Annotated in this window: 58 protein-coding genes and 1 pseudogene (2 of these 59 only partly in view); 5 read left to right on the top strand and 54 right to left on the bottom strand. The window is 62.5% G+C overall.

Going from position 1 to position 55690, the window contains the following annotated elements; genetic code table 11:
• The 5 genes in view from ccmE to ccmA are tightly spaced (at most 59 nt apart) and all read right to left on the bottom strand, a layout consistent with a single transcriptional unit that may run on beyond the window.
• Window positions 1-80: the beginning of a cytochrome c maturation protein CcmE gene (gene ccmE / locus ACOAPY_RS12150; protein WP_076426529.1), read on the bottom strand. The gene continues 376 nt to the left of window position 1, outside the view; only the first 80 of its 456 coding nucleotides appear in the window; the start codon lies at window positions 78-80; its stop codon lies off the left edge, out of view.
• Window positions 77-253, bottom strand: coding sequence for a heme exporter protein CcmD (ccmD, locus tag ACOAPY_RS12155; protein ID WP_465153437.1), 177 nt, complete (start codon window positions 251-253; stop codon window positions 77-79). The genes ccmE and ccmD overlap by 4 nt, the downstream gene beginning before the upstream one ends.
• Window positions 250-1005, bottom strand: a complete 756-nt coding sequence (locus ACOAPY_RS12160; RefSeq protein ID WP_076578447.1) for a heme ABC transporter permease — start codon at window positions 1003-1005, stop codon at window positions 250-252. Before ACOAPY_RS12160 ends, ccmD begins: the two co-directional genes overlap by 4 nt.
• 59 nt (window positions 1006-1064) lie before the next feature.
• Window positions 1065-1736, bottom strand: coding sequence for a heme exporter protein CcmB (gene ccmB, locus ACOAPY_RS12165; protein ID WP_076578445.1), 672 nt, complete (start codon window positions 1734-1736; stop codon window positions 1065-1067).
• Window positions 1733-2368: a cytochrome c biogenesis heme-transporting ATPase CcmA gene (gene ccmA / locus ACOAPY_RS12170; protein ID WP_465153438.1), complete on the bottom strand. Its 636-nt coding sequence runs from the start codon at window positions 2366-2368 to the stop codon at window positions 1733-1735. Before ccmA ends, ccmB begins: the two co-directional genes overlap by 4 nt.
• A gap of 149 nt (window positions 2369-2517) precedes the next feature.
• Here ccmA and fliK point away from each other — a divergent pair, with 149 nt between their 5' ends.
• On the top strand, window positions 2518-4065 hold the full coding sequence (fliK, locus tag ACOAPY_RS12175; RefSeq protein ID WP_465153439.1) for a flagellar hook-length control protein FliK: 1548 nt from the start codon (window positions 2518-2520) through the stop codon (window positions 4063-4065).
• Window positions 4062-4409, top strand: a complete 348-nt coding sequence (locus ACOAPY_RS12180) for an EscU/YscU/HrcU family type III secretion system export apparatus switch protein (RefSeq protein ID WP_465153440.1) — start codon at window positions 4062-4064, stop codon at window positions 4407-4409. Before fliK ends, ACOAPY_RS12180 begins: the two co-directional genes overlap by 4 nt.
• On the opposite strand, the gene ACOAPY_RS12185 is transcribed toward ACOAPY_RS12180, so the two are convergent.
• The 48 genes and pseudogenes from ACOAPY_RS12185 to ACOAPY_RS12420 all read right to left on the bottom strand — a co-directional run bounded on the left by ACOAPY_RS12185 (window position 4363) and on the right by ACOAPY_RS12420 (window position 50792).
• Window positions 4363-4830, bottom strand: coding sequence for a rhodanese-like domain-containing protein (locus ACOAPY_RS12185; protein ID WP_465153441.1), 468 nt, complete (start codon window positions 4828-4830; stop codon window positions 4363-4365). The genes ACOAPY_RS12180 and ACOAPY_RS12185 overlap by 47 nt on opposite strands.
• 115 nt (window positions 4831-4945) lie before the next feature.
• Entirely contained in the window at window positions 4946-5350 is a 405-nt protein-coding gene (locus ACOAPY_RS12190; RefSeq protein WP_237045013.1) for a DUF2802 domain-containing protein, read from the bottom strand.
• A 3-nt stretch (window positions 5351-5353) separates the two neighbouring features.
• Complete coding sequence (locus ACOAPY_RS12195) at window positions 5354-5833, bottom strand: chemotaxis protein CheW (RefSeq protein WP_021702582.1); 480 nt, start codon at window positions 5831-5833, stop codon at window positions 5354-5356.
• Between the two features lie 82 nt (window positions 5834-5915).
• Window positions 5916-6749, bottom strand: a complete 834-nt coding sequence (locus ACOAPY_RS12200) for a CheW domain-containing protein (RefSeq protein ID WP_237045012.1) — start codon at window positions 6747-6749, stop codon at window positions 5916-5918.
• An 86-nt stretch (window positions 6750-6835) separates the two neighbouring features.
• Window positions 6836-7624, bottom strand: a complete 789-nt coding sequence (locus ACOAPY_RS12205; protein WP_237045011.1) for a ParA family protein — start codon at window positions 7622-7624, stop codon at window positions 6836-6838.
• A gap of 50 nt (window positions 7625-7674) precedes the next feature.
• Window positions 7675-8559: a flagellar motor protein MotD gene (gene motD, locus ACOAPY_RS12210; protein ID WP_076578434.1), complete on the bottom strand. Its 885-nt coding sequence runs from the start codon at window positions 8557-8559 to the stop codon at window positions 7675-7677.
• A gap of 3 nt (window positions 8560-8562) precedes the next feature.
• On the bottom strand, window positions 8563-9303 hold the full coding sequence (locus ACOAPY_RS12215; protein ID WP_076578432.1) for a flagellar motor protein: 741 nt from the start codon (window positions 9301-9303) through the stop codon (window positions 8563-8565).
• Window positions 9303-10403 (bottom strand): protein-glutamate methylesterase/protein-glutamine glutaminase, encoded by a 1101-nt coding sequence (locus ACOAPY_RS12220; RefSeq protein WP_465153442.1) that lies wholly within the window; start codon window positions 10401-10403, stop codon window positions 9303-9305. Before ACOAPY_RS12220 ends, ACOAPY_RS12215 begins: the two co-directional genes overlap by 1 nt.
• Window positions 10404-10442: 39 nt before the next feature.
• Window positions 10443-12683 carry a chemotaxis protein CheA gene (locus ACOAPY_RS12225; protein ID WP_465153443.1) on the bottom strand — a complete coding sequence of 747 codons (2241 nt, stop codon included), beginning with the start codon at window positions 12681-12683 and terminating at the stop codon, window positions 10443-10445.
• A 29-nt stretch (window positions 12684-12712) separates the two neighbouring features.
• Window positions 12713-13501, bottom strand: a complete 789-nt coding sequence (locus ACOAPY_RS12230; protein WP_076578426.1) for a protein phosphatase CheZ — start codon at window positions 13499-13501, stop codon at window positions 12713-12715.
• Window positions 13502-13520: 19 nt separating this feature from the next.
• Window positions 13521-13895: a chemotaxis response regulator CheY gene (locus ACOAPY_RS12235; RefSeq protein WP_169920072.1), complete on the bottom strand. Its 375-nt coding sequence runs from the start codon at window positions 13893-13895 to the stop codon at window positions 13521-13523.
• A gap of 80 nt (window positions 13896-13975) precedes the next feature.
• Window positions 13976-14722 (bottom strand): RNA polymerase sigma factor FliA, encoded by a 747-nt coding sequence (gene fliA / locus ACOAPY_RS12240; protein WP_237045007.1) that lies wholly within the window; start codon window positions 14720-14722, stop codon window positions 13976-13978.
• Window positions 14719-15552, bottom strand: coding sequence for a flagellar synthesis regulator FleN (gene fleN / locus ACOAPY_RS12245; RefSeq protein WP_021702592.1), 834 nt, complete (start codon window positions 15550-15552; stop codon window positions 14719-14721). Before fleN ends, fliA begins: the two co-directional genes overlap by 4 nt.
• A 98-nt stretch (window positions 15553-15650) precedes the next feature.
• Window positions 15651-16973 (bottom strand): flagellar biosynthesis protein FlhF, encoded by a 1323-nt coding sequence (gene flhF, locus ACOAPY_RS12250; protein ID WP_076578422.1) that lies wholly within the window; start codon window positions 16971-16973, stop codon window positions 15651-15653.
• A 12-nt stretch (window positions 16974-16985) separates the two neighbouring features.
• On the bottom strand, window positions 16986-19109 hold the full coding sequence (gene flhA, locus ACOAPY_RS12255; RefSeq protein ID WP_465156796.1) for a flagellar biosynthesis protein FlhA: 2124 nt from the start codon (window positions 19107-19109) through the stop codon (window positions 16986-16988).
• 114 nt (window positions 19110-19223) lie between these two features.
• Entirely contained in the window at window positions 19224-20048 is an 825-nt protein-coding gene (locus ACOAPY_RS12260) for a hypothetical protein (RefSeq protein WP_465153444.1), read from the bottom strand.
• Window positions 20049-20207: 159 nt separating this feature from the next.
• Window positions 20208-21344: a flagellar biosynthesis protein FlhB gene (gene flhB / locus ACOAPY_RS12265; protein ID WP_465153445.1), complete on the bottom strand. Its 1137-nt coding sequence runs from the start codon at window positions 21342-21344 to the stop codon at window positions 20208-20210.
• A 9-nt stretch (window positions 21345-21353) separates the two neighbouring features.
• The gene (fliR, locus tag ACOAPY_RS12270; RefSeq protein WP_465153446.1) at window positions 21354-22130 is read right to left on the bottom strand and encodes a flagellar biosynthetic protein FliR; all 777 of its coding nucleotides are present in this window, start codon (window positions 22128-22130) and stop codon (window positions 21354-21356) included.
• On the bottom strand, window positions 22130-22399 hold the full coding sequence (fliQ, locus tag ACOAPY_RS12275; protein WP_076578412.1) for a flagellar biosynthesis protein FliQ: 270 nt from the start codon (window positions 22397-22399) through the stop codon (window positions 22130-22132). Before fliQ ends, fliR begins: the two co-directional genes overlap by 1 nt.
• A gap of 13 nt (window positions 22400-22412) precedes the next feature.
• Entirely contained in the window at window positions 22413-23168 is a 756-nt protein-coding gene (gene fliP / locus ACOAPY_RS12280) for a flagellar type III secretion system pore protein FliP (protein WP_465153447.1), read from the bottom strand.
• Entirely contained in the window at window positions 23165-23602 is a 438-nt protein-coding gene (gene fliO / locus ACOAPY_RS12285; RefSeq protein ID WP_465153448.1) for a flagellar biosynthetic protein FliO, read from the bottom strand. Before fliO ends, fliP begins: the two co-directional genes overlap by 4 nt.
• A 7-nt stretch (window positions 23603-23609) precedes the next feature.
• Window positions 23610-24092, bottom strand: coding sequence for a flagellar motor switch protein FliN (fliN, locus tag ACOAPY_RS12290; RefSeq protein WP_076578406.1), 483 nt, complete (start codon window positions 24090-24092; stop codon window positions 23610-23612).
• 106 nt (window positions 24093-24198) lie between these two features.
• The gene (gene fliM / locus ACOAPY_RS12295) at window positions 24199-25170 is read right to left on the bottom strand and encodes a flagellar motor switch protein FliM (protein WP_076578404.1); all 972 of its coding nucleotides are present in this window, start codon (window positions 25168-25170) and stop codon (window positions 24199-24201) included.
• Between the two features lie 11 nt (window positions 25171-25181).
• Entirely contained in the window at window positions 25182-25724 is a 543-nt protein-coding gene (fliL, locus tag ACOAPY_RS12300) for a flagellar basal body-associated protein FliL (protein WP_076578402.1), read from the bottom strand.
• 211 nt (window positions 25725-25935) lie between these two features.
• The gene (locus tag ACOAPY_RS12305) at window positions 25936-27246 is read right to left on the bottom strand and encodes a flagellar hook-length control protein FliK (protein ID WP_465153449.1); all 1311 of its coding nucleotides are present in this window, start codon (window positions 27244-27246) and stop codon (window positions 25936-25938) included.
• 77 nt (window positions 27247-27323) lie between these two features.
• Complete coding sequence (locus ACOAPY_RS12310; RefSeq protein ID WP_076578397.1) at window positions 27324-27674, bottom strand: Hpt domain-containing protein; 351 nt, start codon at window positions 27672-27674, stop codon at window positions 27324-27326.
• 103 nt (window positions 27675-27777) lie between these two features.
• Window positions 27778-29466: a fused response regulator/phosphatase gene (locus tag ACOAPY_RS12315; protein WP_465153450.1), complete on the bottom strand. Its 1689-nt coding sequence runs from the start codon at window positions 29464-29466 to the stop codon at window positions 27778-27780.
• A gap of 5 nt (window positions 29467-29471) precedes the next feature.
• On the bottom strand, window positions 29472-29777 hold the full coding sequence (locus ACOAPY_RS12320; protein WP_076578392.1) for an STAS domain-containing protein: 306 nt from the start codon (window positions 29775-29777) through the stop codon (window positions 29472-29474).
• A gap of 70 nt (window positions 29778-29847) precedes the next feature.
• Window positions 29848-30297, bottom strand: a complete 450-nt coding sequence (gene fliJ / locus ACOAPY_RS12325) for a flagellar export protein FliJ (protein WP_076578390.1) — start codon at window positions 30295-30297, stop codon at window positions 29848-29850.
• Between the two features lie 3 nt (window positions 30298-30300).
• Entirely contained in the window at window positions 30301-31659 is a 1359-nt protein-coding gene (fliI, locus tag ACOAPY_RS12330) for a flagellar protein export ATPase FliI (protein WP_465153451.1), read from the bottom strand.
• Window positions 31649-32419 (bottom strand): flagellar assembly protein FliH, encoded by a 771-nt coding sequence (gene fliH / locus ACOAPY_RS12335; protein ID WP_076578384.1) that lies wholly within the window; start codon window positions 32417-32419, stop codon window positions 31649-31651. The genes fliI and fliH overlap by 11 nt, the downstream gene beginning before the upstream one ends.
• Window positions 32420-33436 (bottom strand): flagellar motor switch protein FliG, encoded by a 1017-nt coding sequence (gene fliG / locus ACOAPY_RS12340; protein ID WP_061904265.1) that lies wholly within the window; start codon window positions 33434-33436, stop codon window positions 32420-32422.
• Window positions 33429-35216, bottom strand: a complete 1788-nt coding sequence (fliF, locus tag ACOAPY_RS12345) for a flagellar basal-body MS-ring/collar protein FliF (protein ID WP_465153452.1) — start codon at window positions 35214-35216, stop codon at window positions 33429-33431. The genes fliG and fliF overlap by 8 nt, the downstream gene beginning before the upstream one ends.
• A 15-nt stretch (window positions 35217-35231) precedes the next feature.
• On the bottom strand, window positions 35232-35564 hold the full coding sequence (gene fliE, locus ACOAPY_RS12350) for a flagellar hook-basal body complex protein FliE (protein ID WP_076578379.1): 333 nt from the start codon (window positions 35562-35564) through the stop codon (window positions 35232-35234).
• Between the two features lie 155 nt (window positions 35565-35719).
• Entirely contained in the window at window positions 35720-37150 is a 1431-nt protein-coding gene (fleR, locus tag ACOAPY_RS12355) for a sigma-54-dependent response regulator transcription factor FleR (RefSeq protein WP_465153453.1), read from the bottom strand.
• Between the two features lie 4 nt (window positions 37151-37154).
• Window positions 37155-38366: a sensor histidine kinase gene (locus ACOAPY_RS12360; RefSeq protein ID WP_465153454.1), complete on the bottom strand. Its 1212-nt coding sequence runs from the start codon at window positions 38364-38366 to the stop codon at window positions 37155-37157.
• Window positions 38367-38524: 158 nt separating this feature from the next.
• Window positions 38525-40000, bottom strand: a complete 1476-nt coding sequence (locus ACOAPY_RS12365; protein WP_076578370.1) for a sigma-54 dependent transcriptional regulator — start codon at window positions 39998-40000, stop codon at window positions 38525-38527.
• 156 nt (window positions 40001-40156) lie between these two features.
• Window positions 40157-41206: a pseudaminic acid synthase gene (gene pseI, locus ACOAPY_RS12370; RefSeq protein ID WP_465153455.1), complete on the bottom strand. Its 1050-nt coding sequence runs from the start codon at window positions 41204-41206 to the stop codon at window positions 40157-40159.
• Window positions 41206-41847, bottom strand: coding sequence for a formyltransferase family protein (locus ACOAPY_RS12375; RefSeq protein ID WP_465153456.1), 642 nt, complete (start codon window positions 41845-41847; stop codon window positions 41206-41208). Before ACOAPY_RS12375 ends, pseI begins: the two co-directional genes overlap by 1 nt.
• Window positions 41844-42941, bottom strand: coding sequence for a UDP-2,4-diacetamido-2,4,6-trideoxy-beta-L-altropyranose hydrolase (gene pseG, locus ACOAPY_RS12380; RefSeq protein WP_465153457.1), 1098 nt, complete (start codon window positions 42939-42941; stop codon window positions 41844-41846). The genes ACOAPY_RS12375 and pseG overlap by 4 nt, the downstream gene beginning before the upstream one ends.
• A 3-nt stretch (window positions 42942-42944) precedes the next feature.
• Window positions 42945-43643, bottom strand: coding sequence for a pseudaminic acid cytidylyltransferase (pseF, locus tag ACOAPY_RS12385; protein ID WP_465153458.1), 699 nt, complete (start codon window positions 43641-43643; stop codon window positions 42945-42947).
• Entirely contained in the window at window positions 43640-44800 is a 1161-nt protein-coding gene (pseC, locus tag ACOAPY_RS12390; protein ID WP_465156798.1) for a UDP-4-amino-4,6-dideoxy-N-acetyl-beta-L-altrosamine transaminase, read from the bottom strand. Before pseC ends, pseF begins: the two co-directional genes overlap by 4 nt.
• A gap of 3 nt (window positions 44801-44803) precedes the next feature.
• Window positions 44804-45802, bottom strand: a complete 999-nt coding sequence (gene pseB, locus ACOAPY_RS12395) for a UDP-N-acetylglucosamine 4,6-dehydratase (inverting) (protein ID WP_465153459.1) — start codon at window positions 45800-45802, stop codon at window positions 44804-44806.
• A gap of 119 nt (window positions 45803-45921) precedes the next feature.
• Window positions 45922-47078: pseudogene (locus ACOAPY_RS12400) on the bottom strand (IS3 family transposase).
• A gap of 104 nt (window positions 47079-47182) precedes the next feature.
• The gene (locus tag ACOAPY_RS12405) at window positions 47183-48838 is read right to left on the bottom strand and encodes an AMP-binding protein (protein WP_465153460.1); all 1656 of its coding nucleotides are present in this window, start codon (window positions 48836-48838) and stop codon (window positions 47183-47185) included.
• Between the two features lie 118 nt (window positions 48839-48956).
• A complete protein-coding gene (sixA, locus tag ACOAPY_RS12410) occupies window positions 48957-49412 on the bottom strand; it encodes a phosphohistidine phosphatase SixA (RefSeq protein ID WP_465153461.1) in 456 nt (151 codons plus the stop codon).
• Window positions 49409-49756 carry a DUF4389 domain-containing protein gene (locus ACOAPY_RS12415; RefSeq protein ID WP_076429031.1) on the bottom strand — a complete coding sequence of 116 codons (348 nt, stop codon included), beginning with the start codon at window positions 49754-49756 and terminating at the stop codon, window positions 49409-49411. Before ACOAPY_RS12415 ends, sixA begins: the two co-directional genes overlap by 4 nt.
• Before the next feature lie 13 nt (window positions 49757-49769).
• Window positions 49770-50792 (bottom strand): NAD(P)H-dependent glycerol-3-phosphate dehydrogenase, encoded by a 1023-nt coding sequence (locus ACOAPY_RS12420; RefSeq protein ID WP_465153462.1) that lies wholly within the window; start codon window positions 50790-50792, stop codon window positions 49770-49772.
• A gap of 213 nt (window positions 50793-51005) precedes the next feature.
• Here ACOAPY_RS12420 and ACOAPY_RS12425 point away from each other — a divergent pair, with 213 nt between their 5' ends.
• From ACOAPY_RS12425 to fabB, 3 genes are all read left to right on the top strand, one after another.
• Window positions 51006-52877: an ATP-binding protein gene (locus ACOAPY_RS12425; protein ID WP_465153463.1), complete on the top strand. Its 1872-nt coding sequence runs from the start codon at window positions 51006-51008 to the stop codon at window positions 52875-52877.
• Window positions 52878-53022: 145 nt separating this feature from the next.
• A complete protein-coding gene (gene fabA / locus ACOAPY_RS12430; RefSeq protein WP_021700203.1) occupies window positions 53023-53538 on the top strand; it encodes a 3-hydroxyacyl-[acyl-carrier-protein] dehydratase FabA in 516 nt (171 codons plus the stop codon).
• 11 nt (window positions 53539-53549) lie between these two features.
• Window positions 53550-54764 carry a beta-ketoacyl-ACP synthase I gene (fabB, locus tag ACOAPY_RS12435; RefSeq protein ID WP_465153464.1) on the top strand — a complete coding sequence of 405 codons (1215 nt, stop codon included), beginning with the start codon at window positions 53550-53552 and terminating at the stop codon, window positions 54762-54764.
• Window positions 54765-54818: 54 nt separating this feature from the next.
• Here fabB and ACOAPY_RS12440 read toward each other — a convergent pair whose 3' ends face one another.
• A protein-coding gene (locus tag ACOAPY_RS12440; protein WP_465156800.1) for a methyl-accepting chemotaxis protein crosses the window boundary here: on the bottom strand, window positions 54819-55690 show its 3' portion. It continues 703 nt past the right edge of the window; the window shows 872 of its 1575 coding nt (coding positions 704-1575); the start codon falls outside the window, past its right edge — the gene reads right to left on this strand; its stop codon occupies window positions 54819-54821.

Genomic DNA, 55690 nt, shown 5'->3' on the forward strand with positions numbered 1-55690 from the left:
AGGGCCAAGCCGACGGCGACGGCGACGCCGAGCACGATGGCCAGAACGATGTACAGGCGTTTCTTGCGGACCGCGTTCACTGTTGTTTCTCCCGGCGCAGACGGCGCGCCTCGTCTTGCAGATAACGTCGACGCGCGAGGATCGGCAGCACCACGTTCAACGCCAGTACCGCCAGGCTGATGGCATAGGCCGACCACACGTAGGGGCCGTGATGGCCCATGGCGAGGAACTCGCCGAAGGACTCGAAACTCATGCCCTGCCCTCCACCAGTCGCGCAACTTCGGCACGTGCCCAGCTGCTGCGGGCCTCGCGCTTGAGTACCTCGGTACGCATGCGGTACAGCAGCGTAGCGCCCAGGAAGCAGTAGAAGCCCAGCACGCAAAGCAGCAGCGGCAGCCACATCTCCATGCTCATGCTGGCCTTGCCGGTGACCTTGAAAGTGGCCGGCTGGTGCAGGGTGTTCCACCACTCCACCGAGTACTGAATGATCGGAATGTTGACCGCGCCCACCAGCGCCAATACCGCACACGCCTTGGCCGCGCTGTCACGGTTGGAGATGGCGTTGCCCAGCGCGATGACGCCGAAATAGAGGAACAGCAGAATCAGCATCGAAGTCAGCCGGGCGTCCCACACCCAGTAGGTGCCCCAGGTCGGCTTGCCCCAGATGGCCCCCGTGATCAGCGCCACGAAGCACAACCAGGCACCGATCGGTGCAGCCTGTTGCAAGGCCACATCGGCCAGTTTCATTTTCCACACCAGCCCCACCAGACCGGCTATCGCCATCATCAGATAGCAAGACTGGGCCAGGAACGCGGCCGGAACATGGATATAGATGATCCGATAGCTATTGCCCTGATACCTCTCCGGTGGTGCGAAGGCCAGCCCCCAGACGATACCGACAGCCAACAGCAACACGGCGGCGGCAGCCAGCCAGGGCAGCCAGCGACCGCTGCGCTCGTAGAACCACTTGGGCGAGCCCCATTGGTGAAACCAGGTCCAGTTCATCGCTCAACTCATCAGTCAACGCCACCGGACACAGTCCGGTCTGACGTCACGGTCCGTTCTTATTCGCCGATGCTGATCTTCAGCCCGGCGCCGATTGCAAAAGGTGTCAGGGTGACCGCCAAAGCGGTCAGGCTGGCCAGCCACAACAGGTGACCGGCTGCCGGCAATCCTTGCAGTGCCGCTTGCAATGCCCCGGTACCAAGAATCAGCACCGGGATGTACAGCGGCAGAATCAACAGCGCCAGCAGAAGGCCGCCGCGTTTGAGTCCGACAGTCAGCGCCGCACCGACGGCGCCAAGCAGGCTCAGCACCGGGGTGCCCAGCAGCAGCGAGCCGAGCAGCACCGGCAGGCAGCGGCCGGGCAAACCCAGCATCAGCGCCAAGAGCGGCGCCAGCAGTACCAGCGCCAGGCCCGAGAAAAGCCAGTGTGCCAGTACCTTGGCCAGCACCAGAAGAGGCAGCGGGTGCGACGAAAGGACCCACTGTTCCAGCGAGCCATCCTCGAAATCACTGCGGAAAAGCCCGTCCAGCGAGAGCAACACGGCCAACAGCGCCGCCACCCAGATCAGCCCCGGCGACAAGGTCTGTAACAGATTGGTCTCGGGACCGACCGCCAGCGGGAACAGGGCGATGACGATGGCAAAGAACACCAGCGGGTTGGCCAGTTCGGCCGGTCGCCGGAACAGCAGACGCGACTCGCGAGCCAGCAGCAGGAGGAAAACGCTGTTCATGCGCGGCGCTGCCCCAGATCGAGAACGCGATAGCCGGATGGAACCTGCTGCAGCGTATGGTGAGTGGTGAGCACGACCAGTCCGCCACGCTCGCAGTGCTCGGCCAGGTGCGCTTCCAACTGCGCCACCCCCTGCTTGTCCAGTGCGGTGAAAGGCTCATCGAGGATCCACAGCGGCGGTGCATCCAGGTACAGCCTGGCGAGCGCGACGCGGCGCTGCTGGCCGGCCGACAGGGTATGACAGGGCACATCCTCGAAACCGCGCAGGCCGACCGCCGCAAGAGCCTGCCAGATCGCCTCACGGCTGGCCGGGCGGTGCAGCGCACAGAGCCAGGCAAGATTTTCCTCGGCAGTGAGCAGCCCTTTGATGCCGGCAGCGTGGCCGATCCACAGCAAGCGACTGCCCAACTCGCCACCCAGCTTCGCCAGCGGCCTGTCATTGAGCAGGACCTCTCCGGCCGTAGGCTGCATCAGCCCCGCCAGCAGGCGCAGCAGGCTGGTCTTGCCACTGCCATTAGGACCGGCCACCTGCAACAGGGTACCGCCGCCCAGGTCCAGCTCCAGCCCCTCGAACAACAGGCGCCAATCCCGCTCACAGGCGAGGGCAACGGCTTGGAGTCGCGGATTGGTCACTGTATGGCATCCCGGAGGGGTTCAAGTCGGAGGGGGGCTGGCCGCTATACTGGGGCAAGTTGACCGTACAGCCAGCCCGAACGGGGCGGGATTATACATGCCGGACTTCGCCCCCCGAAGCTGGCTTTTTGACAGGGTGTGACCCGGCCATGGCAGAAATCAGCAGTCCTCGCCCACTTCCCGTGACGCCGCCGGCCGGTCGCCCCGCCCCGGTCAGCGCCGCGGATCTGGCGGTAAAGCTGCTGCAGCCGCTGGACGGCCTGCTCGCCGCCGGAGAAACCGCCAAGGCCGAGGTGGTGGCGGCGAAGGAAACCGCACAAAGCTTCCAGCTGCTGCTCAAGCTGACGCTGGACAGTGGCAAGCAGGCGACTCTGGAAGCCAGCAGCCCGCGACCGCTGGCCCAGGGCACGGCACTGGCAGTCACGGCACTCTCCGAGACGCGCCTGGCGCTGGCCATGCAGGGCGGCGATACACGCCTGCTGACCAGCCTGGACCTGGAGCAGTTACCGGTCGGCACCTTGCTGCAGGGCAAAGTCGAATCCCGCGAGCTGATCGCCCAGCTCAAGGCTCAGCAAGCGATCTATCGGGTGGTGGTCAGCCTGCTCAACACGCCACTGGCCGGCAGCAAGCTGAGCATCGAGACCCCCCTGCCCCTGCCACTGGGCAGCCTGCTCACCGCCCAGGTACAAGGTAGCCAGAACCTCGGATTCCTTCCCTTGAGCGGCCGTCTGGATCAGTTGGTACTGGGCCAACAGCTGGCCGCTCAGCAGGGCCGCCAGGGCTCACTGGAAGGCCTGTTCAAGGGCCTGCAGGGCATGGCCCGGCAGGACGGCCTGCCAGCCGAGCTGCGCAACAGCATCGACAAGCTGCTCGGTCTGCTGCCGGACGGCAAGCAACTGGGCAGCGCCGACGGATTGGCCAAAGCCATGGAGCAGAGCGGCGTGTTTCTCGAAGCCAAGCTGCTGAGCGGGCAAACCCAGCAACTGCCACAGGACCTCAAGGCCAACCTGCTGCGCCTGGTCGCCCAGCTTCTGCCCAGCCTACCCGGTGCAGCCGCGCTGCCAGCGACCAGTGCCGGTAACGCCTTGGCACAGGCGCTGCCCGCCTTCGTCCGCAATGCACTCGGCGCGCTCGGCCAGGCCAGCCTGCGCCAGCAAGCCATGAGCTTCCCCCTGCCCTCGCGCCTCCTGCAGTCGATGGACGAGGAAGCCGATCTGGAGACGCTGCTCAAGCTGGCTGCAGCCGCGGTGTCGCGCCTGCAGACACACCAGTTGTCCAGCCTGGCGCAAAGCCAGCTGACCCCGGAGGGCAACCTGCTGACGACCTGGCAGCTGGAGCTGCCAATGCGCAATCAGCACGACGTCGTCCCCCTACAGGTCAAGCTGCAACGTGAGGAGTCCGGCGCGGAGAAGCGCAAGGAGCAGAAGGAGGTTTTGTGGCGCATCGACCTGGCGTTCGACCTCGCCCCACTGGGACCGCTGCAAGTACAGGCGCAGCTGCTGCGCGGCAGCCTGTCCAGCCAGTTGTGGGCCGAGCGTGCCGAAACTGCGCTGCTGATCGACCAGGAGCTGGACAACCTGCGCCAGCGCCTGCTCGGCGCCGGCCTGGAGGTCGGCGAGCTGAGTTGCCGCCAAGGCATGCCACCGCAGGGGCCGAAAACCCATCTGGAACAGCGCTGGGTGGACGAGACCGCATGAAGCACGACAAAAAGGCACCCCGCCAGGCCATCGCCCTCTCCTACGACGGCGCCAGCACCCCCAGCCTGACCGCCAAGGGCGACGACGAACTGGCCGAGGCCATCCTGGCCATCGCCCGCGAATACGAGGTGCCGATCTACGAGAATGCCGAGCTGGTACGCCTGCTGGCGCGCCTGGAGCTGGGTGACGCGATTCCGGAGCCGCTGTACCGCACCATTGCGGAGATCATCGCCTTCGCCTGGTACCTCAAGGGCAAACGCCCGGAGGGTTTCGTCGAAGAGCCAACGGAGCGCGACGTCAGTCCTGCGCCACCCCAGCCGCGGCCGCCGGCGCCCCGAGGTTGAAGGCGAACATCTCGCCTTCACTGCCCTTGCCCTGCGGGAAGTCAAGCAACTGCCAGGCGAAGTAACCGGAGCGGAAGTAATAGACCTGCTGGAAGCCCCAGTCCACGGCGCGGCGTGCAGCCTCCGCGCTGTGCGGGCAAACCTCGCTGTCGCAATACAGGACCATCGGCATGGCACGCGGCCAATCGGGATTGGCCAGCTCATCGAAGCGCTGGTCCAGCGCCAGGTGCAACGCCCCATGCACATGTCCCCAGCCCCACTCGCGGGCCGGCCGCACATCGATGAAGAGAACACCGAACTCGTAGAGCTGACGTGCCTGCACGGCATTAATCGTCGTGGCACCCTTGACCGATAGAGGCGCCTCGCTGGCGCCGACGCTCGGCACGCCCAGGCACAGCAGCAACATCAACGCAAGACGCATGGCGGACCTCCTCAAGAAGCCATCCCCCTGTACTCAGGTTAGGCACAGTGAGGCCACGCGCTTGGAACGCTTAGCGTCGCACGGTCGAGAACTGAGAACCGAAAGGAGTAAGGGCTCAGGAACGCTGTTTGGGCGCCTTGTGCAGACGACTGACCAGTTCGGCCTCGGCCTGGGTCAGGCCGCAGGAGTGTGTCAGGTCATCCACGCTGGCCCCCATCCCCACCAGGCGTGCGGCCTGGGTGAAAGACAGGCTGGAAGGATCACGCTGCTCCATCTGATTGAGCTTGTCGGGCAGCGGCGCCACCACCCGACGCAGCTCGTGCAACTCTTCGCCCATGCGGATGCTGCCAGTAAGATAGGCATCCAGACGCTTGCCCAGTTCTTTCAGGCGCTGATCGCGGAAAGCATCGCGCTCCTTCTGCAGCTCGGCCTGCTGGCGCAGCTTCAGCGCCAACTGGTAGGTGAAGCCGCCAAGCAGCACGCAGAACAGGCCGAGCACGGCCACCGCGATCTCCAGCATGGGTCAGATGCTCTCCAGCTCGGACCACTCTTCCTCGCTCATCATCTTGTCCAGCTCGACCAGGATGAGCAGCTCGCCGTTCTTGTTGCACACACCCTGGATGAACTTGGCCGACTCCTCGTTGCCTACGTTCGGCGCGGTTTCCACCTCGGACTGACGCAGATAGACCACTTCGGCAACGCTGTCGACCAGGATGCCAACCACCTGCTTGTCCGCCTCGATGATGACGATGCGGGTATTGTCGGTGACCGGCGCCGAGGACAGGCCGAAGCGCTGACGGGTGTCGATCACGGTGACCACGTTACCGCGAAGGTTGATGATGCCCAGCACATAGGCCGGCGCCCCCGGAACCGGGGCGATCTCGGTGTAGCGCAGGACTTCCTGCACCTGCATCACGTTGATGCCGTAGGTCTCGTTATCCAGGCGGAAGGTCACCCACTGCAGGATAGGATCTTCGGAACCTTGCGCTGACGTTTTCTTCATGTCCCTAGCCTCGGTCTAGTGCCGCCCTCGGCGGCGTTGGCGGGTATGCCCGCTTGTCGTTAACTATAGAACCTCCGCCGCATCAATGCGGGCGGACGGCTCCGTTGCGCGTAGCGCCGCTGGCAATCAGCTCGGCCAGGGCCGAGACGTCGAGCAACGCACACATGTGTTCGATCACCGTACCGGCCAGCCAGGGGCGCTGCGAGCGCTGGCTACGCCATTTGATCTCGCTCGGCTCCAGGCGGATTGAGCGGCTGACCTGATGCACGGCCAGCCCCCACTCGTAGCCCTGCACGGAGATTACATACTGCAGCCCCTCGCGGAAATCATCGCGATAGCGTTCGGGCATCACCCAGCGCGCGGTATCCAGGACTTTCAGGTTGCCCGCCTGGCTCGGCAGTATGCCAAGGAACCAGTCAGGCTGGCCGAACAGCGGCGTGAGCTCCGCGTCGGCCAGCGGGTAAATGGTGCCCAGGCACACCAGCGGCACCGCCAGGGTGAGACCCGCGACATCGAAGAGCAAACACTCGAAAGGCTCATCGGCCCAGCTCGGGCGCCCATCCAGACTCACCGCAGCCGGTTTAGGCGCCGGCTCGACCGCTACCACAACCTCCGGCGTGGCGACCACGATCGGCTCAGGCACGACGACTTCGGGCTGGGGCGGTACTTCCGGCAGACGCAGATCAATGGTTGGCAGCACCTGCGGCTTGGCCTCGGCCAGCGCCAGCGGCCTGGCGAGCACTGGTTTGGCTTCCACCCGCCGAGCATCACGCACCTGCTCTTCGAGGACTGCGGCCTCGAACTCGTCGAGTGCAACACTACCCTCCAGCTCGACAGCGGCCTCCTGTAGCAGCGCGTCCAGATAGGACTGCAGGGCCTGCTGGGGGCGCGTGACGGTGGTTGCGGTGCGACTCATAAGGTAATCCACGAAAGAAGTCTGTACAGCCTATCGGCAGGCCCCGTGCGGGACTTGAGCCTGCCTACTCAGCATAGTCCGAACTCTCAGGCCACCTGGGTGGCAGGCTGGGCCGCCAGCAGGTGCTTGAGCAGCGCGCGGTAGGCGATCACCCCGCGGCTGTTGCCATCGAATTGCGAAGGCGTCAGCCCTGCCCGGCTGGCGTCACGCAAACGTGTATCTACCGGCACATACGCCTGCCAGAGGTGGTCGGGGTAGGCGTTGCGCAATACCCGCAAGGTATTCAGCGAAGCCTGGGTGCGGCGATCGAACAGGGTCGGCACGATGGTGTAGGGCAAAGGTTGCTTGCGCGAGCGATTGACCATGTTAAGGGTGCTGACCATGCGCTCCAGCCCCTTCACCGCCAGGAACTCAGTCTGGACAGGAATCACCAGCTGCTGACTGGCAGCCAGCGCATTGACCATCAACACACCCAGCAAAGGCGGACTGTCGATAATGGCGTGATCGAATCTTTCCCAGAGCTGCGCCAGACTTTTGGCGATCACCAGCCCCAGCCCATTCTGCCCCGGCGACTGGCGCTCTAGAGTAGCCAGCGCAGTGCTGGAAGGCAGCAAGGAGATGTTCTCGTGACTGGTAGGCATCAGCAGACTGGCCGGCAGCCCCTGCGGCACGTTGCCCTGATGCAGGAACAAATCAAAATTGCTGTGCTCCAGGGTGTCCGGATCATGGCCAAAATAGCTGGTCATCGATCCGTGCGGATCGAGATCGACCACCACCACGCGCTTTCCAGCATCGGCCAACAGACCTGCCAGAGCAATGGATGTGGTGGTCTTGCCGACCCCACCTTTTTGATTGGCTACTGCCCAGACTTTCATTTTCTTGGTCCTCCCGGCCTGGCCGCCCCTGCCGAGAACTGGGTGACGCCTCAGGGTGCGGGCGTCGGAATATTGGCGGAACCAGCTGTTGGCACCGCCACTGGCTGTGCCGGTGCAGGTTGCGTGCCAGCACGCTGGAGCGCAGGGTCGGCCTTGGCGTTGCTACTGCCAACACCACTGATGCTACGGCGCACATCGAGATTACGCGACACCACCAGCACTACCCGGCGATTGCGTGCGCGCCCTTCCGCAGTGGCGTTGTCCGCCACCGGCTGAAATTCGCCATAGCCAACAGCCGCCATTCGCCCTGGGTTCACGCCATCCATGGCCAACATGCGCACGATGCTGGCGGCCCGCGCCGACGAAAGCTCCCAGTTGCTCGGGTACTGCGCGGTACTGATCGGCAAATTGTCGGTGAAACCCTCGACATGCACCGGATTCTCGTAAGGCGCGAGGATCTTCGCCACCTTCTCGATCAGGGTGAAGGCCATTTCGTTAGGCACCGCATCGCCACTGGGAAACAGCAGGCTGGAGTTCAACTCGATTTCAACCCACAACTCGTTACCGCGCACGGTCAACTGTTCGGAGGCAATCAGGTCACCGAAGGCATCGCGCATGCTGCTGGCGATCTGCTCAAGCGGGTCGTTCTGCTCATCGCTGGAGGTACTGCTGTTGGGGTTGTCCTCGATCATCGAACGGTCAGGTTCGGTGGTTCGCGGTTTCTCATCACCGATCGGAATGGGCTTGATCGCCCTTTCCGGCTCGCTGAATACGCCCACCAGACTTTCGGACAGGACCTTGTACTTGCCCTCGTTGATCGAGGAGATCGAGTACATCACCACGAAAAAGGCGAACAGCAGAGTGATGAAGTCCGCGTAGGACACCAGCCAGCGTTCGTGGTTCTCATGCTCTTCGTGATTGCGCCGGCGGGCCATGGGTCAATCCATGAAGCCCTGCAGCTTCAGCTCGATGGAGCGTGGATTCTCACCTTCGGCAATCGACAGAATACCTTCCAGTAGCATCTCGCGATAACGCGACTGGCGCATGGCGATGGCCTTGATCTTGTTACCGATCGGCAGCAAGAGCAGATTGGCAAGGGCGACGCCATAGATGGTCGCAACGAATGCGACCGCAATACCGCTACCCAGCTTGCTGGGGTCGGCCAAGTTGCCCATCACATGGATCAGGCCCATCACCGCGCCGATGATGCCGATGGTCGGCGCATAGCCGCCCATGCTCTCGAAGACCTTGGCAGCCTGAATGTCGCGAGCCTCCTGAGTGTAGAGGTCAACCTCGAGGATGCTGCGAATGGCTTCCGGTTCAGCACCATCGACCAGCAGCTGCAAGCCCTTGCGGGCATAAGGGTCAGGCTCGGCATCCGCCACGGACTCCAGCCCCAGCAGACCTTCCTTACGGGCAGTCATACTCCAACTGACCACACTGTTGATCCCGCCGACAAGATCAATTCGAGGTGGAAATACGATCCAACTGAGGATTGCCAGGGCTCGCTTGAATACATTCATCGGTGCCTGGATAAAAGCCGCACCCAGGGTCCCGCCAATCACGATCAGCGCTGCCGGACCATTAACCAGCGCACCGGCGTGGCCGCCCTCCAGGTAGTTGCCGCCGATAATGGCGACAAACGCCAGGATGACGCCGATAAGGCTCAGTACATCCATCAGATACAGGCCTCGGCCAGATGCCGGCCGATATCGTCGAGACTGTAAACTGCATCAGCCAGGTTGGCCTTTACCACCGCCATGGGCATGCCGTAGATCACACAGCTGGCTTCATCCTGAGCCCACACCTGGCTACCGCTCTGCTTTAGCAGACGCGCGCCTTCGCGCCCATCGGCGCCCATGCCGGTGAGCACTACGGCCAGAACCTTGTCGCTGAACGACTTGGCGGCCGAGCCGAAGGTGATGTCGACACAGGGTTTGTAGTTGAGGCGCTCGTCGCCAGGCAGAATTTTCACCACACCCCGCGCGTCGACCATCATCTGCTTGCCCCCCGGGGCCAACAACGCCAGGCCGGGACGCAGCAGATCACCGTCCTCGGCCTCCTTGACGGTGATCCGACAGAGTTTGTCCAGGCGCTCGGCAAATGCCTTGGTGAAGGCCGCCGGCATGTGCTGGATCAAGACGATCGGCGCCGGAAAGCTGGCCGGCAGCTGAGTCAACACCCGCTGCAGGGCCACAGGGCCACCCGTGGAAGTACCGATCGCCACCAGCTTGTATGACTTGCGCTTGGGCGCAGCCGCGCTGGATGTCGCCGCAGGCGAAGCCGGGCTCGGACGGCCTGCCGGAGCAGGTGCTGCGCTGCGGGCAGTCGGAGTGGCAGCTGCCGGGGCGCTTGGAGGGCTGAAGGTACTGAAACGGCGGTTACTGCGGGCGATGCTATGAACCTTCTCGCACAACAGCGCCTTGACCTTCTCCGGATTGCGCGAGATGTCCTCGAAGTTCTTCGGCAGGTAATCCACCGCCCCCGCATCCAGCGCATCCAGGGTAACCCGGGCACCCTCGTGGGTAAGGGAAGAGAACATCAGCACCGGTGTCGGGCAGGACTGCATGATGTTCCTGACGGCAGTGATGCCGTCCATCATCGGCATCTCGTAGTCCATCGTGATCACATCAGGCTTCAGTGCCTGAGCCTGATCGATCGCCTCACGGCCATTGGTAGCGGTACCCACAACCTGGATATTGGGGTCGGCGGAGAGAATCTCCGAGACCCGGCGGCGGAAAAAGCCGGAATCATCCACCACCAGGACCTTGACTGCCATAAACACTCCAGAGCGACCGGTCTGACCGGCCGCGAACGATCAGATGCGACGCGCGTAGCGCTTGAGCATGCTCGGCACGTCGAGGATAAGGGCAATGCGCCCGTCACCGGTAATGGTAGCGCCAGACATGCCTGGGGTGCCCTGCAGCATCTTGCCCAAAGGCTTGATCACCACTTCCTCCTGGCCCACCAGTTGATCGACCACGAAGCCGATGCGTTGGCTACCAACGGTGAGAATCACCACATGCCCCTCGCGCTGCTGCTCATCGAAGCTGGCACCAGTGACCAGCCAACGCTTGAGGTAGAACAGCGGCAACGCCTTGTCGCGCACGATGACCACTTCCTGACCGTCCACCACGTTGGTACGTGACAGATCGAGATGGAAGATCTCGTTGACGTTGACCAGCGGGAACGCAAAAGCCTGATTACCGAGCATTACCATCAGCGTCGGCATGATCGCCAGGGTCAGCGGCACCTTGATGATGATCTTCGAGCCCTGGCCCTTTGCCGAGTGCACGTCGATGATGCCGTTGAGCTGGGAGATCTTGGTCTTCACCACATCCATGCCTACACCGCGGCCGGATACGTCGGAAATCTCGGTCTTGGTCGAGAAGCCCGGGGCAAAGATCAGGTTGAAACACTCGGTCTCGCTCAGGCGATCCGCCGCATCCTTGTCCATCAGGCCTTTCTCGACGGCCTTGGCGCGAAGAATCTCGGAGTCCATGCCCTTGCCGTCATCGGAGATCGACAGCAGGATATGGTCGCCCTCCTGCTCGGCGGAGAGCACTACACGGCCAGACCGCGACTTACCCGCAGCTTCGCGCTCTTCGGGCATCTCGATGCCATGGTCGACCGCGTTGCGCACCAGGTGCACCAGCGGATCGGCCAGAGCCTCGACCAGGTTCTTGTCGAGGTCGGTTTCCTCCCCGACCAGCTCCAGGTTGATCTCTTTCTTCAACTGACGCGCCAGGTCGCGAACCAGTCGCGGGAAGCGGCCAAAGACTTTCTTGATCGGCTGCATACGGGTCTTCATGACCGAAGTCTGCAGGTCCGCCGTCACCACATCGAGGTTGGAAACCGCCTTGGCCATGGCTTCGTCGCCACTGTTCAGACCGAGGCGTACCAGACGGTTACGCACCAGCACCAGCTCGCCGACCATGTTCATGATCTCGTCCAGGCGGGCGGTGTCGACCCGCACGGTGGTTTCTGCTTCGCTGGCAGCTACAGGCCCACCAGCCGCAGGCGCCGGGGCAGCCACCGCAGGCTTGGCCGGCTCGGGCTTGGCAACCGGCTTTGCCGCCGGCTTGGCCGGCTCGGCCTTCTTCGGCGGAGCCTTCGGTGCTGGCGCGGCAGCCGCAGGCTTGGCGGCAACAGGGGCGACGGTCTCTTCGGCCGGGCCGGTGAACTTGCCCTTGCCATGCAACTGATCGAGCAAGGCTTCGAACTCGTCGTCGGTGATGTCATCACCGCCAGTCGCCTGGACCGGAGTCGGAGCAGCAGGCTTGACGACCGGAGCAGCCTCTTCGGCGGGGCCGGTAAACTTGCCCTTGCCGTGCAGTTGATCGAGCAGCGCTTCGAATTCGTCGTCAGTGATCTCGTCACCGGCGCCCGCGGCCGGGGCTGCGGGGGCTGGCTGGACGGCGGGAGCTACGACCTCCTCGGCAGGACCAGCGAATTTGCCCTTGCCGTGCAGCTGATCAAGCAGCGCCTCGAATTCGTCGTCGGTGATCTCATCGCCGCCACTTGCTGCCGGCACTTCGGCCACAGGCTGCTCGTCGATGGCATCCAGCAGCTGTTCGAATTCGTTGTCGGTGATGTCGTCATCGCCCGCTGGTGCCTCAGCGACAGGCTCGGGCTCAGGCTCAGCTTCGGCGGCCAGCTCCTCGGCGCTCTCCGGCTCGGCCAGACGCGAAAGCGCCGCCAGCAGTTCGGGGGACGCAGGAGTCGGCTCGGTGCGTTCGCGCACCTGGCTGAACATCTCGTTGACCGAGTCCAACGCCTGCAGGACCACGTCCATCAACTCGGCGGTAACGCGGCGCTCGCCCTTGCGCAAGATGTCGAACACGTTTTCCGCGATGTGGCAGCACTCCACCAACTCGTTGAGCTGGAGGAAGCCCGCACCGCCCTTGACGGTGTGGAAGCCGCGGAAAATGGCATTGAGCAGGTCCATGTCATCGGGTCGGCTTTCCAGCTCGACCAGTTGTTCGGACAGCAACTCAAGAATTTCGCCGGCCTCTACCAGGAAGTCCTGGAGGATTTCTTCATCGGCGTCGAAGCTCATCGGTGCGCTCCAAAGGCTCTGTTAGAGCCCTAAAATCCAAGGCTGGACAGCAGATCGTCGACATCGTCCTGACTGGACGCGACGTCTTCACGCTTATCGGCATGTATCTGCGGACCTTCACCCCTGGAAGGCTCTTTTTGTTTTTGTTGCTCTGCGCGCAACTCATCCATGTTGTGCTCGATGCCGGCGAAACGATCAACATGGCTGGCCATCAGCATCAGCTTGAGCAGATCGCGCTCCACTTCGGTGACCAGCTGGGTCACGCGCTTGATCACCTGCCCGGTGAGATCCTGGAAGTCCTGCGCCAGCAGGATGTCGTTCAACTGCCCGGAGAGTTTCTGACTGTCACGTTCGCTGCGCGCCAGGAACAGCTCGATCCGCTTGGCGAGGTCACGGAAAGCATCGGCCCCCATCTCGCGACGCATGAACTTGCTCCACTCGGCAGACAGGCTCTTCGCTTCATCACCCAGATCGTTGACCAGCGGAGCGCTCTGCTCGACCAGGTCCATGGTGCGGTTGGCGGCCTTCTCGGTCATCTGCACAACATAGGAAAGTCGCTCGGTAGCATCGGTAATCTGCGAGATTTCCTGGGCATGCGGATTGTGCGGATCGATCTGAAAATTGACGATCGCGTTGTGCAGCTCTCGCGTGAGTTTGCCGATCTCCTGGTAAAGGCCATGATCACGGGCTTTGTTGAGCTCATGAATGAGACCTACCGCATCGCCGAAACGTCCCTTCTCGAGACTTTCGACGAGCTGGGTGGCGTGTTGCTTCAGGGTCGATTCGAGTTCGCCCAGATGTGAATCATCGTGTGCCATAGCGCCCTCGCGGCGGACATCAGCCGTTAACCCGTTCGAAGATCTTCTCGATCTTCTCCTTAAGCACCTGGGCGGTGAACGGCTTGACCACATAGCCGTTCACGCCGGCCTGGGCCGCCTCGATGATCTGTTCACGCTTGGCTTCCGCAGTGACCATCAGCACCGGCAGAGTCTTCAGGCGTTCGTCAGCACGCACTGCACGCAGCAGGTCAATGCCGGTCATACCGGGCATGTTCCAGTCGGTCACCAGAAAATCGAAACTGCCGCTTTGCAGCATCGGCAATGCCGTATTGCCATCGTCTGCTTCCGCAGTATTGGTGAACCCCAGATCACGCAGGAGGTTCTTGATGATCCGTCGCATCGTCGAGAAATCGTCAACGATGAGGATTTTCATGTTCTTGTCCAAGTCGACCTCCGTACAGTCTAAACACCGCCAGTGTTCCGACAGTGTCGCAAATCATGGAACCGGCTGGCTCAGCTGACCCGCCAATCGCCCAGCCTGGCCCGCAAACGCGCGGCACACTGGCTGTGCAACTGGCTGACCCGGGACTCGCTGACCCCCAAGACTTCGCCGATTTCCTTCAAATTCAGTTCTTCGTCGTAGTAAAGCGACAACACCAATCGCTCACGCTCTGGAAGATGGGCGATGGCGTCGGCCAATGCCGCCTGGAATCGCTCGTCCTCGAGGCCACTCAAGGGCCCACTGTGACTACTGCCGACATCCTCACTCAGCCCGCCATGCTCGCCGTCCTGAACCAGATCATCGAAGCTGAACAGGCGGCTGCCCAGAGTATCGCCAAGAATGCCGTAGTAATCTTCGAGACTCAATTGGAGTTCGGCCGCAACCTCTTGATCTTTAGCGTCTCTTCCAGTTCGAGCCTCGATCACGCGAATGGCATCGCTGACCATACGGGTATTGCGATGCACCGAACGTGGCGCCCAATCCCCCTTGCGTACCTCGTCGAGCATGGCACCGCGGATGCGAATGCCGGCATAGGTCTCAAAGCTCGCGCCCTTGCTGCCATCATACTTTTTTGACGCCTCCAGCAGACCGATCATGCCTGCCTGCATCAGGTCGTCGACCTGGACGCTGGCCGGCAGGCGTGCCAACAGGTGATAGGCGATGCGCTTGACCAGAGGCGCGTAGCGCTCGATCAACTGGTGCTGCGAGTCCTGCGCCTGCGCCTTGTTGTACATGCGAAGTCCACTGGCTGCTGTCATACCGCCGTCCCCGCGATCGGCTGCTGCACCAGACGCTCGACGAAAAACTCCAAGTGGCCACGCGGATTGGCCGGGAGTGGCCACGTGTCAACTTTCTGAGCAATCGCCTTGAACGCCAGTGCGCACTTCGAGCGCGGGAAGGCTTCATACACCGCGCGCTGTTTCTGCACGGCCTTGCGGACGGATTCGTCGTAGGGAACGGCGCCGACGTACTGCAAGGCCACGTCGAGAAAACGATCGGTTACCTTGGTCAGCTTAGCAAACAGATTGCGTCCTTCCTGCGGACTGTGGGCCATGTTGGCCAGAACGCGGAAACGGCTCATGCCGTAGTCACGATTGAGCAGTTTGATCAGTGCATAGGCGTCGGTGATCGAGGTCGGCTCGTCGCAGACCACCACCAGCACCTCCTGAGCGGCGCGCACGAAGCTGACCACGCCATCACCGATGCCGGCAGCCGTATCGATCACCAGCACGTCGAGGTTGTCACTGATATCGCTGAAGGCCTGAATCAGCCCGGCATGCTGCACCGGAGACAGCTGCACCATGCTCTGCGTACCCGAGGCCGCCGGCACGATACGGATGCCGCCGGGCCCCTGCAGCAGTACGTCCTTGAGGTCACACTCGCCGTTAATCACATCGGCCAGGGTCCGCTTGGGGGTCAGTCCGAGCAGAACGTCGACATTGGCAAGACCGAGGTCGGCGTCCATCAGCATGACCCGGCGACCGAGGTCGGCCAGTGCCAGCGACAGATTCACCGACACATTGGTCTTGCCGACGCCGCCCTTGCCGCCAGTCACCGCGATCACCTGTACGGGATGCATACTACCCATGTTCTTCTCTTTACCTTGTCTTGCCTGGTCTGGGCTGGTCGGACAACTTCACCGACCCCTTCCTACACACTAGAACGCCTTGTCCGCCGTCGCCTGCCCTACCCCGCACGGCGCGGATGATAAAAGCCCGCGAACATATCGGCCATGGCTTCTTCGCTCGGATCTTCAGCAGTCTGCAGGCTCACGGCACGGCTCACCAACTGATGACTGCGCGGCACCTGCAAATCGTCCGGAATCTTCGGCCCATCTGCCAGATAGGCTACCGGTAGATGCTGGCTGATAGCCAGTCCCAGCACCTCGCCAAGGTTGGCCGCCTCGTCAACCTTGCTCAGGATGCACCCGGCCAGGCCGCAGTGCTTGTAGCTGTGGTAAGCGGCCTTGAGCACCTGAGCCTGGCTGGTGGCTGCCAAAACCAGATAGTTCTTGGCCTTAAGGCCGCGCACCGCCAGACTGTCCAGCTGCTGGCGCAGCGCCGGATCGTTGCCCGGCAGGCCGGCGGTGTCGATCAGAATCACTTTCTTGCGCGCCAGCGGCGCCAGCGCCTGAACCAGCGACTGCCCAGGTTCAACCTGAGTCACCGGTACGTTGAGGATACGACCGAGGGTCTTGATCTGCTCCTGGGCGCCAATGCGGAAGCAGTCCATGCTGACTAGGGCAATGCTCTGCGCGCCATATTTCAACACGTAGCGTGCCGCCATCTTGGCCAGCGTGGTGGTCTTGCCCATGCCGGCCGGCCCGACCAGCGCGATTACCCCGCCCTCCTCCAGCGGCTCCACCGCCGGGGTCCTGATCGCATGGGCCAGGTGAGCCAGCAGCATGCGCCAGGCCTGCTTCGGCTCAGCGACCTTGGCCACGCGCTCCAGCAAAGCCTTGGACAGGTCGGCAGGCAGGCCCATACGCTGCAGGCGGCGCCACAGGTTGGCCTGCTGTGGCTTGCGGTTCTGCAACTGGCCCCAGGCGATGGAACCCAACTGCACTTCGATCAGCTCGCGCAAGCCGTGCAGCTCGAAGCGCATGGCATCGAGGGCATGCTGATCGACCGGCGCCGCCGCAGCACGAGCCGGCTGCGACTGGGCGGCGGCAACCGGGCGTTGCACCTTGACCGCAGTGACCGGCAGTTCAGGCGCGATCAGCGACTCGTTGGCGAACAGCTGGCGGTCCTTGCGCTCGTCAGCCACCGCGCGAATGGTCAGCTCCGCCTGAGCGTTGGCGATCTTCGCCTGGGTCTTGCGCAGCTCGGCCTCCAGGGCCGGGTTGGGCGTACGCGCCGGGGTAGCCGGCTGGTAATCCAGCGCCGCGGTCAGCTCCACGCCGCCGGCCACGCGGCGATTGCCGATAATGGCAGCATCGGCGCCCAGTTCATCGCGCACCAGCTTCATGGCGGTACGCATATCGGCGGCGAAGAAGCGTTTGACTTGCATGGCTTAGAACCCTCAGTTCTGGCCGACCGTGGCGACGATCGTGACCTGCTTGTTATCCGGTATTTCCTGATAAGCCAGGACATGCATGCTGGGCACGGCGAGCCGTGCGAATCGCGACAGCATCGCCCGGACCGGACCGGCTACCAGCAGGATCACCGGCTTACCGAGCATTTCCTGGCGCTGCGCCGCTTCCACCAGGGAGCGTTGCAGCTTCTCGGCCATGCCGGGTTCGAGGAGGATGCCATCCTCGGAGCCCTGACCGGCCTTCTGCAGGCTATTCAGCAATAACTGTTCCAACCTGGGTTCCAGGGTAATCACAGGCAGCTCCGGCTCTAGTCCCACAATGCTTTGCACGATTGCACGGGAGAGCGCGACGCGGACTGCAGCGACCATCGCGGCGGGATCTTGACTCTTGCTCGCGACGTTGGAGATCGCCTCGGCGATGCTGCGGATATCACGCACCGGCACCTGTTCGGCCAGCAGCGTCTGCAGCACCTTGAGCAGGGTCGACAGGGAAACCATGCCCGGCACCAGCTCTTCGGCCAGCTTCGGCGAGCTCTTGGCCAACAGTTGCAGCAGCTGCTGCACCTCCTCATGACCGAGCAGCTCATGGGCGTGCTTGTGCAACACCTGGTTGAGGTGGGTGGCAACCACGGTACTGGCATCCACCACGGTGTAGCCCAGCGATTGCGCCTGGTCGCGCTGGGTCGGGTCGATCCACACCGCCTCCAGGCCGAACGCCGGATCCTTGGCGGCAATGCCGTTGAGTGTGCCGAATACCTGGCCGGGGTTGATTGCCAGCTCACGCTCCGGGTAGACCTCCGCCTCCGCCACGCTGACGCCCATCAGGGTCAGGCGATAGGCATTGGGCAGCAGGTCGAGGTTGTCGCGGATATGCACTGACGGCATCAGAAAGCCCATCTCCTGGGACAGCTTCTTGCGTACGCCCTTGATCCGCGCGAGCAACTGACCACCCTGGTTGCGATCCACCAGCGGGATCAGGCGGTAGCCGACCTCCAGGCCGACCATGTCCACCGGGGTCACGTCGTCCCAGCCCAGCTCCTTGACCTCCTGGGCCTTCTGCGCCGGCAGCAGCTCCTGCTGGCGCTTGACCTCCTTGACCTCCTCTTCCTTGACCTTGCGCTGCTTGTTGGCAATCCAGTAGGCGGCACCGGCAGCCACCAGACCGAGGCTGATGAACGAGAAATGCGGCATCCCAGGCACCAGGCCCATGGCGATCATGATCGCTGCCGACACAGCCAACGCCTTAGGCGAGGCAAACATCTGCCGGCTGACCTGCTGCCCCATGTCTTCCGAAGAAGAGACGCGGGTCACCATGATGGCCGCAGCCGTCGACAGCAGCAGCGAAGGAATCTGCGCCACCAGTCCATCACCGATGGTCAGCAAGGTGTAGATACGGCCCGCTTCGGCGAACGCCAGGTCATGCTGCAAGATACCGATAGCCATGCCACCGATCAGGTTGATGAAGAGAATCAGAAGACCGGCGATGGCATCGCCGCGCACAAACTTCGAGGCACCGTCCATGGAGCCATAGAAGTCGGCCTCCTGGGAAACTTCGGCACGCCGCTTCTTCGCCTCAGCCTGATCAATCAGGCCGGCATTGAGATCCGCGTCGATCGCCATCTGCTTGCCGGGCATGGCGTCGAGGGTGAAGCGTGCACTCACTTCAGAAATGCGCCCGGCGCCTTTAGTGACCACCACGAAGTTGATGATCATGAGGATGGCAAACACCACGGCACCGACCACGTAGTTGCCGCCAATCACCACCTCACCGAAGGCCTGGATCACTTTACCCGCCGCGTCATGACCTTCCTGACCATGCAGCAAGACCACCCGCGTGGAGGCAACGTTCAGTGCCAGGCGCAATAGGGTCGCGGCCAGCAGGACGGTGGGGAAAACGGCAAAATCCAGCGGGCGCAGGGCATAAATCGCCACCAGCAGCACGACGATGGACAGCGCGATGCTGAAGGTGAACAGGACGTCGAGCAGAAACGGCGGGATCGGCAGCATGACCATGGCGAGCATGACCAGCAGCAGCAGCGGAATGCCCAGATTGCCGTGGCGCAACCCGGACAGGTTGCTGCGTACGTCACCAATGAGTTGAGCGCGATCCACTGCCACGTATTTTCCCCAGCCAATTCAATCTTTTGACGCGAAAGGCGCCTTGCAGGGGTATTGGCAAGAAGCATTCCAACTTGGCCCCACCCGGGCGGGCGGAGCCGTATTCACTCAGGCCACCTGGCGTTGTCCGTGACGCGGATCTCCCGGCAGATAGTGCCCCGTGACCTGCCGGTAGGCCTCGGAGGTGCGCTGCCCAGGGATGCCATCGACCTTGACGAAGACACCGGGGAAACCGTTGAGCCAGTGCTGCAGGGCCACAACCTGCCGCTCCAGCTCGGGATCACCCGGCTTCTGCATCGAGTAAACCGCCACCAGCGGACCCGCGCTGGCGGCGGGACGCGGCTGGTCGGCGAACTCGACCAGGCCGCGCTCGGCCATCCGCCGCAACAGCACGGCGGCCCCGCACTGCTTGCTCACGGCGTTGTCGGACCAGGTGCCGTCGGCCACATATTTGCCGCTGCTGTAGTGGTTGGAAAAACCCCATAAGTAGGGCGACAGCACATGCGGATGGTACAGGCGATAGCCGAAGCCGTTGTAACGCTCCAGCTGATACAGAGTGCCCGCCAGGCTCCAGTCGGTACCGGCACCAAGGCGCTTGAGCTGCAGTGCATCGGCCGCGCTCTGCTCCCAGGTAAAGGGCGGACTGCCGTTCTTCGGCCGCCCCGGCGGCTCCTGCACGGTTCGCATCGTCAGTGGGTCGCCGTTATGCAGGTGCTTGTGGAAGCTCTGGCTGCTCTCCATGTTGTGGATCACCGCGATGAAGCTCCACGGAATCCCCAGAGCATCTGCCACCGTCTCGTAGCGCGACTGGTTACTGAGCAGCTGTCTGACGATGGTTTCCACCTCATCCCCCCGCTCGGGGCGGATCCGGCAGCTGTCGAAAAGATGTTCGTACTCGCCGCGCAAGGCGGGGGTTAGGACGACTCTGGCCATGGGCAAGGCTCCGTAGCTATGACTGACTCCGTTCAGGTGCAGTACCACGGCAACGGCAAGGCCACCGACCCGCTAGAGTGCCGCCGCTGTGGGGACGGCACACTGGCAGGTTTAGGCCGCGCTCGGGCGCTGTCAAAGCCAGGCGACGAATGACGACCGCTACTCGTCGCGGCGCAGATCCGGCGGAATTGGCAGATCCGGCAGCGGCCCGGGACGCTTGCCCTTGCCGGCGCGGAACTGCTTGAGCTGGTAGACGTAGGCCAGCACCTGGGCCACGGCCAGGTATAGCCCGGCAGGAATCTCCTGATCCACCTCGGTGGAGTAGTACACCGCCCGCGCCAGGGCCGGCGACTCGAGCAGCGTGACTTTGTGCTCCTGGGCGATCTCGCGAATCTTCAACGCCAGGAAGTCGCCGCCCTTGGCCAGCATCACCGGCGCATTACCCTTGGCCGGATCGTACTTCAGCGCCACGGCGAAGTGCGTCGGGTTGGTGATCACCACATCGGCCTCGGGCACCTGCTGCATCATGCGCCGCTCGGCCATCTGCCGCTGCAACTGGCGGATCTTCGACTTGACCTCGGGCTTGCCCTCGCTGTCCTTGTACTCATCTATGACCTCCTGCTTGGTCATCATCAGCTTCTGCTTGGAATCCCAGAGCTGGAACGGCACATCGACAGCCGCGATGAGAATCAGGCCGCAGGACATCCACAACAGACTCCAGCCAGTCACCAGGATGGAGTGCATGATCGCCGACTCGACCGACTCGTTGGCAATGGCCAGCAGATCGTCCTGATCGGCCTTGAGCACAGCCAGCGCCACCAGCAGAATGATCACGAACTTGGCCAGTGCCTTGAGCAACTCCACCAGGGCGTGAGCAGAAAACATCCGCTTGATGCCTTGCAACGGGTCCATGCGACTGAACTTGGGTTGCAACGCTTCCCCAGAGAACAGCCACCCACCCACGGCAACCGAGCCAAGGATGGACATGATGAGCACGACGATGAAAAACGACTGCAGCGCCAGCAGTGCCTCCATGCCGGTCCGCAGCAGGTAGCGGGCCATGGAGCCCTCGTCCAGCAAAACCTCCCTGGGGAGCGCAAAGTTGCCCTGCATGATATCCAGCATCGACCGACCAATCTTGGCACCGAAAATCAGCAATGCAGCAGCGGCCCCGAAAGTGACCGCGAGGGTACCCAGCTCCTTGGAACGTGCGATTTGCCCTTTCTGACGCGCCTCTTCAAGGCGCTTACTAGTGGGTTCCTCGCTCTTGTCTGCGCCGCTTTCGCTTTCCGCCATGGCGTTTCCTCAGCGTAAGCGCGCCAGTTCGCGCAATTGTTGCAGGGCATCTGTCGTGAACATCTGAAAGTGCGCGAAGAAGTCAGCCAGACCAGCCCAGAAGATGAACAGGCCGAGCACCAACGTCAGCGGGAACCCAATGGAAAAGATGTTCAGCTGCGGAGCGGCGCGTGTCATCACACCGAATGCCAGGTTGACGATGAGCAGAGCTGTCACCACTGGCAGCGAAATGAGCAGCCCCGCGGCAATCACCCAGCTCAGCTTGCCGGCTATCGACCAGTAATGGTCGAGCAGCAGGCCCTCTCCCACGGGCAAGGTAACGAAGCTCTCCGCCAGCACCTCGAGCACCACCAGGTGTCCGTTCATGACCAGGAACAGCAGAGTCACCAGCATCAGCAGGAACTGGCCAAGCACCGGCACCGAAACACCATTGGAAGGGTCGACCATGGAGGCGAAGCCCAGCCCCATTTGCACCGCAATGATCTGCCCGGCGACCGTGAACAGGTGGAAATACAGCTGCAGCATGAAACCGAACATCACGCCGATCAGCACCTGCTCCCCCACCAGCAACATGGACTGCAGGCTGACCGAATCCACCTGCGGCATCGGCGGCAGGGTCGGCGCTAACACGACACAGATGGCCAGAGCCAGGTACAGGCGCACGCGCACAGGTACCAGCTGGGTGCCGATTACCGGCATCACCATCAGCATGGAGGCGATTCGAAACAGCGGCAGGAGGAACTGGCCCAGCCAGCCGCCTATCTGCGCATTGGTCAGTTCGAGCATCAGCCGATCAACAGCGGAATGTTCTGCACCAGCGTCTGGGTGTACTCCATCAGCTCGCGCACCAGCCAGGGACCCGCCCAGATCAGGGTAAGCAGCATCACCAGCAGACGCGGGATGAAACTCAGGGTCTGTTCGTTGATCTGTGTGGCGGCCTGAAAAATGGCGACCACCAGGCCTACCAGCAAACTGGGCAACACCAGCAGCCCGACGATCAGTGAAGTCAGCCAGAGTGCTTCGCGGAACAGATCGACGGCGATTTCAGGAGTCATGTGCGGCGCCTCGCTATAACGTGCCGAAACTGCCGGCCAGGGTACCCATGATCAGCGCCCAGCCATCGATCAGGACGAACAGCATGATCTTGAACGGCAACGAAATGATCAGCGGCGACAGCATCATCATACCCATCGCCATGAGGATACTGGCGACCACCATATCGATGATCAGGAACGGGATGAAAATCATGAAGCCGATCTGGAACGCCGTCTTCAGCTCGGAAGTGACGAAGGCCGGTATCAGGATAGTCAGCGGCGCCTGCTCGGGGCTGGCAATATCGGTCCGCTTGGACAACCGGACGAACAGTTCGAGGTCCGAGGCGCGGGTCTGCGCCAGCATGAACTCCTTGATCGGCACCTCGGCACGGGCAATCGCCTGCTGCGCCGGCAGCTGCTCGTTGAGGTAGGGCTGCAGGGCATCCTGGTTAATTCTTTCGAACACCGGGGCCATGATGAACAGGGTCAGGAACAGCGCCAGACCGATGAGGATCTGGTTCGAAGGCGTCTGCTGCAAGCCCAGCGCCTGTCGCAGGATGGAAAATACGATGATGATCCGGGTGAAGCTGGTCATCAGCATGACGAACGCCGGGATGAAACTCAGCGCCGTCATGATCAGCAGAATCTGCAGGCTGACCGAGTACTCCTGCTGTCCCTCGGCGTTGGTGCTCAGGGTGATCGCCTTGATCGACAGCGGGTCGTCGGCACCGAACGCCAAGGGGGCAGCGATGGCCAGCAGCAATGCCAGCAGGATGCGCCATGCGCTCATTGCTTGGGATCCTTGTGTTCCTTGCCGAGCAGCTCCATCAACCGCTGCGCGAACTCCGGTGCCGCCGGTTCGCTGTCGGCCAGAGGCACGGGCTCTTTGAGTACATGCAGCGGGGTAATTCGCCCGGCGCTGATGCCAAGCAGTATCTGCTCGCCGCCCACCTGTACCAGCAACAGGCGATCACGCGGCCCCAGAATCTGGCTGGCAACCAGCCTGATGGCCTGATTGCCACGTGGCCCTATCTGCTGAACCCTGCGCAACAGCCAGGCCAAGGCGAAAATCAGGCCGACCACCAGCAACAGGCCGAGAAGCAACTGCGCCAGCTGCCCACCGATATCGCTGCCGGCCAACGGCGTCGTCGCCGCCCTCGATGCCGGCTCGGCGGCCAGCGCCGTCAGCGGTGCCAGCAAAAGAAGACTGCAGAGTCCGCGCATCCTCACCTCAACGCAGTTTCTTGATGCGTTCGCTGGGGCTGATCACGTCAGTCAGGCGGATGCCGAACTTTTCGTTGACCACCACCACTTCGCCGTGAGCGATCAGGGTGCCATTGACCAGCACATCCAGCGGCTCTCCGGCCAGGCGATCCAGCTCCACCACCGACCCCTGGTTGAGCTGCAGCAGGTTGCGGATGCTGATCTCGGTGCTGCCGACCTCCATGGAGATGGACACCGGAATGTCGAGGATCACATCCAGGTTCGGCCCTTCCAGCGCCACAGGGCCATTGCCTGGCTTAGGCGCGCTGCCAAACTCTTCCATGGCCATGCGCGGCGCGGCGGGAGCCGCAGCTGCGCCGCCACCGCCCTGCGCCATCATGGCATCGATGTCGGCCTGGCCGGCATCGTCGCCGGCCTCGGCCAATGCGGCGGCCCACTCATCGGCCAGGGCCTGCTCCTCTGGGCTGGTGCCTTCGTTTTCGTCTGCCATCGCTCTACCTCGGCTGGCTATCTATCAGGTTGCTGATCACCGAGTCGATTGCTCGGTGATCGGATATCTATCAGAACACGTTGACTGAATACCGGCAGGCAGGCACTCAACGTACTCGCTCGACGGGCTCTAGAATCTGCAGCGCCAGGTTGCCCTTGTGTGCGCCCAGCTTGACCTTGAAGGCCGGCACACCGTTGGCGCGCATGATCATCTGCTCCGGCAACTCCACCGGGATTACATCCCCCGGCTGCATGTGCAGGATGTCGCGTAGCTTCAGCTCGCGGCGCGCCAGGGTGGCGCCAAGCGGCACGTTGACGTCGAGGATGTCCTCGCGCAGCGCCTTGATCCAACGCTCGTCCTGATCATCCACGTCAGACTGGAAGCCCGCATCGAGCATCTCGCGTATCGGCTCGATCATCGAGTAGGGAAGCGTCATGTGCAGATCGCCACCGCCACCGTCCAGTTCGATGTGGAAGGTCGACACGACCACCACTTCGCTGGGACTGACGATGTTGGCCAACGCGGGGTTAACCTCCGAGTTGATGTACTCGAAGTTGATATCCATGACCGCGTGCCAGGCCTCGCGCATGTCGATGAAGGCCTGGTCCAGCACCATGCGCACCACGCGCAATTCGGTGGGGGTGAACTCGCGGCCCTCGATCTTGGCGTGGCGACCGTCGCCGCCGAAGAAGTTGTCCACCAGCTTGAACACCAGTTTGGCGTCGAGGATGAACAGCGCGGTGCCGCGCAGCGGCTTCATCTTCACCAGGTTGAGGCTGGTCGGCACATACAGCGAATGCACGTACTCGCCAAACTTCATCACCTGCACGCCGCCCACCGCCACATCGGCGGAACGACGCAGCAGGTTGAACATGCTGATGCGGGTATAGCGGGCGAAACGCTCGTTGATCATTTCCAGGGTCGGCATACGTCCGCGGACGATGCGATCCTGGCTGGTCAGGTCGTAACTTTTGACGCTACCGGGTTCGGCATCGGCTTCGGTCTCGACCAGGCCATCGTCGACGCCATGCAGCAGCGCGTCGATCTCGTCCTGTGACAGCAGGTCTTGTACGGCCATGGCAGCTCCCGCTACTGCAGCACGATATTGGTGAACAGGACCTGTTCAACCACGGTTTTGCCGGTTTCCTTCTGCGCCAGCTCCTGCACCACCGCTGTGGCCTGGCTGCGCAGCATTTCCTTGCCGACCGGCGTCATCAGGTTGCCGAAGTCCTGCCCGGAGAACAGCATGACCAGACGGTTGCGCACCAGCGGCATATGGACCTTGAGCGCGTCCAGCTCGGCCTGGTTACGCGCCATCAGCGCCACGCTGACCTGCATGTAACGCTGCCGCCCCTGGTAGTTGTAGTTGGCGATGAATGCCGGGGCGATGGCCTCGTAGATGGCCGGCAGCTTGACCGGTGCGGCAGCGCTCTCGCTGGCGGCCTCCTCTGCAGGCTTCTCCTCCTCACCGCCCTTGTCCTTGCCCAGGAAGAACAGGGTCGCACCCACCGAGCCGCCGACCGCCAGCAGCAGGATGACCACGATCAGAATGATGAGTTTGAGCTTGCTCTTGCCACCGGCCTTTTCGCCGCCATCGGCTGCCGGCGGAGTAGGAGCTTCTTTCTTTGCCATGCCAGAAATCCGTCACCGTTCTGTGATTTGTCCAGAGTCAAAGGCTTAGGAGCAAGTGTTATGCCACCTTGTAAACAAGATAGTCTGTCCTGCGGCCCTCGATACAGGCTGCCGATATACCAAGGCCACGACCGCCTGTCACCCGAAAACGACTGCGCCCGGTGCTTTTATCGGCACCGGGCGCAGCTTCCTGGCCAATGATCGGCAGGCGTCAGGCGTAGTAGTCCACCAGCCCACGTGGAGCGACGCCGCTCGACGGCGTGCGGATCTCGCTGACACCGCCAATCACCTCGTCGTCGCGCGAGCCGTCAAAGCCGCGGCCGGCGGAGCGGCGCTGCCCCTCCTCGCCACCGCCCTGGGAACCCCGCGCCATGGACTGGTCGGAGACATTGACGTCCAGCTGGTTCATGCCCTGCTGAGCGAACAGTTCGCGCAGACGATGGGCCTGGCCTTCCAGCTGATCACGCACGTTGGCGTTGGCACTGACGAAGGTCACCTGCGCTGCCTGGTCCTTGTTCAGCTCGATACGCACCTCCAGCCGCCCCAGCTCGGCCGGATCGAGCTGGATCTCGGCAGACTTGAGGTTCTGACTGGACAGCCACATAACCTTGTCGACCACCGCCTCGCTCATGCCGGGATGCCCAACCTGCAGTGGCTGACCGGGCACCAGCGGCATCCGCTGGGCGGCATTGACCTGCTGATTGATAGCCTGGCTCAGGGCGCTGAGCTTGCTGGCGAAGGCTTCGGCACGCGCATCACTCTGGCCCTCGCGAACGCCGGGCAACGAGCTATCCAGAGCCTCGCCGAGCAACTCGCCCTCCAGCCCTTCGCTCGGTGTCTCCTCGCTGGGCATGGCATCGCCAGCGAAGGCAGCCAGGGCGTTGGCGAAGCCCTGTGCCGGGTTGCTGGCACGCTCGGCCGCTACCGCGCCCGGGCTCAGTTGCTGCTGCGCAGCGGCCTGGTTCTGCGCACCTATTTCAAGGGCCAGCTTTACCCCGGACAGGCTGTTGAGCATGTCCAGTTCAGGATCATGGCTGGCCTCGGTCAGGGTGGCGGGCGCAGCACTGGCCACCGTCGGTGCACTGGCTTGCAGTATGGGTTCACCCTCCCCCTCGACAACCTCGGCCACGCCACTGAGGGCCGGGTCGACCACTTCGGTCGAGGGCAACTGGCCGGTCATGGCCATCAGCAGCAGCGGATCGACCACTGCCTCGTCACCACCTTCAACCACTTCCTCCGCTGGCAAGGTATTGCCGCTTTCGGCAACTGCCGGCTGCTCGACGGCAGCCTCTGTCGCCGGCTCATCGGTCGTTTTGCTCTCGGCAGCACGCTCTTCGGCAGCCTTGCTGCCGGCCTCCTTGCGTTCAGCGGCCTTGGCCTGGCGCTCCTTGGCGTAGACCTCGGCAAAGCTGGAAGCCTCGCTCCTGCTGGGTTCCGGCGCCGTGCTGGGGGCCTTGGCAGCAGGCGCTTTGGGGCGCACGTCGGGCGCGGACTGAAGAAGGAAATCGGGTGCAACGGACATGGGTACTCTCCGTCAGGATTGGATCGTACCTGGGCTAGAGCAAGCAGCGGGCCAACTTTGCCGGCGCCGGCGCAGATTCAGCGATAACGCTGGCGCTCGGTCTTGAGCAGGATGCGCACGATGGCAAATTCGCGACCTATCTGCTCGATCAAGGCGGGCGCCTCGTCCAGTCGTTCGCGGCGTGCGGCCTCCTCCAGCTGCTTGCACAGCCCCGCCAGCATCGGTGCGCCCATGTTGCTGCAGCTGCCCTTGAAACTGTGCGCAGCCAGACGCAGCGCCTGCGGATCGGCCGCAGCCAGGGCCTCGTGAATGTGCCGCTGGCGCTCGTCCGAGTCGACCAGGAAGGTATCCAGCAACACGGGGTACTCTTCCCCCATGACATCCAGCAGGGAAGCCAACACATTCTGATCGAGGTGGATATCGGACACCGGCTCACTCCATGATCGGGGAAGCAGCGATTATGCCTCAGATGCTGCTGGCGATCTGCTGTCTGTTGGCCATGGGCCAGTATCCACTCGACCGCCGGCCCCTTCAGGTCGACCAGCGGAACTCGACCACCGCGCCGCGTCCATCACTGAGCCAGTGACACTGATCGGTCAACTGGCGTATCAGGCGCAGACCTCGCCCACTGAGGCCGCCGCAATCCTGCTGCCGCTGCAGAGCTCGGGCCACATCGAAACCGGCGCCACTGTCCTGCACGCAAACCCGCAAGCGCCCGCCGCCCTCCTCCGGCAACAACTCGAGGTCAAAGCGCACAAAACCCTCTGCCAGAGCCTGCAGGCGCTCACCGCGCTCGCGGTAGTAGCGTGAAAAACCCTTGGCGTCGGCCTTGAGCGCCGAATCCAGGCCCAACACGCCATGCTCCAGCGCGTTCGAGTACAGCTCAGCGAGCACCGTGTAGAGTGCCCCGCCCTGGGCACGCAGGTCGCGCACCTCCATCAGCAGCTGCAGCAGAAAAGGCAGCGGATTGAAGCGCTTGAGCGCCTCGGCACGGAACTCGAAGCTGGCCGACCAGTCCAGCGGGCTGCTCTGGCCGCTGTCGGAGAAAGCCAGCGGTGGACGGCTGAGCACGCCCTCCTCGACCATGCACAGCTCGATCATGCTGACATCGTCCTGGGCTTCGCCGCGGAAGGCCGCCAGGGCGCGCTGGATTTCGTCGAACAGCGCCTGCGGCGCATGCCCGGCATCAAGCACCTGGAGCAAACGCGTCTCACCGAACAGCTGACCTTTGGTATCGCGCGTCTCCAGCACACCATCGGAGAGCAGGAAGATGCGATCGTTCGGCTGCAGCGGATGGACCTCGTAGGCCTCATTGAACGCCCCCGGTTCCAGTACCCCCAGTGGCAGATGGCGAGACACCAGCGGTACGCGCTCGCCCGTGGCCACTCGCAGCAGGTGCCCATCCGGCAAGCCGCCGTTCCAAACCTCCAGCACACGCCGCTGGAAACTCAGGTTGAGCATGGTGGCACAGCAGAAGACACCGACCGGCAGGATGCGCTTGAGCTTGGCATTCATCTCACGAAGGATCTCCGCCATGGAGAACCCCTTGGCGGTCATGCCGTAGAACACCTCGGCCAGCGGCATGGCACCGATCGCCGCCGGCAGGCCGTGGCCGGTAAAGTCGCCGAGCAGCACGTGCATGCCGCCGGAGGGCTTGAACGCGGCCAGCAGCAGGTCGCCATTGAACAGCGCGAAGGGCGACTGCAAATAGCGGATATTGGCCGCGCTGAGACAACCGGAGTGGGCCACCTTGTCGAACACCGCCTTGGCCACGCGCTGCTCGGTCATCAGGTGTTCATTGTGCTTGGCAATCAGGTCGCGCTGCTGCAGCACGGTTTGCTGCAGGCGGCGCAGGCGATCCATGGCACGGATCTTGGCTTCGAGAATGATCGGGTTGTAAGGCTTGGCGAGGAAGTCGTCACCCACCTCCAGGCAACGAACCAGCGCCTCGTTCTCGGTCAGCGAAGTGAGGAAGATAATCGGCACCAGCGCCTCGCCAGCCGCCTCCTTGATCCGTCGAGCAGCATCGAAACCATCCATCACCGGCATCAGGGCGTCCATCAACACCAGCTGCGGGCGCTCCTGCTCGAAAAGCCCCACCGCCTCCAGGCCATTGCCGGCAGTCAGCACCCGGTGGCCCTGGCGACTGACGATGGTGGAGAGCAGCATACGGTCGGCCGCGCTGTCCTCGGCAATCAGGATGGACAGGCGCCCGGCCATGACGATCAGCCGATCTGGAACAGCTGTTCGAAGTTGGAAATGGAGAGGATCTTGCGCACATCGGGGTTGCAGTTGACCAGGCTGATGCGTGCATGGTCGCCGCCGGCATGGTCACGCAGCAGCAGAAGCATGCCCAGCGCCGAACTGTCCAGGTAGGTGGCCCCCTTCAGATCGACCACATAGCGCTTGGGTGTGGCGTTCACCCGCTCGTAGGCATCGCGAAATTCCTGATGCGCGGAGAAATCGAAGCGACCCTGGATATGGATGGTCAGTTCCTGTCCATCGCTCGAGGGCAGCGCTGTGATGGCCATGTAGCACTCCTTGTTTTTTTCTTGTGCAGACACAGATTTAGCACCCGCGGAAGAACGCGGCAACCATGCTTTAGCCATCATCGCGCGGTGGCAGGCGCTGCGCCAGTTCGTCGAGCAGTTTCTGTTCACGCTTGTCGGCGGCGGCACGTGCCTCGTCCAGGTAGCGCTGCACCAGCTTGCGCAGCCCCTCCACCCGCGCATAGCGCTGCTGCCAGGCAGCCCTGGCCTTGTCGACGTTCTGCCGATGCCAGGCGATGCTCTGCAGCTGCTGACCGATAGCGGTCTCCAGCTGGCTGAGAAAGCGCTGGTAGTTCATCAACCATTGGCCCGAAACGCCCTTGCTACCTTCACTGATCCACTGCTGCTGGTAGTCGGCACGGTAGCGCTCCAGCTCGCCCAGCTGCGCCTCGGCCTTACCCAGCAAGCCTTGGCAGTGGGCCAGCTGGCGCGCGGCCTCGCGCTCGGCGCGCTCGGCCATCTCGATCACCGGCGCCAGGCGCGCGGCACGACTGTCAGCCATCTGTCAGGCCTGCGCCTGCGGATTAAAGACCTGAGCCAGCTGGGTCACGCTGTCACCCATGGACTCGCTCTCACCCAGGCTCTGGAGCAGGTAGCGGGCCATCGCCGGCTGGCGGGCGATGGCCAGGTCGGTGTCGGCATCGCCGCCCGGCACATAGGCGCCGACGCTGATCAGGTCGCGGCTCTGCTGGTAGCGCGACCACAGTTGCTTGAAGCGCTGCGCCTGCTTGAGGTGCTCAGGACTGACCACCTGCGGCATGACCCGGCTGATCGAGGCCTCGATGTCGATGGCCGGGTAGTGCCCTTCCTCGGCCAGCCGACGCGACAGCACAAAGTGGCCATCAAGCACACCACGCGCGGCATCGGCGATGGGGTCCTGCTGGTCGTCACCTTCGGAAAGCACGGTGTAGAAGGCAGTGATCGAGCCGCCGCCGGCCTCCGCGTTGCCTGCGCGCTCCACCAGGCGCGGCAGCTTGGCGAAGACCGAAGGCGGATAGCCCTTGGTCGCCGGCGGTTCGCCGATGGCCAGGGCGATCTCGCGCTGGGCCTGGGCGAAACGGGTCAGCGAATCCATCAGCAGCAGGACGTTCTTGCCCTTGTCGCGGAAGTATTCGGCAATGCGCGTGCAGTACATGGCGGCGCGCAGGCGCATCAGCGGCGCGTCGTCGGCCGGCGAAGCAACCACCACCGAGCGCTTGATGCCTTCCTCGCCGAGGATCTCGTCGATGAACTCCTTGACCTCGCGGCCCCGCTCACCGATCAGGCCGACCACGATGATCTCGGCCTCGGTAAAGCGGGTCATCATGCCCAACAGTACCGACTTGCCCACGCCGGTACCGGCGAACAGACCCAGGCGCTGGCCACGGCCGACGGTGAGCAGGCCGTTGATGCTGCGGATGCCGACATCCAGCGGTTCGCTGATCGGGTGGCGGTTGAGCGGGTTGATGCTCGGCCCGTCCATCGGCACCCAGTCCTCGGCCTTCATCCCGCCCTTGCCGTCCAGCGCGCGCCCGGCACCATCCAGCACACGGCCGAGCATGGACATCCCCATCGGCAGTCGACCGGTATCAGGCAATGGCACCACGCGGGCGCCGGGAGCAATGCCGGCCAGGCTGCCGACCGGCATCAGGTAGATCTTGCCGGCAGAGAAGCCCATCACCTCGGCCTCCACCTGAACCGGGTGATAGCTGTCGTCGTTGATTACCAGGCAGCGACTGCCCAGCGCGGCACGCAGGCCCTCGGCCTCCAGGGTGAGACCGACCATGCGCAGCAGCCGCCCCTCGACCACCGGCTGGCTGGGCAGATCGATCGCCTCGGTGTACCCGGCCAGGCGCTTGGCAAAGCTGGTGCGCTCAAGGCGCATCAGGGCTCTCCAGATCGACCTGGATATCCGCCTCGGGCGGATTGGTGGCCTGCGCGCGCTGCTGCTCGAACAGCTGCTTGAGGGCCAGGGCCATGCGCGTTTCGACGCTGGCGTCGATGCGGCTGTGCTGGCTTTCGACGCGGCATCCGCCCGGCTGCAGCGACTCGTCCTCGAGAATGCGCCAGGTTTCCTCATGCCGCTCGCGCAGTGCCTTGACCAGTTCGAAGTCCTGCGGGTGCACATGGATGCGGATGTTCTCGGCGCCCATTGGCAGCAATTTGAGCGCTTCGCGCAGCACATGGCGGATCTGACTGGAGTCGGTGGTCAGTTCCCGCTGGATCACCTGGCGGGTCATCTGGCTGACCAGATCGACCAGACTCTGCTCCAGTTCGCGATCCTGGCTGGCGATGGGCTCCAGCAGATGCCCCATGAGCGTTTCCAGCTGTGCCACTTTGGCGGCCAGCACGACGTCGGCCTCCTGCTTGGCCTTGAGCTGGCCAGCATGGAATCCATCCTTCTCGCCGGCAGCAAAGCCCTCGTTGTAGGCATCCTGACGGATCGCCTCGACCTCTTCGAGCGTCAGCGGCTTGACGTCCTCGACCGCCACCTCCTCGATCTGCGGTTCAGGCTCAGGCTCCGCAACCACTTCAGGCTCGGGCGCCGGCTCTTCTTCGGGATCGAAGCTGGGTATCGCCCAGCGATCAAAGCCCGCCAGGTCCTTGGCGCGGATCAGCTCGCTGGGAGCATCCTTGGGTGCCATTTAGATCATTGCCTCGCCGCCGGCACCGCCGAGGACGATCTCGCCGGATTCGGCCATACGCCGGGCGATGGTGAGGATTTCCTTCTGCGCCGTTTCCACCTCGCTGACGCGTACCGGCCCCTTGGCTTCCAGATCGTCGCGCAGCAGCTCGGCGGCACGCTTGGACATGTTCTTGAAGACCTTTTCCTTGATGCCGTCGTCGGCGCCCTTGAGCGCCAGTACCAGCACATCGGAAGACACCTCGCGCAGCAGCGCCTGAATGCCACGGTCGTCGACGTCGGCCAGGTTGTCGAAGACGAACATGAGGTCCTCGATCTGGCTGGACAGGTCTTCGTCGACCTCGCGGATGGAGTCCATCAGCTGGCCTTCCACCGAGCTGTCGAGGAAGTTCATGATGTCCGCCGCACGCTTCACCCCGCCGAGGCTGGCACGGGTGGTGTTGGCGCTACCGGAGAACTGTTTCTCGAGAATCTGGTTGAGTTCCTTGAGCGCGGCTGGCTGCACGGTATTCAGGGAAGAGACGCGCAGGATGATGTCCAGGCGCACCTTGTGATCGAAATGACTGAGTACCTCGCCCGCCTGGTCCGGATCGAGGTAGGCGACCACGATGGCCTGAATCTGTGGGTGCTCGTAGCGGATCACATCGGCCACGGCGCGCGGCTCCATCCACTTGAGGCTATCCAGGCCGCTGGTGCTGCCGCCGAGCAGGATGCGGTCAATCAGGTTACCCGCCTTGTCCTCGCCCAGCGCCGCGGTCAGCATCTTGCGGATGTAGGCATCGGAGCCGACACCCAGGCTGGTCTGGTCGCCGACGATCTCGACGAACTCGCCCATCACCTGCTCGACCTGCTCGCGCTGCACGTTGCGCATGCCAGCCATGGCCACACCGACCTTCTGTACTTCCTTCGGCCCGAGGTGGCGCAGCACCTGCGCCGCGTCGGTCTCGCCGAGAGACAGCAGGAGGATGGCGGCCTTGTCGACCTTGGTCAGCTTGGCAGGAGCACGATTGTCACTCATCGGCGTTGATCCACTCTTTGACTACCTGGGCCACGCGGCCCGGATCTTCCGCCACCAGACTCTTGATGGCGTTCAGTTGTGCATCATACCCCTCGGAAGGACTCGGCAGCAGGATGCTTTGCGGCCCACCGAGACTGACGCGGTCGGCGGACAGCTCGCCCTCCAGGCCACCCATGTCGCCCAGCTCGATGTCGCCGTCGCCACCCTCGGCCGCAGAACCTTTGCCGGCGTTGGTGATGTTGTTGAGTACCGGGCGCAACACACCGAAGACCAGCACCAGGATGAACAGCACGCCGAGAATCTGCTTGATGATGTCCCAGAACCAGGGCTGCGAGTAGAACGGAATCTCGATCATTTCCTCGCCGGTTTCGGCGGAAAACGGCGCATTGATCACGCTGACACTGTCGCCACGGCTGGCGTCGAAGCCGACCGAGTCCTGCACCAAGCGGGTAAAGCGCGCCAGGTCCTCGGCGGCCCAGGGGCTGCGGGTGACCTCGCCGGTTTCGGCGTTGATGCTGACCTTGTCATCCAGCACCACGGCCACCGACAGACGCTTGAGGCGACCCTGCTGCTGCTTGGTGTAGCTGATCGAACGATCCAGCTCGAAGTTGCGCGTGGACTGCTCGCGCTTATCGGCCGGGTACGGCGCCAGCATCGGCTGGCCGGTGGCCGGGTCGGTGATCTGCGCGCCATTGGCGTCGAGCAGCGGCTGGCCAGGCTGCACCGGCCCCGGCGGTGCAGCCTGGGCATTGGCCTGCTCCGGAGCGGCGGCCGCGCCAGGCGGCTGGTTGCTCAGCGCACCCGGGACGCCCTGCGGCGGCAGGCTGCTGGAGCGCTGCTCGTTGACCTGCTGCTCGCTGCGCAGCGCCGGCTGGTCAGGGTTGAACATCTCAGCAGTGGACTCAACCGCACTGAAATCGACATCAGCGGACACTTCGGCCTTGTAGCGGCCGTTGCCCAGCACCGGCTGCAGAATGTTGTGTACACGCTGAGTGAACAGGCTTTCCATGCGCCGGGTGTAGTCGAACTGCTTGCCGGCCATGGTCAGCTCGGACAGCTCCTGCTGGTCGGACAGCAGGTTGCCCTTCTGGTCGACCACGGTGACCTGCGACTTGGTCAGCTCGGGCACGGAGGTGGCCACCAGGTTGACGATCGCCATCACCTGGCTCGGCTCCAGGCTACGCCCCGGATACAGCTCGACCAGCACCGAAGCGCTGGGCTTGCGCTCATCACGCACGAACACCGAACTCTTCGGAATGGCCAGGTGGACGCGAGCACCCTTGACGTTGTTCAGGCTGGAGATGGTCCGTGCCAGCTCCCCCTCCAGGCCACGACGGTAGCGCGTGGCCTCCATGAACTGGCTGGTGCCCAGGCTCTGCTCCTGGTCGAGGATCTCGAAACCGACGTTGCCATCGCTCGGCGCCACGCCGGCAGCGGCCAGCTTCATGCGCGCCCGGCCGAGGTCTTCGGATTTGACCAGTAGCGCCCCTGAGTTCGGCTCCACGGTGTAGGCGATGTCGGCGGCGTTGAGCGCCTCCATCACCTGGTTGCTGTCCATGCCGGCCAGATTGCCCAGCAGCGGCTTGTAGTCCGGTTGCTGCGACCACAGCACCACGGCGAAGCCGATCGCCACGCTGGCGGCCAGGCCAACCAGCAAGCCGATCTGCCGCAGCATGGACATCTCGGAGAGATTCTCCAGAAAGGCCAGTCCGAGCAACGGCTTCTTCGGCTCATCGGCGCCGGTGGTGGCGGGTACGTTTGCAGCGACTGCTTCAGCCATGTTTCAACTCCACCCTTAAACCGGCATCTGCATGATGTCTTGATAGGCCTGGACCAGCTTGTTGCGCACCTGGGTCATGGCCTGGAAGGACACGCTGGCCTTTTGCGAGGCGATCATCACGTCGGTGATATCGACCCCCCCCTTCCCCGTCTCGAAGGCGGTGGCCAGTTGGCTGGCGGCCTGCTGGGTTTCGCTCACCTTGTTCACCGCCTGGCCGAGCATTTCCGAGAAGCTCGGCGCTCCCGGCTCCGGCGCGCTGACCTGTGCAGGTTTGATCTTGGCCATGGCCTCCATCTGCATGGAGCGCATTTCCAACATCAGGCGATTGAATTCGACACCCTGGCTCATCTTTCCTCCGTCGGTCGCGGTTTTTTGACGCTTCGCGGCCTTTAGGGGGGTGATTGCAAACGCAATGCCAGAAAACAAAGACCCGCACGAGGCGGGCCAATAGGGGAAAGTAAAGCTGTAAACCACACAGCGAGGGAGGTTTAGCCCCCTCGCGCTCAGCTGGCGTAAAGATAAGCCTCGACGTCCATACCGGCATCGCGCATCTGCGCCAGCTTGTACCGCAAGGTCCGCGGACTGATGCCCAGACGCTCGGCAGCCTCCTTGCGGCGACCACGCTCGGCACGCAGGGTGTCGATGATCATCTGGAATTCGCGGCGCCGCAGGTCTTCGCCCAGGGCGCCTGCGCCCTCGGTGACCACACCCGACTCATCCAGCGGCTGTGTGCTGCCGACTGCAGCAGCGGCAGGCGCCGTGTTAGCCGCCACCACGCTTAGGACCGGCGTCGGCGCCATGCCGATGGGGGCTGTCAGACACAGGTCATGCGGCTGGATCAGCCCGCCCTGCTGCAGGATCAACGCCCGCTGGATGGCGTTATCCAGCTCGCGCACGTTGCCCGGCCAGGCATGCGCCACCAGTGCCGCGCGAGCCTGTGGCGAAAGCTGCACGGCGCCATGGTTCATTTTTTTGACGTGCTTGGCCAGCAAGCGCTCGGCCAGCGGCAGAATATCGGCGGGGCGCTCGCGCAACGCGCGCCAGGCCAGCGGGAACACCGACAGGCGGTAGTAGAGGTCTTCACGGAAGCGCCCGGCCGCCACCTCGCCGGCCAGGTCGCGGTTGGTAGTGGCCAGCACACGGATGTCCAGATTGATCGGCTTGCGCGCGCCGACCCGTTCAACTTCGCGCTCCTGCAGCACGCGCAGGAGCTTGGCCTGCAGGCCCAGCGGCATCTCGGAAATCTCGTCCAGCAGAATGGTGCCGCCGTCGGCCAGTTCGAACTTGCCCGGCTGCGCGGCGATGGCGCCGGTGAACGCGCCCTTCTCGTGGCCGAACAGGGTGGCCTCGAGCATGTTGTCGGGAATCGCTGCACAGTTGATGGCGATGAACGGCCCGTCAGCGCGCTTGGACTGCTGATGAATGTAGCGAGCCAGCACTTCCTTGCCAGTGCCGGACTCGCCGGAAATCAGCACGGTGGAATCACTCCTGGCCACCCGCGCAGCCAGTTCCAGCAGCTGCTGGCTGGCCGGCTCACAGGCCACAGGCCCCTCACCCACGTCAGCCTGGACGCGTCCCAGCGCATGGCGCGCCACCAGATCCAGCAGGGTGCGTGGCTCGAACGGCTTGACCAGATAGTCGGCGGCGCCCTGGCGGATGGCATCGACGGCACGCTCGACGGCGCCATAAGCGGTCATTAGCAGCACCGGCAGCTGCGGGTAGCGCGCGCGAATCAGGCCCAACAGCTGATGACCATCCATGCCTGGCATGTTGACGTCGCTGATCACCAGGCTGAATACCTCCTCACCCAACGCCGCAACGGCATCCTCGGCGCATTCCACGGCACGGAAGTCATGCCCGCCGATCATCAGCGTATCGGCAAGGGCCTCGCGCAGCGCGCGGTCGTCTTCGACCAGCAGAACCTTGGCAGTCATGGGCTTACTCCTGAGTATCCGGTTGCGCCGCCGTGATCAGCGGCAATACAAGGGTGGCGGAGGTGCCGCGGCCGACGCGCGAGCGCAGGCGCAGCTCGCCACGATGGGCGCGCACCACCGCCTGGACCACCGCCAGGCCGAGGCCGGTACCGGTGGTCTTGGTGGTAAAGAAGGGTTCGCCAAGGCGCGCCAGAGTGGCCGGCTCGATGCCCGGGCCGTTGTCGCTGACACTCAGGCGCAGGCTGTTGTCGCGGGCATAGAGGTGAATCTTCAGCTGCGCCTCGCGCCCACCGGCCTGAATGGCGTTCTCGATCAAATTGAGCACCGTGCCGACCAGGGTGTCGCGATTGCACAGCAACTCGCCGAGGCGCGCATCGCATTGCCAACGCACACTCATGCCCAGCACCTGCGACTCGGCGGCACTGCGCAGGGCCTCGAACAGCGCGCTCGGCGAGATGCGGTCCGGCAGCGGCAGCTCGCCACGGGCGAATACCAGCATGTCGCGTACCTGGTGCTCCAGTTCGTGCAGGCGCTCCTTGATGCGGCCGGCGAAGCGCTGCTGTTGTTCGAACGGCAGCTCCTGCTCGGACAGATGGCTGGCGTACAGCAACGCGGCAGACAGCGGCGTGCGAATCTGGTGGGCCAGCGAGGCGACCATGCGCCCCAGGGCAGACAGGCGCTCATGGCGAGCCAGCTGGTCCTGCAGGCGACGGGTTTCCGTCAGGTCGGTCAGCAGCACAAGCTGTCCGGGCTCGCCCTGCAGGGACCGAGTGGCGATGGACAGGCGGCGCCCATCCTTCATGGAAATCTCGTGACCATCATCCTCGCGCGGCGCGAAGTTGCGCGTGATCACCTCGCGCCAGAGCATACCCACCAGCGGCTTGCCGAGCATGCTGCGCGCCACCGGATTGGCTTCGCGCACCACGCCCTGACCGTCTATGACGATCACGCCGCCGGGCAGCAGGTCGAGCAGACTCTGCAGACGGTTGGCCAGGCGCTCCTTCTCCGCCAGTTCCTGCATGCGCTGGGCACTGACCAGGGCCAGTTGCCCCTTCAGCTCGTTAACCCGCGCCTCCAGCATGCTGTAAGAACTGCTCAGCTGCGTGGACATCTGGTTGAACAGGGCGAAGGCCTGCTCCAGGCTGGCACGGCTGGCCTGCTCGACAGGTGCGGCAGTAGCGTCAGGGATGGCGGGCGATGGGGCGGCTTGGCTCATGCTCTTCTCTCGGGTGTCGTACCGTCGGTAAACGGTCGGTCAAGAGAGTCTTAGCAATCCCCATGCCTAAAAAATAGTTGTTATTTTTCAATCACTTAAAAAATTAAGCCGGAGCTTGCGTCAAAGCTCCGGCTTAATTGGGCGAGGCGAGAGGCTGATCAGTCCTCGTCGCCGCCCTCCTCATCACGACGGCTCATGCCGTACTTGCGCATCTTCTCCACCAAGGTGGTGCGACGAATGCGCAGGCGCTCGGCGGCACGCGCCACCACGCCGCCGGCATCATCCAGCGCCTGCTGGATCAGGCCCTGCTCGAGGTTGCCCAGGTAGTCCTTCAGGTCCAGGCCTTCCGGCGGCAACATGGCGGCATTGGCGATGCCCGGCAGGCCGGCGCCGATCACCGCGCGCTCGTCCAGCTCCTCGCGAATGCTGATGGCCAGCTGTTCATCCTCGTCGTCGACATGACGGAACTTCTTCGGCAGCTCGCCGACGCCGATCACGCCATAGGGATGCATGATCGCCATGCGCTCGACCAGGTTCGCCAGTTCGCGCACGTTGCCCGGCCAGTCGTGGCGGCACAGCGACATGATGGCCGCGGAATTGAAGCGAATGGAGCCGCGCTTCTCGAACTCCATACGCGAGATCAGCTCGTTCATCAGCAGCGGGATGTCTTCGACGCGCTCGCGCAGCGGTGCCATTTCGATGGGGAAGACATTGAGGCGATAGTAGAGGTCCTCGCGGAAGGTTCCTTCCTCGATCATCTTCTCCAGGTTCTTGTGGGTAGCGGCGATGATGCGCACATCGACCGACTGGGTCTTGTTGCTGCCCACTCGCTCGAAGGTGCGCTCCTGCAGCACGCGCAGCAGCTTGACCTGCATTGGCAGCGGCATGTCGCCGATCTCGTCGAGGAACAGAGTACCGCCGTTGGCCAACTCGAAACGTCCGGCGCGGCTGGTGATGGCGCCGGTGAAGGCGCCCTTCTCATGGCCGAACAGCTCGCTCTCCAGCAGCTCCGCCGGGATCGCCCCGCAGTTGACCGGCACGAACGGCGCCTCACGGCGCTTGGAGTGGTAATGCAGGTTGCGCGCGACCACTTCCTTGCCCGTGCCGGACTCGCCGAGGATCAGCACACTGGCTTCGGTATCGGCCACCTGCTGCATCATCTGGCGCACCTGATGGATGGCCCGGCTGGTGCCAACGAGGCTGCGGAACAGATTCGGCTCACGCTGGCGACCACGCTCGCGTGCCTGGTCGTACATCTCGCGGTAAACCTGAGCACGGTGCAGGGAGTCGAGCAACTTGTTGTAGCTGGGCGGCATTTCCACACTGGCCAGCACGCGACGGCGCAGATCTTCAGCCCAGTCGGCCGGGACTGTTTCGCCGATCAGCAGCAGCGGCAGGTTCTCGTCCCAGGTGCTGATCTGCTTGAGCAGCTCCAACGGCCCGCCCTTGGCGGTCACATCGCCCAGCAGAACGTTGAGCACCTCACGGCTCGACTCCAGCTTGCCCACTGCCTCACGCCATTCACCGCTGGCACAGGCAATGTGGTCTTCACCCAGGAAACCGAGAATCACCGCCAGGTCGCGGCGACGCTCGGCATTGTCGTCAATCAGGAGAATTTTGGTTTCACGCCACATCTTGTTCTGTTCTGGCTCGAGGGCTGGAAGAGGATTCGCCAAGTGACAACGGCAATTGGCCACTAGTAAAGTCAAAAATCAGACAAGAGTCAATTTTATGGCGTGAAATAAATTACTCATTCGATAGCCATCTTGAAATGCAATGCCACGCATACGCTACATGTAGCTCCCTGGCGAGACAGGCGAGTTTTCACTGATATCGTGCGCCGCCCTACTGCCAATCACGCTATCCAAAAACTTGGGCGGCAATCCGAAACCTGGCCTAACACTCCTTACCGCGTCAGCAGTAATCAGCTCTCCTGCCCTCAATGCGCGAACGAAATAGAGCGAGCGCCTGAACATCAGGTTACCTTGCTCACTCGGCTTACGCGTGTAGTCCACATTGCCCAGCGCCGCCCAGGCTGTCTCACTGTCACGGCAAAGAGCCTCCAGTTCATGCGCTTCCAGCGAAAAGCTATCGTCAGGCCCGCCACCACTGCGGTCCAACGTGAAGTGCTTTTCAATGACGGATGCGCCCAGAGCAACGCTGGCTATGGCCGTCGTATTGTCGAGGGTATGGTCCGACAGTCCGGTCACCAACCCATAACGCCGAATCATGTCTGGAATAGTTCGCAGGTTGTAATCCTTAGCTGGCGCAGGGTACCCACTGACACAATGAAGAACAGCCAACTCCCGGCAGCCACCATCTCGGGCTGCGTCGATGGCCTCCTGGATTTCCTCAGCATCCGCCATGCCGGTAGAGATGATCATCGGCTTTCCTGTGCTGGCGACGTATTTGATCAACGCCAGATCGATAGCTTCGAACGAGGCGATCTTGTATGCCGGTGCATTCAGGTCCTCGAGCAGATCAACCGCCGTATTGTCGAACGGCGAACTGAACAGCGTGATCCCCACTTTCCTGGCATGCTCGAACAGTGGCGCATGCCACTCCCACGGGGTATGCGCCCATTCGTATAGCTCGTACAAGGTTTTCCCGGCCCAGAGCCCGTCTCTGATCTGGAAATCCGGCAGATCACTTTTGAGCGTAATGGTGTCCGCTCGATAGGTCTGGATCTTGATGGCTGCAGCACCCGCTTTTTTTGCCGACTCTATGATTTGGAAAGCAACCTCCAGACGACCGTTATGGTTGGCGGACATCTCTGCAATGATGTAGGGGGGAAAGTCTGCTCCGATCTTGCGGCCGGCAATTGAAATGTATGCGTCCATCACTCCACCTTCTCGACGGTGACCCTGTAGGTGTGGCCATGCAACTTGAAAAATGCTGGGAATCGCTGCGGATCGCATACACGCAGTAAATCGAACTGCTCGGCGATCGTTTTTTGCGAATCCAACTCGCTGTCTTCCGGACTTCGTCGCGGGTAATAGCTGGGTACCGCCGAGCTGTCCTGCGGCTCCGGCACGATGCTGTCGAACACGCTCACTGCGAAGCTCATCAGCTGTGACTCAGCCTCGAAAAGCGCCTCATTGATTTCATCGAAGAGCGCATGCTTGGGGACTGGCACTACGAGCTTCTTCCAAATCGCCCCGCTGTCAACCTTGTCTTCCGCTTCCAGCAGGCTAACCGTGATGGCTTCAGCCCCCTCCAGAATGCTCCAAATGTGCGGGCTCCAGCCACGCCCTGCAGGTAAGTCGCTCGCGTGGATCACCAAAACCTTCCTGAACTTTTGACGATCCTCCGCAGCAATTTTTTCACTGCAGGAGATCAGAAAAAGAATGTCACCACCTTGCAACTCCGCCTTCTGCCGTACCAGATTGACAGTGTGTCTCGCCTGGTGTTCAGCAACCCACCTGTAGAGCATCCCATTCACTGGATGGGACGACGAGCTGCACAGGATCGTGATATTCATTTTTCCATCATCCAAGAAAGCACCGATAGCACACCGCTACCGTCAGTAATGCTGGCGGCATCTCGACTCATCTGCCCTAGCAGATCGGGATTACCGAGGAGCTCGGTAACTCGCGCAGAGAAACTGGCTTCAATTAGATCGTCATAGCCCACCAGACGAGCTGCCCCAGCCCTCTCCAAAGCCTGACCTATAACCCTTTGGTTATCTGCCAGTATGGCCATCAGTGTCGGCACCCCGAGACAGCAACGTTCCCAAGAAGTACTGCCCGCAGCGCCAATCGCCAAATCGCTATTGGCCAAACGCCTAGCCATGTCATCGATACCAACCAGAACATTGGTAGACCAAGGCATTTGAGCCGCCAACGTCCGGATTTCCTCAACCCATGGTGCTTTAGTGCCCATAACGACAGCAATCGAACAAGACTGAGGCAACGCACAGCGTTTTAGGGATTCCAAGACTTTGGCTGTCACATTGGACTGATCCACACCGCCCATGCTGATCAGAATGCTCTCAAGCTGCGGTTGCTGGCGCCGCTTCAAGCTGTAATCGCGCAGCGCTGCAAACTCCGGACGCAACAATGCAAATGCTGGCCCAATCAACATTTTGCATCCAGCCGGCAACAGATTGGCGTAGTCATTTGGCGCACGCCCCAGGTTCTGATCCAGCAGCAGATCGCAGATGTGCGTGCGGTCAGCCAGATCATCGATCACCAGCAGCTTTCTACAGTCACGGGACGCAACCCGCTCCCAGCGATAATCGAGCGCGTAATGATCAACCACCAACCAATCAGGCTGAAGTTCATGCAGGACTGGGGCGACCTCATGTGCATCCTGCTCCTGACTGACTCCAAGCCAAGCGGCATGAGCCAGATTAGCTGCGGCAGGAAGCCCTGAAACTCCAACAGGCTCCCGCGCAAGCACATGCACGGTGTGCCCCCGGCGACGGACTAACTCATTGAGATGGCCAGAATGATCACGACAGATAAAGCGACACTCGGCCCCATTGGCTCGCAGCGCATCAGCTAACGTGAGGCAGCGCATGATGTGACCACTACCGATCAGCAGCGAAGCATCAGCCCGGAATACGACCTTCATGACTTAACCGCGGGCCTCGGCAACCATCGCCTTGAACATCCACTCTGCGCGGGCCCAGTCATCGGGAGTGTCAATATCCTGCACACGATGTCGCGGCAAAAGCACAGGCGAAGACTCCGGCGTAAAGATCACCTGTCCGCTCAGCCAAGCAGACGCCTGCCCCCAGTAGAACTGACCTGCGTCGTGATAGGCCTCTTCAAGATCCTGCGAGCGGGTGTTGAAATGCTCTGGACTGAACATTTCGACACGGCCGCCGCTGGTAATACGAACTGCTCGCTGAATTGGAAAGCCATAGCTGGTGACCGAGAAAGCATAGCTACAGTTGTTTTCCTCAAGCAGCTGCAGACCACAACGAAGATCCTCGCCTCGCAGGAAGGGCGCGGTAGCATAAATACAGCATGCCTGCTTAACCCCCAAGCCCTGAGCATCCAGCTGCTTGATCGCATGGCTAATCACTGGGATGGTGCCGGTGTAGTCATCTGCCAGCTCGGGCGGCCGCATGAAAGGCACGCTTGCACCCTGCTCACGCGCCACGCTAGCAATCTCGTCATCGTCGGTAGAAACGACAACCAGGTCGAAGCATCCACTTTGCAAGGCCACCTCGATCGACCAGGCAATCATCGGCTTTCCGCAAAACATTTTAATGTTCTTGCGGGGAATGCGTTTGCTTCCACCTCGTGCAGGAATGATGGCAACCCTCATGCTGCGATAGCCCTTTGCAAGGCGGTGACGACGGCATCCTGCTGTTCTTCGGTCATCGTCTGAAACATGGGAAGGCTTATTGCCTCACGGTAATATCTTTCCGCCTGTGGGAAATCACCCAGCTGGAAGCCGAGGCGCTCGTAGTATGGCTGTAAATGCACCGGGATATAGTGAAGGTTCACACCGACTCCCTGTTCACGCAGACACTCGAATACTTGGCGATGACTGCTGCCTAGTTGATCCAAATGCAGGCGAATCACGTAGAGATGCAATCCGGAGTAACCGTTCGGATGCTGCCACGGGGTTTGTAACGGCAGTCCGGCCAGCAAAGTATCGTAACGTTGCGCCAACTCATGGCGCCGCGCCACATAGCGATCCAGCCGTTCCATTTGCGACAAACCCAGGGCGCCTTGCAGCTCGGTCATACGATAATTGAAACCAAGCTCGATTTGCTGGTAGTACCACGGGCCGTCCACCTCACGCGTCATCTTTTCAGGTTCGCGAGTAATGCCGTGGCTTCTGAACAAACTCATCCGCTCAGCGAGCTGTGCGTCATTGGTGAGAGCCATACCGCCCTCAGCGGTAGTAATAATTTTTACCGGATGGAAGCTGAAAACGGTGATATCGCTGTAACGGCAGTTACCGATAAAGCTTCCCTGATACTTCCCTCCAATGGCATGCGAAGCATCCTCGATGACGCGGAAACCATAGCGCTGCGCCAAGGCATGGATAGCCTGCATATCACAAGGCTGTCCGCAGAGGTGCACCGGCACGACAACCTTAGGCAGGCACCCACTGCGCTCTGCCTGCTGCAGCTTGTGTTCGAGCGCGATCGGGCAGAGGTTATACGTTCGAGGATCAATATCCACGAAATCCACAGTGGCACCACAATAGAGGCCGCAATTTGCCGACGCCACGAACGTGATTGGACTGGTCCACAGACGATCACCCGGCCCTAGGCCAAGCGCCAGGCAAGCCACATGCAACGCAGAAGTCGCACTGTTAACCGCGAGGGCATACCGGGCACCAACGTGTTCAGCAACCTTCAGCTCAAAGCGAGGCACCATCGGCCCTTGAGTCAGATAGTCCGACTGCAGCACCGCAATCACAGCATCGATGTCGGCCTGACTAATATCCTGGCGGCCGTAAGGGATCATCAATCAGATACTCCCGATTTTTGCGTGATTCTTATCGATCCAGGCCTGTAGCGCCGCGTCACTCATCCACTGCGGATTGTTATCGCTGGAATAAACAAAGCCCTCGGGCACCTTCTTCCCGTCCTTGATGCGCTCAGGCGAGCTAGCCCAGTTGTTGATGACCGGCAGTATCTTGAAGTGCTCGGGGTACTCATAGGTGTAGTAGGAGTCTTCAGCACTGATCATCTGCTCATGCAGCTTCTCTCCCGGTCGAATGCCGACGATTTCCTGCTTAGCCGTCGGAGCCACCACCCGTGCAAGGTCTGTAACTTTCATGGACGGGATCTTTTTCACATAGATCTCTCCGCCCTCCATGTCCTCGAACGCATGCCATACAAGCTCGACCCCCTCCTCAAGGGAAATCATGAAGCGAGTCATGCGCTCGTCGGTGATGGGCAGCACCCCTTGATCCTTGATCGACATGAAAAATGGGATGACCGAGCCACGAGACCCCATTACGTTGCCGTAACGCACTACGGCAAAACGAGTACCCTGCCCTCCCGCATAGGAGTTACCCGCAACAAACAACTTGTCCGAGGCAAGCTTGGTCGCCCCATAGAGGTTCACTGGGCTACTCGCCTTATCCGTGGACAAAGCCACTACCCGCTTCACGCCCTTATCTATGCAGGCGTCGATCAAGTTCATGGCCCCGTTGATATTGGTCTTGACGCACTCGAAGGGGTTGTACTCAGCGGTAGGAACGATCTTTGCCGCAGCGGCATGTACTACATAGTCGACACCGTCTAACGCGCGATAGAGACGCTCCTTATCACGAACGTCCCCGATGAAAAAGCGAATGCGCGGATCGCCCTGAAAGCGCTTGGCCATTTCCCACTGCTTCATCTCATCACGGGAATAAATGATGACCCTGCGCGGATTGAATTTGGCCAGGACCATTGGAACGAAGGTGTTGCCAAAGGAGCCCGTACCACCAGTGATGAGAATGGAAGCATTATTGAACATTCGACCTTACCTTTGCTGGATAGTGACTGGCCGTTGTAACGGCAGGGACTCGACGATTGAAGCAGGTCTGCGACTTTCAGCCTAAGCGCTCTAGAAAAGCAATATGCACGTTGTCGTGATCACCCCATCCTGGGCAGTGGGTTAAGTTTTTCTTCGGCCACCGCAGGTGCTAGACCGCCGTTGAATTGATGCGGCCTGACCCAGTTGTAGCGATGCATCAGATAGTGGCTGATGTCCCGTTGTGCCTCCTGGACTGCCAGGTACCGGTCGGCGGAACCCACTCCGATTTCAGGCCGCGGAATAACCGCTCCATCGGTGAATTGTCCCAGCAGTTACCTCTACGGCTCATGCGCTGCACCATCCAATATCGCCACAGCCGCTACCGAAAAGGCGGCTGGCATACTGGCTGCGCTGATCGGAATGAAACAGCACCTGCTGCGGTTTGCTCCGCTGTCCGTGGGCCATATCCAGCGCCTTAATGACCAACTCCGCATCTGGCTTGGCGGAAATCGCCCAGCCGATCACTCGCCTTGTATGCAGATCCAGCACCGCCGCCAGGTAATGCCAACGAGCTTGCGCCCAGATGTAGGCGACGTCGCCACACCACACCTGGTTGGGTCGTTCGGTGCTGAACTCAAGGTGCAGCCGGTTAGGGACATCTGGCCGCTCAACCGCAGCCTGCTTGTACACGTGCGAGCTGGGTTGTTTGCTGACCAGGCCCAACTAGCGCATCAACCGCCGCACGCGAAAGCGGCCAATGCTTACGCCATCCTCACGCAGCATGCCCAGGATGCTGCGACTGCCCGCTGATCCTCGACTCTGGTTGAACAGATGATTGACCTGACTGCGCAGGGCAACCCGGCGTGCATCAACACGGCAGCCCCGTTGACGATGGGCGTAGTAGCAAGACCGCACCACGTCGAACGCTGAACAGACCATCTCCACCGACTCCCGCTCACTCAACTGGTCTATCAGCGCATACGATTGAACTCGTCCGACATCAAGAGAGCGGTAGCCTTTTGGGGATCGCTTTCTCCCGTTTCAGTCGGTCGATCCTGGCCTCCAGCTCCTGGATTTTCTGCTGTTCGGGAGTCAATGCTTTGCTCTTCGGGGTAACACCCAGGCGCTCCTCTTGGAGCTGTTTCACCCAGCGACGAAGCGCTGATTCAACCAGCCCCAGCGAGCGAGCTGCCTCGACATGGGTGTAGCCCTGGTCGAGCACCAGACCTGCGGCCTCTCGTTTGAACTCGGGCGTAAGAGGATGTTGCTTGGTCATCAGACACCGCGAGCATTCTCGCCCTAAATGGATGTCCGGGATCAGTAAATCCACTACACACTACAAACACCGTGCCGAAAAGCGTCTGATAATTCTCGACCAGCCTACTGGTGCCACAGCACCCCGTCGCGCCGCTCCCCCCACGTACTAAAGTGGGGAGCATAAGCACTCTCCACCGAGGCCCGTTTGATCTTCAGCGTCGGCGTCAGGAAGCCGTTGTCTACCGCCCAGACCTCGGGCACCAGCACCAGACCGTTGAGCTGCTCGTGCTTGTCCAATACCTGGTTGGTTTCCTCAAGCAGGCGCTTGAGGCTGCCCTCGAGCTGTTCACGTGGCTCCTTGCGGCCCGCGTCGGACAGCACGCACAGGGCCAAAGGCTGCGGCAGGCCGTCGCCGACCACACAGACCTGCTCGATATGGTTGTGCACCGCCAGGCGGTTCTCGATCGGCGCCGGGGCCACGTACTTGCCCTTGCTGGTCTTGAAGATTTCCTTGATCCGTCCGGTCAGGCGCAGGTTGCCCTCGGCATCCTGCTCGCCCTTGTCGCCGGTACGCAGGAAGCCATCGTCGGTGATCGCTTCGGCGGTCTTGCCCGGCTCCTTGAAGTAGCCCTGCATGGTCGAGCCGCTGCGCACCAGCACTTCGCCCTCCTCGCTGATGCGCACTTCGACGCCTGGGTTGTTCTGGCCGATCCAGCCCTTCTTGAACTGACCGGGACGGCAGACATGCGAGTAACCGCAGTTCTCGGTCATGCCGTAGACCTCCTGCAGCTCGAGGCCCAGGCGGCGATACCAGGCCAACAATGCGTCGGGTACGGGGGCGGCGCCGGACAGCGCGTAGCGCACCGCGTCCAGGCCCAGGCCGCGCAGCACCTTGCGGCCGAGCAGGCGGCCGAGCAGCGGGATGGACAGCAGCATGTCCAGGCGCTTGGCCGGCATCTTGGAATAGACGCCCATCTGGAACTTGGTCCAGATCCTTGGCACGCCGAAGAAGACGGTTGGCCGCGCACGGCGCAAGTCGGCGAGGAAGGTGTCCAGGCTTTCGGCGAAATACACGGTGAGCCCGCTGTAGAGCGAGTTGAGCTGGACGAACATGCGCTCGGCAACATGACACAGAGGCAGGTACGACAGCACGCGGTCATCCTCGCGCACGCCAAATAGCTCGGTGGCATGGGTGGCCGTGAAGCCGAAGTTGCCAAAGTTGTGCATGACCCCCTTCGGCATGCCGGTGGTGCCGGAGGTGTAGATGATGGTGGCCAGCTGCTCGGCACTCGGCTTTGGCTTGTCCTGAATCGGTGCGCAGGCCTGCAGATCCTGCCAGGTACGGTCGTAGCGGCCGTGCGGGTGCAGCGGCAGCGAGACGGTCACCACGCCTTCCGGCACGCCCGGCGCCATGGCGGGCCAGTCATCCAGCTTGCCGATGAACGCCACTCGGGCTTCGGCATGCTCCAGTACCTGGCGCACCGATTCAGCAGTGAGGTTGGGATAGAGCGGGACCGAAACATGCCCGGCCATCCAGATGGCCAGGTCGGCGACGATCCAGTGGGCGCAGTTCTTGGAAATGATGGCGACCCGGCTGCCCTGCTCCAGCTCCAGGCTGCGCAGCCAGCTCGCGGCGCGTCGGGCCTGCTCACCGACATCGGCCCAGGTCAGCTGTTCCACCTGACCGCCGCCAAGGGGCTGGATCAGATAGGTCTTGTTCGGATGACGCGACTCATGCTCGAAGAACATCTCAAGCGGCAAACGGACTGCACTGGCCACGGGGCCTCCTTGTTTATTGTTTTTGTCACAGGGAGCAACCAAGCACTTGCTTGGTTGACTATTCCATGCGTCAGGAGGTGCGGCAAGTGAATAAATGTTACAGGAGCAGAAAGGCGCTCTAGTCCGGGTGATACAGCCCAGTCAGCTGCATCAGGCCAGGAATTGTGCCCTCGCCTTCCAGTTCGACCAGGCTGGCGGTACGCAGCAGCAAGGGTTCCTGCAGGTGCCCGTGCTGGAGGAAACCTGCCACCTGGCCAAGCAGCGGGTTATGGCTGACCAGCAAGCAGTGACAAGGATAGCCATCGAGGTGGCGGGCGGCCTCGTGCGGCGAATCGTCAGGCGTAGCCCAGTCGACGGTTGTCAGTGGCAGCGCCAGCCCGAGGACTTCGCGAACGATTTCAGCGGTCTGCTGGGCCCGCAGATAAGGGCTTACGAGGATGTGTTGCAGCGGCCGACCTCGCAGGCGCTCGGCGCTTTTGCGCGCTTCCTTGCGCCCACGTTCGGTCAGTGGCCGCTCTGCATCACTGCGTGCCCGCACTTCGGCTTCGCCGTGACGCAGCAGCCAGAGGGTCACAGCTTGGGTTCTTCGTCACGCACCGGGTGCGGCGCCGGCGGAATGCTGTGCGGCTCGTTGTCCTGCGGCGCGCGCGGGGTCGGCCAGTCGGCGAATGGCCAGGGTTTCTCCTCGGTGTTGAAGGTGCCGAAGCGGCCGATCTGCTGCAAATACTGGCTGAGGCTGTCGCCGAAGCTCTGCAGGGTGCCGTTGGGCGCGCCGTAGAACAGGCGATAACCCAACTGCAACAGAACCACGCCACCGAGCACGATCTCGGCCAGTTGCCAGACGATGGTGAAGATCACCATCCACAGGATGCGCAGCGCGATGGACTCACGCTCCAGTTCCTTGTTTTCGTCAGTCATGCCGCTCTCCTTCTCAGAATCCACTGGGGGAAATGAAGTCCACGTCGGTCTTCGGTTCGCCGCGCATCAGCGCCTGGATGACCTGTTCCAGCGTGCGCCCCTCGAACAGGATGGCATGCAAACCGGCGACCAGCGGCATGTAGACCTGCAATTCCTCCGCCTTGTTCTTCAGCACCTTGAGCGTATTGACGCCCTCGGCCACCTCGCCCAGGCGCGCCACGGCGTCCTCCAGGCTCAGACCTTCGCCCAGGGCGAAGCCGACCTGGTAGTTGCGGCTCTTCGGCGAAGAACAGGTGACGATCAGGTCACCCACCCCGGCCAGGCCGAGGAAAGTCATGGGGTTGGCGCCGAGCTTGACGGCAAAGCGGGTCATTTCCGCCAGCGCACGGGTGATCAGCATGCTCTTGGTGTTCTCGCCCATGCCCAGCGCGGCGGCCATGCCGGCGATGATGGCGTAGACGTTCTTCAGTGCGCCGCCCAGCTCCACGCCGAAGCTGTCGCGGCTGGCATAGACGCGGAAGGTGCGCCCGTGCAGGGCCGACTGCACGCGCAGGCAGAGCTCCTCGTCCTCGCTGGCGATCACGCTGGCCGTGAGCGCATGCTCGGCGATCTCGCGGGCCAGGTTGGGGCCGGAGAGCACTCCGATGCGCGCCTGCGGCGCGACTTCGGCGAGGATCTGGCTCATCAGCTTGAAGCTCTCGGCCTCGATGCCCTTGGTGGTGCTCACCAGCAACTTGCCGGCAAGGCCTGCGGCCACCGGCTGCAGGGCCTTGCGCAGGGCCGACGAGGGCAGCGCGACAAATACCAGCTCACAGGCAGCCAGGGTCGCCGGCAGATCGGTGACCGGCTCCACGCCCGGTAACAGCTTGATGCCTTTCAGGTAGCGCGGATTTTCGCGCTGGGTCCGCATGAATTCGGCCTGTTCAGGGTCGCGCATCCACTGCAGCACACGCTGACCATTGGCAGCCAGGAGATTGGCAATGGCGGTGCCGAAACTCCCACCGCCCAGTACTGCAACGGGTTGTTGCTCAGTCATAGGAAATCCAGAAAAGCCATGCAGATGGCAGGTAGCGCATTATCACGGAGCCTCGCCCGACCGACCAGCCCCAGACATTGCTACGCTGGCAAAGCCTGGCTTCTCGGTTAACATGCCGCTTTCCGCCAGAGAACAAGGTCGTTCCGTGCGCATGCCACACGCCCAGAATCCTTATGCACAGTCTCTTCACCGCGCACGTGAAGGTGATCGGCCATGATTTTCGGACGTCGCTGGGACATCCACACCCGCACCCAGCTGATCAGCGTCGGCCCCGCCCTGTTGCTGACGCTGTTGCTGACCGGGTTCTTCACCCACTCGCGGCTGCAGGACCTGCGCCAGGAAATCGACCACACCGGCCAGTTGATGGCCAACCAGTTGGCTCCGGCTGCCGTCCATGGCGTCACCAAGGGGGATACGCAGGCGCTCGAACACCTGCTGCGTGCGACCCTGCAGGCTCCCAACGTGCGTTTTCTCGAAGTACGCGATCAGCACGAGAACATCCTGGTCTATGTCGAGCAGCCACGCGCCGACACCACCTCGAGCGTCGACGTATTCCATGCCCCCATTCGCCGTGCTGGCGACACCTACCTGGGCCGTGTCGTGGTGGGCATGTCCGACGAGACGTTCACCAGCCGGCAGCAGGCCATTCTGCTCAAGGCCACGATGCTGGCCCTGGTCGCCCTGCTGCTGACCTTCTTCCTTGCGCGCCAGCTGGCGCGGCGTCTGGCCAGGCCGCTGAGCGCCATGGGCCGTACCCTCGAGGCGATCAAGGCCGGCGACTATCGTCCCAGTCTGGAGGAGACCGACAGCGGCGAGCTGGGCGACCTGGCCAGGCACATCAACAGTCTGGCCATCGAGCTGGAGCGCTCCGGCCGCGAGCAGCGCGAGGCCATGCAGCAGCTGATCCAGACCCGCGAGGAAGCCGAGCAGGCCAGCCGTGCCAAGTCTGACTTCCTGGCCATGATGAGTCATGAGCTGCGCACCCCCATGAACGGCGTGCTGGGCATGCTGCAGCTGCTGGAAACCACCGAGATGACCCAGGAGCAGGCGGAGTACGCCGCGTTGGCGACCGAGTCCACCGAGCACCTGCTCAAGGTGATCAACGATATCCTCGATTTCTCGCGCATCGAGCGCGGCGCGCTGGAGTTGGAGCGCATCCCCTTCAGCCTGCAGGATCTGCTGCTCGGCTCGATCCAGGTGTTCCAGCACAGTGCACAACAACGCGGCCTCTACCTGCGCCTGGAAAGCCAACCGGGGCTCGAGGACTTCGAAGTACGTGGCGATCCGACGCGCATCCGCCAGATTCTGGTCAACCTACTGGGCAACGCGCTGAAGTTCACCGAGGAAGGCGGCATCCGTATCGAGACCCGCTGGCAACCACTGGACAACGAGGTGCTGTGGTTCACCTGTGCCGTGCGCGACAGCGGTATCGGCATCGCCCCCGAGCGCCTGGAACACATGTTCGATGCCTTCCAGCAAGCCGACACCTCGATCTCGCGACGCTATGGCGGCACGGGCCTGGGCCTGTCCATCGCCCGCACCCTGGCCGAACGCATGGGCGGCACCCTGCACGCCAGCAGCGAGGAAGGCGTCGGCTCGGTCTTTACCCTGGAGATCCCGTTGCCGTTCAGCCTGCGCAGCGAGCATGTTCAGGCACCGGCGCAGAACGACTCGCAGAGTGGTGGCGATCAGGAAGTCCTGCTGGTGGAGGACAACCCGGTCAACCAGACCGTTATTGAAGCCATGCTCCGTAGCCTGGGCTACCGCGTGACCCTGGTCAGCGACGGCGCCCAGGCCGTGCAGCGTTTCGATGCCCGGCGCTTCTCCGCAGTGCTGATGGATTGCCGCCTGCCAGTCATGGATGGTTACGAGGCGACCCGCCAGATACGCCGGCACATGCCGCAGAATGGCACGCCGATAATTGCACTGACTGCCAATGCCCTGCAGGGGGATCGTGAAGCGTGCCTGCAGGCCGGCATGAACGATTACCTGGCCAAGCCCTTCAAGCGTGCCGATCTGGAACGGGTATTGCTGCGCTGGCTTGGCAAGCGCAGCCAGGAGCCGGTGGTCGGCAGCGACAACTGACCTGCGGCAAGAACACCGGGTATACAGGTGTTCACACTAGGCTGTGACTTTCACCGGAGCGCAACAGTCTATGACTAGTCTGCCGCTACACAAGAAAACCCGCGGCGCAGCTTAGCCCCGCCGAGGGGACCATTGAGGAGTTCGCATGACCCAGCAAAACGCCTATACCCGGGAAGAGTTGCTCGCCTGCAGCCGCGGCGAACTGTTTGGACCAGGTAATGCGCAGTTGCCCGCCCCCAATATGCTGATGATCGATCGCATCGTGCATATCAGTGAAACCGGCGGCAAATATGGCAAAGGCGAAATCGTCGCCGAACTCGATATCAACCCGGACCTCTGGTTCTTCGCCTGCCACTTCGAAGGCGACCCGGTGATGCCAGGCTGCCTGGGTCTCGACGCCATGTGGCAGCTGGTCGGCTTCTATCTCGGCTGGCAGGGCAACCCCGGCCGCGGCCGCGCGCTCGGCTCGGGTGAGGTGAAGTTCTTCGGCCAGGTACTGCCGACCGCCAAGAAAATCACCTACAACATCCACATCAAACGCACCATCAACCGCTCGCTGATTCTCGGCATCGCCGATGGCAATGTCAGTGTCGATGGGCGCGAGATCTACAGCGCCGAAGGCCTCCGCGTAGGCCTGTTCACCTCTACCGACAGCTTCTGAAGGATTTCCGCATGCGTCGCGTCGTGATCACCGGTCTGGGCATCGTTTCCTGCCTGGGCAATGACAAGGACACCGTTACCGCCAACCTGCGCGCCGGCAAAGCGGGTATCCGCTTCAACCCGGAGTACGCCGAGATGGGGCTGCGCAGCCAGGTTTCCGGCTCCGTCGACCTCAACCTGGAAGAGCTGATCGACCGCAAGGTCCTGCGCTTCATGGGTAACGCCGCCGCCTACGCCTACCTGTCGATGGAACAGGCGATCAAGGATGCCGGCCTGAGCCAGGAAGATATCTCCAATCCGCGTGTCGGCCTGATCGCCGGTTCTGGCGGTGCCTCGACCCTGAACCAGATGGAAGCCATCGACACCCTGCGCGAGAAGGGCGTCAAGCGCATCGGCCCATACCGCGTGCCGCGAACCATGGGCAGCACCGTGTCGGCCTGCCTGGCCACGCCGTTCCAGATCAAGGGTGTGAACTACTCCATCTCCTCCGCCTGCGCGACCAGTGCTCACTGCATCGGCCACGCCATGGAGCAGATCCAGATGGGCAAGCAGGACATGGTCTTTGCCGGCGGCGGCGAAGAAGAACACTGGAGCCAGAGCTGCCTGTTCGACGCCATGGGCGCCCTCTCCACCCAGTACAACGAAACCCCGGAAAAAGCCTCGCGCGCCTACGACGCCAAGCGTGACGGCTTCGTCATTGCCGGCGGTGGCGGCATGGTGGTGGTCGAGGAACTGGAGCACGCACTCAAGCGCGGCGCCAAGATCTATGCCGAGATCGTCGGCTACGGCGCCACCAGCGACGGTTACGACATGGTTGCACCGAGTGGTGAAGGCGCCGTGCGCTGCATGCAGCAGGCCCTGGCCACCGTCAGCGCCCCGATCGACTACCTGAACACCCACGGCACCTCCACCCCGGTCGGCGACACCGCCGAGGCGCGTGCAGTACGCGAAGTATTTGGCGACAAGGCGCCGGCCATCAGCTCGACCAAGAGCCTGTCCGGTCACTCGCTGGGCGCCGCCGGCGTACACGAGGCGATCTACTGCCTGCTGATGATGCAGGGCGGCTTCATCGCCGGCTCGGCCAACATCGAGGAGATCGACCCGGAGCTCGCCGACCTGCCGATCCAGCGCCAGACCCGCGACGCCCAGCTCAACACCGTGATGAGCAACAGCTTCGGTTTCGGCGGCACCAACGCCACGCTGATCCTGCAGCGTTACCAAGGCTGATCTTCAGTCCCAAAAAAACGGCGCCCTCGGGCGCCGTTTTTCGTTATGCCGGCCTCAGATGCGGAAGCGCGCCACCAGGCCATTGAGGTCGACCGCCAGGCGCGACAGCTCCTGGCTGGCGGCACTGGTCTGGTTGGCCCCGGCCGAGGTCTGCAGCGACAGGTCGCGGATGTTCACCAGGTTGCGGTCCACCTCACGGGCAACCTGCGCCTGCTCCTCGGATGCGCTGGCAATCACCAGATTGCGCTCGTTGATCGAGGAAATCGCCTGAGCGATCTCGTCCAGCGCGCGCCCGGCAGCCTGCGCCAGCTCCAGCGTCACTCCGGTGCGTCCGGCGCTTTGCTGCATCGCCCCGACAGCTCGCTCGGTGCCCTGCTGGATACCGCCGATCATCTGCTCGATTTCCTGAGTCGACTGTTGCGTACGGTGCGCCAACGCGCGCACTTCGTCCGCCACCACGGCAAATCCGCGCCCGGCGTCACCGGCCCGCGCCGCTTCGATGGCCGCGTTGAGGGCCAGCAGGTTGGTCTGTTCGGCAATCGAGCGAATCACATCCAGTACCTGGCTGATGCTGCGTATCTGCTCGGCCAGTTGCTCGACCTGCGAGGAACTGCTGGTCACATCGCTGGCCAGGCGGCTGATCGAGTCGACGGTCTGGCGCACCTGCTCGCGGCCATGCTGAGCGGTGCGGTCGGACTCGCGCGAAGCTTCCGAGGTGCTCACCGCATTGCGGGCCACCTCCTCCACCGCCGAGGTCATCTCATTGACAGCCGTTGCCGCCTGTTCGATCTCGGCGTTCTGCTGATGCAGGCCGCGGGTTGCATCCTCGGTCACCGCATGCAGCTCCTCCGACGCTGACGCCAGCTGGCTGGATGAGTCTGCGATGCTCTGGATGGTACTGCGCAGACTGCGCTGCATGCGCTTGA

This window comes from Pseudomonas stagnisoli (genome assembly GCF_048595745.1).
GTDB lineage: Bacteria > Pseudomonadota > Gammaproteobacteria > Pseudomonadales > Pseudomonadaceae > Aquipseudomonas > Aquipseudomonas alcaligenes_A.

Excerpts from the sequence above, each read along its gene's own strand:
- ccmD (WP_465153437.1), bottom strand. The coding sequence starts at position 253 with ATGAGTTTCGAGTCCTTCGGCGAGTTCCTCGCCATGGGCCATCACGGC.
- ACOAPY_RS12160 (WP_076578447.1), bottom strand. The coding sequence starts at position 1,005 with ATGAACTGGACCTGGTTTCACCAATGGGGCTCGCCCAAGTGGTTCTAC.
- ccmB (WP_076578445.1), bottom strand. The coding sequence starts at position 1,736 with ATGAACAGCGTTTTCCTCCTGCTGCTGGCTCGCGAGTCGCGTCTGCTG.
- fliK (WP_465153439.1), top strand. The coding sequence starts at position 2,518 with ATGGCAGAAATCAGCAGTCCTCGCCCACTTCCCGTGACGCCGCCGGCC.
- ACOAPY_RS12180 (WP_465153440.1), top strand. The coding sequence starts at position 4,062 with ATGAAGCACGACAAAAAGGCACCCCGCCAGGCCATCGCCCTCTCCTAC.
- ACOAPY_RS12185 (WP_465153441.1), bottom strand. The coding sequence starts at position 4,830 with ATGCGTCTTGCGTTGATGTTGCTGCTGTGCCTGGGCGTGCCGAGCGTC.
- ACOAPY_RS12190 (WP_237045013.1), bottom strand. The coding sequence starts at position 5,350 with ATGCTGGAGATCGCGGTGGCCGTGCTCGGCCTGTTCTGCGTGCTGCTT.
- ACOAPY_RS12195 (WP_021702582.1), bottom strand. The coding sequence starts at position 5,833 with ATGAAGAAAACGTCAGCGCAAGGTTCCGAAGATCCTATCCTGCAGTGG.
- ACOAPY_RS12200 (WP_237045012.1), bottom strand. The coding sequence starts at position 6,749 with ATGAGTCGCACCGCAACCACCGTCACGCGCCCCCAGCAGGCCCTGCAG.
- ACOAPY_RS12205 (WP_237045011.1), bottom strand. The coding sequence starts at position 7,624 with ATGAAAGTCTGGGCAGTAGCCAATCAAAAAGGTGGGGTCGGCAAGACC.
- motD (WP_076578434.1), bottom strand. The coding sequence starts at position 8,559 with ATGGCCCGCCGGCGCAATCACGAAGAGCATGAGAACCACGAACGCTGG.
- ACOAPY_RS12215 (WP_076578432.1), bottom strand. The coding sequence starts at position 9,303 with ATGGATGTACTGAGCCTTATCGGCGTCATCCTGGCGTTTGTCGCCATT.
- ACOAPY_RS12220 (WP_465153442.1), bottom strand. The coding sequence starts at position 10,403 with ATGGCAGTCAAGGTCCTGGTGGTGGATGATTCCGGCTTTTTCCGCCGC.
- ACOAPY_RS12225 (WP_465153443.1), bottom strand. The coding sequence starts at position 12,683 with ATGAGCTTCGACGCCGATGAAGAAATCCTCCAGGACTTCCTGGTAGAG.
- ACOAPY_RS12230 (WP_076578426.1), bottom strand. The coding sequence starts at position 13,501 with ATGGCACACGATGATTCACATCTGGGCGAACTCGAATCGACCCTGAAG.
- ACOAPY_RS12235 (WP_169920072.1), bottom strand. The coding sequence starts at position 13,895 with ATGAAAATCCTCATCGTTGACGATTTCTCGACGATGCGACGGATCATC.
- fliA (WP_237045007.1), bottom strand. The coding sequence starts at position 14,722 with ATGACAGCAGCCAGTGGACTTCGCATGTACAACAAGGCGCAGGCGCAG.
- fleN (WP_021702592.1), bottom strand. The coding sequence starts at position 15,552 with ATGGGTAGTATGCATCCCGTACAGGTGATCGCGGTGACTGGCGGCAAG.
- flhF (WP_076578422.1), bottom strand. The coding sequence starts at position 16,973 with ATGCAAGTCAAACGCTTCTTCGCCGCCGATATGCGTACCGCCATGAAG.
- ACOAPY_RS12260 (WP_465153444.1), bottom strand. The coding sequence starts at position 20,048 with ATGGCCAGAGTCGTCCTAACCCCCGCCTTGCGCGGCGAGTACGAACAT.
- flhB (WP_465153445.1), bottom strand. The coding sequence starts at position 21,344 with ATGGCGGAAAGCGAAAGCGGCGCAGACAAGAGCGAGGAACCCACTAGT.
- fliR (WP_465153446.1), bottom strand. The coding sequence starts at position 22,130 with ATGCTCGAACTGACCAATGCGCAGATAGGCGGCTGGCTGGGCCAGTTC.
- fliQ (WP_076578412.1), bottom strand. The coding sequence starts at position 22,399 with ATGACTCCTGAAATCGCCGTCGATCTGTTCCGCGAAGCACTCTGGCTG.
- fliP (WP_465153447.1), bottom strand. The coding sequence starts at position 23,168 with ATGAGCGCATGGCGCATCCTGCTGGCATTGCTGCTGGCCATCGCTGCC.
- fliO (WP_465153448.1), bottom strand. The coding sequence starts at position 23,602 with ATGCGCGGACTCTGCAGTCTTCTTTTGCTGGCACCGCTGACGGCGCTG.
- fliN (WP_076578406.1), bottom strand. The coding sequence starts at position 24,092 with ATGGCAGACGAAAACGAAGGCACCAGCCCAGAGGAGCAGGCCCTGGCC.
- fliM (WP_076578404.1), bottom strand. The coding sequence starts at position 25,170 with ATGGCCGTACAAGACCTGCTGTCACAGGACGAGATCGACGCGCTGCTG.
- fliL (WP_076578402.1), bottom strand. The coding sequence starts at position 25,724 with ATGGCAAAGAAAGAAGCTCCTACTCCGCCGGCAGCCGATGGCGGCGAA.
- ACOAPY_RS12305 (WP_465153449.1), bottom strand. The coding sequence starts at position 27,246 with ATGTCCGTTGCACCCGATTTCCTTCTTCAGTCCGCGCCCGACGTGCGC.
- ACOAPY_RS12315 (WP_465153450.1), bottom strand. The coding sequence starts at position 29,466 with ATGGCCGGGCGCCTGTCCATCCTGATTGCCGAGGACAGCGCGGCCGAC.
- ACOAPY_RS12320 (WP_076578392.1), bottom strand. The coding sequence starts at position 29,777 with ATGGCCATCACAGCGCTGCCCTCGAGCGATGGACAGGAACTGACCATC.
- fliJ (WP_076578390.1), bottom strand. The coding sequence starts at position 30,297 with ATGGCTGACAGTCGTGCCGCGCGCCTGGCGCCGGTGATCGAGATGGCC.
- fliI (WP_465153451.1), bottom strand. The coding sequence starts at position 31,659 with ATGCGCCTTGAGCGCACCAGCTTTGCCAAGCGCCTGGCCGGGTACACC.
- fliH (WP_076578384.1), bottom strand. The coding sequence starts at position 32,419 with ATGGCACCCAAGGATGCTCCCAGCGAGCTGATCCGCGCCAAGGACCTG.
- fliG (WP_061904265.1), bottom strand. The coding sequence starts at position 33,436 with ATGAGTGACAATCGTGCTCCTGCCAAGCTGACCAAGGTCGACAAGGCC.
- fliF (WP_465153452.1), bottom strand. The coding sequence starts at position 35,216 with ATGGCTGAAGCAGTCGCTGCAAACGTACCCGCCACCACCGGCGCCGAT.
- fliE (WP_076578379.1), bottom strand. The coding sequence starts at position 35,564 with ATGAGCCAGGGTGTCGAATTCAATCGCCTGATGTTGGAAATGCGCTCC.
- fleR (WP_465153453.1), bottom strand. The coding sequence starts at position 37,150 with ATGACTGCCAAGGTTCTGCTGGTCGAAGACGACCGCGCGCTGCGCGAG.
- ACOAPY_RS12360 (WP_465153454.1), bottom strand. The coding sequence starts at position 38,366 with ATGAGCCAAGCCGCCCCATCGCCCGCCATCCCTGACGCTACTGCCGCA.
- ACOAPY_RS12365 (WP_076578370.1), bottom strand. The coding sequence starts at position 40,000 with ATGTGGCGTGAAACCAAAATTCTCCTGATTGACGACAATGCCGAGCGT.
- pseI (WP_465153455.1), bottom strand. The coding sequence starts at position 41,206 with ATGGACGCATACATTTCAATTGCCGGCCGCAAGATCGGAGCAGACTTT.
- ACOAPY_RS12375 (WP_465153456.1), bottom strand. The coding sequence starts at position 41,847 with ATGAATATCACGATCCTGTGCAGCTCGTCGTCCCATCCAGTGAATGGG.
- pseG (WP_465153457.1), bottom strand. The coding sequence starts at position 42,941 with ATGAAGGTCGTATTCCGGGCTGATGCTTCGCTGCTGATCGGTAGTGGT.
- pseF (WP_465153458.1), bottom strand. The coding sequence starts at position 43,643 with ATGAGGGTTGCCATCATTCCTGCACGAGGTGGAAGCAAACGCATTCCC.
- pseC (WP_465156798.1), bottom strand. The coding sequence starts at position 44,800 with ATGATCCCTTACGGCCGCCAGGATATTAGTCAGGCCGACATCGATGCT.
- pseB (WP_465153459.1), bottom strand. The coding sequence starts at position 45,802 with ATGTTCAATAATGCTTCCATTCTCATCACTGGTGGTACGGGCTCCTTT.
- ACOAPY_RS12415 (WP_076429031.1), bottom strand. The coding sequence starts at position 49,756 with ATGACTGACGAAAACAAGGAACTGGAGCGTGAGTCCATCGCGCTGCGC.
- ACOAPY_RS12420 (WP_465153462.1), bottom strand. The coding sequence starts at position 50,792 with ATGACTGAGCAACAACCCGTTGCAGTACTGGGCGGTGGGAGTTTCGGC.
- ACOAPY_RS12425 (WP_465153463.1), top strand. The coding sequence starts at position 51,006 with ATGATTTTCGGACGTCGCTGGGACATCCACACCCGCACCCAGCTGATC.
- fabA (WP_021700203.1), top strand. The coding sequence starts at position 53,023 with ATGACCCAGCAAAACGCCTATACCCGGGAAGAGTTGCTCGCCTGCAGC.
- fabB (WP_465153464.1), top strand. The coding sequence starts at position 53,550 with ATGCGTCGCGTCGTGATCACCGGTCTGGGCATCGTTTCCTGCCTGGGC.